The sequence below is a fragment of the Paenibacillus sp. Y280 genome (genome assembly GCF_056786335.1).
This window is the reverse complement of record NZ_JBXCIW010000027.1, coordinates 1-57,671: the sequence shown is the minus strand read 5'-3', so window position 1 is coordinate 57,671 and position 57,671 is coordinate 1. Positions and strand designations below refer to the sequence as shown.

Sequence of the window (57,671 nt, the reverse complement as noted above, 5' to 3'; positions counted from 1 at the left end):
CACAACGACGTCTCTTAGTGTCAACCAACGTAAAACCACCTGGGCAACGGATTTATTATACTTTTCAGCTATAGGTATCAATACCTCATTCTGGAATAAGTTATTTTTGCCTTCAGCAAAAGGCGCCCAGGATTGGATCTTATTGAAGTAGTTCCTGCAGTAAATCAGGTTGAAACACACCCTTTCAATCAGCAAATCGAAAGTTCAAAATTCATGAAAGAGAACAGTGTTCTTAATCCTCCAATTTTAATTCTTTAGAGCTCTGATCCCTGTTTGATAAATCTAATGACTTTATTATGCATTAGCCGAATAAAGAACAGGTATCTAATTTCTCTTAAATGATTGCCTAACCCTCGGGGAGCGCATGTTTGAAGAAATAAGAAACCGGCAGGATAACCTTACAAAACTGATTAAGCACCATTGAAACTAGATTTTAGCCAAAACGAAATTTTAGAGATTTTGAAAGACGCTGACATTCATATCCATTCAAAGGATAATGCTTCACGAGCCATGTTTGTCGGTCAAATCGAGCTATCCATAATGGATGCTGTATTCGTTTAGTTCAATTGCTCGATTATCCTGAAGACATTCCGTTTCTTGCTCCTATGCTTAAGAATGAGATCATTTATAGACTCCTTCAAGGGCAGTATGGCGCTAACCTTGCACAAATAGCGATGGAAGGAAGCAGTGCCTATCGTATCAGAGGGGCAATCGATCAAATCATTCAACATTATGATCAGCCATTAAGGATTGAAGAGCTTGCTGAGCTCGCTAGTATGAGCATCTCTTCGTTTCATAGACATTTTAAAGAAATCACTGCCATGAGCCCTCTTCAGTTTCAAAAACAGCTTCGCTTGCAAGAAGCTCGCAACCTATTATTAATGGAGTCAGCGGATGCTTCCGAGGTTGCATATCGGGTTGGTTTTGAAAGTACATCCCAGTTCAGTCGTGAATATTCTCGTATGTTTGGTTTTCCTCCCAAGGCGGACATAAAGCGCCTAAAGGAAAATATGAGCAAATAGAGAGGAGTACCGATCTTAATATTTATTTGATTTTCTCAGTCAGCTCCAAAATAATTCCTTCTGGCCCACGAACATAGCATAATTTATAAGCATTTTCGTAGTTTTGTATTTCACCAATAAGTTCTGCGCCTTTCTTTTTCAATTTGGTAACAAGGGCTTCAATATCTTCAACAGCAAAGGCAATATGCCGAATACCCAGAGTATTTGCCAAAGGGTGCTGTATGCCATTTTCATCTGATGGCGTGTGAAATTTTACTAGTTCTATATTCGCTTCACCGTCAGGCGTTCGTAACATGACAACTTCCACTTTAACGTCTCGAAGCCCTATTATCCGCTCCACCCACTCGCCTTCCACTTCTCCTTCCCCCATCATTTCAAGGCCAAAGTCAAGAAAAAACGCTTTCGCGGCAGGAAGATCATTGACGATTATACCCACATGATCGATTCTATGGACCTTCATATCTCATACCTCCTTTACTTTCGCTACATCCACTTTTACAACAAAAAAACGGCGCTTTGCGGCGCCGAAGTCAGTACTTTGCTCAAAATAACGTCGACTCAAACGTGACGTCAGAATGTCGATATGTATAGCGTTGACACACTTTATTTTACAAGTGTAAGCTGTTCTCCTGGCTGGAGAGCGAAGCCTTCGATTCCTTGCTCCTTCAACTGTGCGGTGAAGGCTGCAGTATCTTGCACGATGCCTGGGAATGTGCTGTGATGAACCGGGATCACGTTCTTTGCTTGCAGCCATTTTGCTGCAATCAGAGCATCCTTAGGTCCCATTGTGTAAAAATCCCCGATCGGCAGTACCGCGTAATCAATATCGTGGAGCTCGCCGATCATTTTCATATCTCCGAACAAGGAGGTGTCGCCGGCATGATAAAGCGTAACTCCGTTCCAATCCAAGACAAATCCGCCCGGCATGCCTGCATAGATGATGCTTTGAGAATCGTCCGATATAATAGAAGAGCTGTGGAATGCGTGAACAAGCTTTGCTCTGGCAAATCCCAAGTCCACAGTTCCTCCGATGTTCATTCCGATCGTCTTTAGGCCCTTCCAAGAGTAGTAGGTAGCGAGCTCAAAAGTGGCGACAATGGTCGCATCGTTAGCTCTGGCGATAGCTTCCGCATCAGCGGTGTGATCCGTGTGTCCGTGTGTAAGCAAAACGTATTGAACTTGAATGTCCTCGGCTTTCGCTTTGGCAACGGGATTGCCGCTCAGGAACGGATCGATGATGATCGAATGCTCACCATCCGAGATCTGAATGCAAGAGTGTCCGTGAAAAATAAGGTTCATTTTTTTTCCTCCGTATACTTTTTATTATTCGCTTGACGACAATACGAGTATATTATTTGTTTCTTTTTTTGTCAAATTACTGTAATATGAGGATAGCAATTTTTCTGGAAGGGGATCAAAAAACGAATGCTGTCAATCGAGAAGCAGATACTTTTCCTGCTGTCAAAAAAGCGTTGCATGCATGCTAAAGAGTTAGTACAAATTTATACGAAACGCGGCTATAAGGAGCAGTCGATCAGGAACGTTCTATCACGAATGAAGAAAGAAAAGTATATTCAAGCGGAAGAGCGTTCCCTGTATTCCATAATGGACAAAGGTGAGCAGTTTTTATCCTTCGTGAACCGGAAACCGCGGCAATACGATGTGGACTGGAACCGTAAATGGTATTTCGTGCACTTCGAAGTACCGGAGCCGGAGAGGCATAGAAGGGATCAATTCCGTTTGCAACTGCTGCAGCTTGGCTTCGGTCAACTATATAAAGGCGTATATGTCTCTCCTTGGGATTATAGAAAGCAGCTTTTGTCATTGATTCAAGCGGCCTCCATGGATGAATACGTCACTATCTCGGAAGCGTCGATTTTGTTTCGGGATATTACCCCCGAGAGGGCAGCTGACATTTGGCCTCTAGCCAGCATCCATCATCTGCATCAGGAGAAGTGGCAATGGTATCAAGACGAATTCGTTCCGGCTTTGAATAAGGAAATCAGGGGCATGATGGATCCTTTAGAGTTGTTTGTCCTTTATTTGCATGTCGGAGAAGTTATCAGCGAGATTAGCCTTAGGGATCCCATGCTTCCGGCGTCTCTGCTACCAGATGATTGGATGGGTCATCGCGTAATCACTGAGTTATATCGTTCGTTTCAGTCGTTCGCCACCCTCATCCCCAGCTCTTCAAAGTATTATCAATTTCTCGTGTAACACATGAGTATCCGGACAATGCTGCCCGATATGTGAGAAAAGGCTGTCGTTCATGCCGGCAGCTTTTCAAGACGAATTCTGAAAACGAAGAAAAAATAAAAAACTTACAGAACAACTCGCTGATGAAGGTTGATACTAGAGTATTAAGTAAGATTGATAGTTAAGAAAAGATTGCGTTCGTTATATTTTGAAGTGAATATGAAACATGCAACGGCAGCCTCGTTGTGATAACGTGCAATGTGAACCGTGATTGGATCGATGTTCTGTATTTTTCCTGAGGATAAAACAGGTGAAAATAAAGAAGAGGCATTAAAACAGCCGTCCTGGACTGTCGCCTAATCTCCTCCTACTGAATAATCTGAAGTATAAGTTGCTTCAGGAGAGGATGTTGGCCATGCAAACTGTTCCTCATGATCTCGATCAAGGATGGATCGCCTACACGTCGGACCGCAGCGGGCCGTTCGACATCTGGCTGTACCGACCTCATAACGGTCTTAATTTTCAACTTACACAGGGGATTGGTGCGGAATATTCTGTTCCGTATTGGTCCCCGGACAGCAGGAGAATCGCTTTCATCGGCATTGGCAACGTGGTCCACTTGTTGGATACCGTTACGCTCACCGTCGCCCGGATCGACCAAATCGAACCCCATACGCTTCTGGACTGGTCCCCGGACAGCCGGTTTCTCGCGTATGTCCAAGACGGGCGAATCGTCATCTATGATACTTTCTCGCATAACAGCTACGCCCTCCCGGAGCCGGGCGCCAGCGATGTTCAGTGGTTTCCTTCAGGTAAAGAGCTTCTGTTCGCGGCTCCGGACTCCAACGGCAACACTCAGCTCTTCCGCATCCGGACCGATGGCACAGAACGGAGACAAATCACGAAAAATACGGACGGACCGCTCCATGACGTTCGCCTTTCCCCGGATGGCACCTTCGCACTTTATACGTTCCCCGGTGTCAGCATTTCCATCATTTCGACGGTGGACCTGGCCACCGGCACCATCTACACGCTGGATGGCGGACCGCTTTCCAAAAACTATTTTCCGGCATGGTCACCGGACTCTCGGAGCATAGCCTACAGCGCAACCGCCTATAAGGAGCCGAATTATTATACTCTCATCCAAATCGACAGCCGTACGGGTCAAAATCAAAGGACGTTGGCGGTTTCGGACTGTTTCGCCACTCCTGTCAACTGGTCGCCGGACGGCAGAAATATCGCGTATTTATCGGGATGCGCAGGTGTAGATAGCGCAAGTCAGCTCTGGATTGTCGATACCAGGAAGCCGATGTCGGTGAACGTCCTCAGCGGCGGTCGGATTACCGCCCTGCAGTGGTCTCCTCACGTCAGAAGAGTTTCGGAAAATATCTACACAAGCTTTGTCTACCGTGTATCCTTTCCGTATCCCGCAAACTGGCTCCAGGTCAGTGATGAGAGGTACGAGGGGCCAGGTGGTTTCTTTCAGGTATCCGCGATTTCAGCGGGCGACCGAATTGCCGATGTATGCAGCTCCGAAGCTTTTCATCCATTGATGCCTTACGGCTCTTCTCCTCGGATTGTCATGATGACGATAGAAAATCGGGAGGCTTGCTTCATTTTCCCATCGGCCGACCAACCAGCGGAGATGAACAAACAGGCCGCCCTCATCGTGAGATATCCCCGTCCTGTCCAAATCGGGGAATCGTTTTACAATTACTTTATCCTTTGGGCCGACGTCAACCACATCCGCCAAATTGGCAAGCGTCTGTCTTTCCTTTAGCCAACCTTCATTGATGGTTGGTTTTTTTAATAATCAGCGGGTTGGCCTGCTCATTTTATTAAACCAAAGTGCTGAATAATGCAATGACAAGGCTGCTCAGATACCGAGCAATGAGTAATTGTAAGGAATCTAGGCTTGCCTTTTAAATATATTAGAGTTATTATGGATTCATAAAGTCGTTAATGGAGGTGCTGTATGAAATATTCTCAGGCGACCGACTATGCGCTTCATGCGATGCTCTATCTGGTAACAGCGGCACCTGATAAGCCTGTCGGCGTACAATTGCTTGCTGAGAAGCTGGGCGTTTCGCAAACCTATCTGTCCAAAATGATGACGAAGCTTGTCAAGGCTGGATTGATTCAGTCTGCGCCCGGTGCTAACGGTGGATATCGTCTCAGACGGATGCAGGAGGATATATCCTTTCTCGATGTCATCCGTGCGATCGAAGGGACTGCTTCGTTGTTCGAATGCAGCCTGAATCACGGAAGCGAATGTCTAATCCAACAGGTTGTTATCGACGCTGAACGTCAGATGGAGCAATTTTTGGACAACAAAAAGATAGCGGATGTGGCGAAATTATTCAAGACGGAGTAATGATCCGTCCTTTTTTAGCGTTATTAAAGATATAATGAATCTATTATATCTCTAATAAAATATTGCAAAGCGAAAGGGAGAATGATAATGACTCACGATTGTGCTATTATCGGAGGAGGACCAGCAGGTCTAAATGCTGCGCTTGTGTTAGGCAGGGCAAGAAAAAATGTGGTAGTTATTGATGAAGGGCGTCCACGAAATGGGGTTACTCGCCACACGCATGGCTTTCTTACCAGAGATCATATAAGTCCAAGCGAATTTAGAAGAATTGCGAAGGAAGAGATTAGTTCATATCCATCCATTTATTTTGTGGCGGATACAGCCGTATCGATCACCGGAAACGATGGGGATTTTCAAATTAAGACTGCACAAGGACAGTGCTATCGAAGCAAAAAACTGCTCTTTGCAGTAGGAATGAAGGACCTCCCGTTAGATATTAAGGGGCTGGCAGATGCATATGGTAAAAGCGCCTTTATATGCCCGTATTGTGATGGCTGGGAACTAAGGGAGCAGCCGCTTGTCTTAATTGTCAAGGGAGCGGATGCGCTGCACTTGGCCAAAATGATTTCTGGATGGACGAATCGCTTTACAATCTGTACTAACGGACCAGATGAATTGACGGACGAACAACGTGAGGAACTGCATCAACATAACGTACCTATATTCGACTCACCGATCCATTCTATCGAATCTAACGAAGGCATGGTGCAGCATGTTGTTCTAGAGGATGGTACAAGAATCTCATGCACAGGCCTATTTTTTAGATCGAAGCTTATTGCCGGGTCAAACCTTCCGCAAGCAATAGGCTGCCAGATCACGGAAACAGGGACTGTCATCGTCGATCATTTCGGTAAAACGAACGTTCCAGGCGTCTTTAGTGCCGGTGATGCAGCATCGCAGCTTCATCAAGCCATTATAGCCGCTTCTTTGGGCTCATTGGCTGGTGTGGGCATTAACAACGAACTGAATGAAGAGGCTTGGAATAAACCTCAGTCTTGACCTCCTTAACAGGAAGGATATTTGAACTGAATTGTAGTATTTTATAAATAAAAACGAGTATTCTCCTTCTCAACAAGGAACTACGATATTGTTATGGAAAAAATAATCTAAAACAGTAACGAATTTTGTTATGCTATTGGGAAACTATACTGTAATAATCATCTGGAAAAGGCAGCCAAGATAGGCTGTCTTTCCTCATTAGTGGACAGGTAGGAGAATTGTTTTAATAAGGAGAATAGAATGAAATTAAAATTGCTTGAGATCATAATATGTCTTATGTTGGGTTTCTTTACTGGAGTATGGCTTAGTGGCAGCGGGATCCATTTGCAAGAAAGTGGCGTCCAAATTCTACTAGGTTGCATTCTTTGGATCTTGATCTTCGCTTATCTTAAAAAGAAATAGACTTCGTTTTTGTTACGCTAATGGTAACTATAACCACAATTAAGATTAGGAAAAAGCAGCCGATATGATCAACTGTGATCAACTGCTATTTCCCTGTAATACCAGAATAAAATGGAACGCGAGCCAGCAGATGACGCTTGTTGTCGTTGAGGCCATGCTGAGCTGTTTTTGCTAGTGCGTACGGTGGAAGTCTGCATTCGGTTGGTGGACTGTGCTTTTTTCTATCCCGGCCCCCTCAAGAGAAACTCGCTACAGAGTAGAAACTGCAACAGAAACCTGACATGAAACCCGTACTTAGAAGCTACATTTCAGAATTGCAGCAGAATCAGTCTTTAAAGTGGCAAATGGGGAGGAAATAGGCGATTCTATTGCATAAACTGCAGCGTAGCAAAGATGCTGCAACCAAATCGGAGATTACATTGCACATACTACACTGTAGCGTGCGAATTGCAGGTCATTCATGTGTGAAAAGTGAAAGTTAGCGTGCGAATAGCAGGTCATGCTGGTTATCCTTTTGCCATTCACCGATAAGCTGAAAAAGGAGTGTCCTTATTAAGAGGGCACTCCTTTTGTTGTATATAAAGCTACGGGGAGGGGACAATCGTAAGATGGAATAATTGTACATAAGGAGAAGCGGCCTATGGATTCTTTTTTGCAGGAAGTGAAGGAGAAGCTTGGCGGAAATGACGATTTCCTCATACAACCGGACGAAGTTTGCGGGGTGCCCGTCGTTATGATGGGTTTCACTTCGCTAATTAATTTGGTGAGTACAAAAATATCGCTTCGAAAAAATATGGACAACGCCGATCTTGCTCCCCAATCCGTTGCGGATATTATGTCATTGCTCGGCGAAATAAGAGAGATGGATGCCAGCGAAGCCTACGCCTTATTCGTCGGGGGCAAATTCATCATCTATTTCGAAAGTGAACAAAGATGCGTCATAGTAGAACCGTTCCCGATCGTACTGAATCGTTCAATCGAATCGCCTACGAATGAGAACGTGCTGCAAGGGCCGATTAGCTCGTTCATTGAGGATATCGATACAAACATCGGAATGGTCAGAAAACAGATGATGTCAAAGCATGTTCAGGTGAAATCTTATTTAGCAGGCAACGATCAGCAGAAGAAGATTTCGCTTATTTATGACAACCTGAATGCTGATCCTGAGCTGGTGAGCAAAGTAACGAGCCAAATTGAGAAGAACCTGCATAGAGAAATCAACAATTTGCAAAACATGGCGAAAACGATGGGTTTTTCCTCATGGTCCGCCATCCCTAAGTTCAATACGACCGAATTGCCGCAAGAGGCAGCAAGCGCATTGAAAAAAGGAAGAGTCGTGCTATTTATTGATCGGCTGCCGTTTGCGCTTGTGCTCCCAAATCTGCTATGGGATATGTTTTCTCTCGAGAACGATCGGAATTATCCGATTCCATTAACGATCGCAATCCGCCTATTGCGAGTGATCGGCGTATTGATAACGCTGCTTGCGCCAGGTATATATGTCGCTATCGTAGCGGTGAACCCTGAGGTGTTACGAATAGAGCTTGCACTTAATATTGCTCAGAGCCGCGAAGGCGTGCCCTATCCGGCAATCGTTGAAATTATTTTAATGCTGGTCGTATTGGAATTGATTATTGAGGCCAGTACAAGGCTTCCGAAGAGTATTGGTCCAACGATCACAATGGTAGGAGGCATTATTTTGGGACAGGCAGTCGTGACGGCTAGATTGGTAAGCAATCTGCTCATTATCGTGCTTGCGGCTACGACGATAGCGAATTCTACCGTTGTAGGCTTTCAAAATTCGCTTTCCATCCGACTGTTCAAATATGTCATCGTCATTTTGAGTGCCTTATATGGCGTTCTTGGATTACTAGGCGGGTTGGTATTACTAAGCGCGTATCTAGCCAGTCTTACTACGTTTGGCATTTCATATCTGAATATTAGTATGAAGAAGGGTGAATGGGAAAATGGATAAATCTTATCATGTCATATTAATGTACGTGTTGACTCAACTGGGATTTATGTTTTTTTTCTATCCCTTTGATATTATAGCAAGCACAACAGAGGGACATTGGTTTCCGATTACTTTTGGGATTGCCATTAATATGCTTCTCGTATGGGCTTATATGAAGGGTCTCAGCTACTTCCCAAAACAGGATATTATCAGTATTTACTTAGGCGTCGGCAAGTGGGCAGCCACCCTTTTTTTATTGCCGCTTGTCCTTTATTTGATCTTTGTTAATATCATCACTATACGCGCTTTTGCTAATATCATTATCCTCGTTTTTCTGGCGAATACGCCTATGTGGGCGATTGCTGGGCTCCTTATTGTCATCTCTACCTATATCACCTTAAATGGGGTGAATGCCATATTTCGAACGGGAATTGTGCTTGCCCTTTTATTTCTTCCTTTGATCCTATTCACAATTTTTATATCGTTTCAGAATGTGGATTATCATTACTTGTTTCCGTTATTTCATATCGATTTTTCATTTATTACGAAGCAGGCTTATCTTTACAGCTTTTCTGCATTTGCCGCAGGCTTTCTGTTTCTTGGTTTCGTGCAGCCGTATTTTTCCTTTAGCCGAAAAAAAGTAATGATTACCTTGGTGGCGCTCGTTCCTTTTATGTTTCTGTCTGTCTACCTGCCCCTTCTAACCTTCGGACAGTCTACCGCCTCTACCTTTAAATTTCCCTTCGTTATGCTTGTCAGTACCATCCATATCAATTGGTTGATGTTTGACAGAGTGACGATATTTTTGCTGCTGAGCCTAATTACATTCACGATGCTGACTATCTCCTTGCTGCTGTGGGAAGTCAGTTGTATTTTAAATCGAGCCATGCCGAAAGTGAAATTAAACTATTTTGTTATCGCAGTAGCTGCGGTCATTTATAGTTGCAGCATGCTGGTTTCTAATTGGGATACCCTTCAGGCGGTTAGGCTGTGGAATGTGGTGTTCCGATTTTTTGTATTGTTCGCGATTCCTTTTTCCATTTTATTTATAGGGCTTCGTTCCAAAAGGATGTATAAAGATGAGAGTGTTTAAAACGTTAATCGCCATCAGCCTTGCTCTCTCCCTAAGCGGATGCTGGGATAATCGAGATATCAACCACAGGGCATTGCCGATTGTAATGGGAGTAAAGAAAAAAAACGACGAATACTGTTTCTATTTACAAATTCCTGTACCAAACGGGAATACGACAAAAATTAAAATTGTATTCGAATCAGGGAAAACGATTAATCATGCCGTGGATAAAATCAGTGCGAATCTGGAGGAGCATGTAGATTTGCTTCACGTGAAGGTTATTCTGTTAGATAAGATATACGCCCAGGAGGGCATGGATGACATAATCGCTGATTTTATGAGAGAGCGTGACGTATCATCCAAGTCGCTTATCGCGATTTGCGATGAAGACATGGGGCATTTTTTTGCAAATGTGACGAAAAATATAGATCCTCAAGGGATGGCGCTCTATGACTTTTTCGAGAGAAATGCTGGGTGGAATCCACAAATTGCGCTGACTCGGGTGTGGGAGATATATAGAAGCATTCATTCCTACACGCGTGATGTAACGGTTCCGATCATTCGGTCGGGGACAAACACCGTCGTGCAGCATGTTGGCTCAGCGGTAATCAAAAATGGGAAAATGGTTGCGCAGATCAGCATGGATGAGACGTTGTTGTTCAACGCCTTCAATAGCGAAAGCACGCAGGGGACAATTGAAGTCAGCAATCATGCAAGCGTGCTAATCACCAGCAATTCGATAACGAACAAAAGCTTGATGAGCAACGATGTGCCGATTTTGAAAAGCAAAATTAAATTAAAGGTCGTTTTTTTGGAGACGAAAGGAAAGCCTACGAGTGAGATGATCAAGAATGAGCTTGAAGGCATGTTGGAAAAACGATTTGATCTGATGTTTGCCAAGATTCAAGCGAGCGGAGCGGATATTTTGGGGACAGGCCAATATTTCAGAAATAAAATACCAAGGGCAAAGCTGAAAAATTGGCGAACGCAATATTATCCCAAGCTTAAGCTGGAGCTTCAAGTCGATGCGACCATTGAAAGTACAGGGTTTCTAAATATGCTGTAATTCCGAATAATCGGAACGAACAGCGACAAAGGGCACGGCTTATAAAAAAACAAATAGAACCTTTGTCATATTCACAGGAATTTGATACAATTCACAAGTCAACACCTTACAATTTCATAGATTAGCTAGTATGGTGCTGCAATTTTATTGCAGCTTAATAGGGAAGTTCGGTCAAAGTCCGACGCGGTCCCGCCACTGTATCGCAGAGCTGACTATCATTAATCCACTGTTCGAATGGGACGGGAAGGAGATAGCTGAAGCTATGAAGCGAAGCCAGGAGACCTGCCATATAAGCGCTCTATATTTTCTCACGAGGATGGGAGGGAGATGTTATTCGTGCTGCGGCAATAGGGGAATCTCTGTGCCATGCTCCGAATGTAACAGCCCAAACATCTTTCCAGAAAGCGGAAAGATGTTTTTTTGTTGTCAAAAAAGGAACGAGAGGGAGAGAATACATTGCTATCTTTTAAAAACTTCATGAAAAAAAGCTTGCCCGCCATTATTAGTTTTCTATTAGTATTTACTTTATTTGCACCGCAGGCCAGTCATGCGGCAGATCATTCCGCGAATTCTTCATTAAATGGAATGATCGACAAAACGGTTAACCTTTATAAAAAACAAAGTCAGACTTTAGAATCATGGTGGCAAATCGTTGCGTTATGGGGTGCAGGACAAGACCTTGATGACGGCAGTTGGAAGCTTCCTAGCTGGAAGACTTTAGAGCCGAAAGGCGACGAGGCATTGGAGCCTAATGCTGGCGGAACCGAGCATATCCGATATATTTATTCCTTGCTCGCGATGGGAGAAGACCCTGCTCACGCATGGCAAACGGATCGTAATTTGTATGCGGAGCTGGCAGCACAGCAAAATTCAGGCACGGGTGCATTTGCAGGTACGCTGAACAAGCATATGTGGGCGATTCATGCGCTCGACACAGGTGCGAAGCTCGGCAGCAACGTAGGAACTTGGGATTCGGCAGCAAAGAAGAAGGCAGTAGACTATTTGCTTAGCAAGCAGCTGTCAGATGGCGGCTTTGCTTTCTTCGGCAACACGTCTGAGCCAGATATGACGGGGATGGGGCTGCTTGCGCTCGGAAATTACCAGAGCGATAGCGCTGTTCAGCAGGCGATTGTAAAAATAAAAGCCTATCTAAAAACGAAGCAGCTAAACCAAGAAAATATAATGTTCGGCGACAATTCGAACAGCATGTCCGCTGCCGTATCGGGATTGACTGCAATTAGCGAGGATGTATTGTCTGATACTTGGGCTGCCAACGGCAAAACCGTTCTTGATACATATTCCTTGCTTCAGCTTGAGGATGGATCATTTAAATGGAAAGCTAACGAAACGAATGGCGATTCTATGGCAACGGAACAAGGCCTTATTGCGCTAATCGATATTAAAAATCAGAAAGCCGTATGGCATCGCTTTGGCGATGAAATCAAACTGCCCGTTCAGGTTAACGTTCAGGTCAACGTACAGGTTGACGGCAAATCGGGGGATATTTATACCAAGCAGCCGGTAACCGTTACACAAATAAAAAATCCAACGGCGTTAGATGCTCTTAAGCATGCTCTGGATACTGCGAATCCTTCCATTGCATACGATATTGTAAACAGCAGCTACGGTCCTTATGTGAAAGGGATTGCAGGAGAAGAAGCCGGCTCCCTGGGCGGCTGGGATGGCTGGATGTATGAAGTAAACGGCGTCGAGGCAACTGTAGGAGCGAGTACCTATAAGCTCAAAGCGAATGATGAGGTTCGGTTCTATTATAGCCGTTACCCTGATATTTCGTCTCCAACAGTGTTTGACGACAGTTCATCAAATCCAAATGTAGATATAACACTCGTTGGGGATGAGTTCAGCAAAGGCGCTGTAGCAGCCGGCAACTGGTCAATCAATACCGAGAAATCAGGTCTATCAATCGGTTCGATTGTGAAAGAAAGCAATCAGAAGATTAAGCTCAATTTGACAGGAAAAGCTACGGACGAGCCTATCACGATCAAAGCATTAGCAGGAGCATTAATTGGTCAAGCGGAAAGTAATTCAATTTCCGTTGCTGTTCCCGTACCTGTGTATGTCACCGCTATGCTTCAAGTAGATGGCCTAACCGGGTCTGTCTATGGTGAACATGCAGTAAGGGTTAAGAGCACCAATAAGCCTGCAACTGCATTAGATGCGCTAAAGCAAGGACTTGATCAAGCCAATCCGAAGATTAGCTACAAAATTGTAAATAGCAGCTTCGGGCCTTATGTGTCAACAATTGACGGGCTAGCAGCCGGCAGCCTTGGCGGCTGGGATGGCTGGATGTATGAAGTGAACGGGAAGTCGCCGCAAGTGGGCGCAGGCGCATATGAGCTTAAAGAAAATGATAAGGTTCGTTTCTATTACAGCACATACCCGGCAATCTCGACAGAATCAAAGATTGCAAGTGGTGCTTTGAATCCATCCATTGTCGTGAAGCTTGTTGGAGATAAGTTCACCAGTAAGGCAGCAACTAGCAGCAATTGGACGATTGACACAGGCCATACAGAGCTTGCGGTTAACTCACTTAATGGAGAAGGAAACCAAACAACGATTTCGTTTACAGGAACGGCAAAAGGCGGCACTATAGCGATTAAAGCGCTTGGAGCAGCGCTTGTCGGCGGCAACGATAGTGAATCAATCACGGTTGCTGTACCGCGCATTGTTAGTGAGACAACGGATCAAGCAATTGCCATCAATAAGAACGAAACAGAGGTAGTCGTTGGATCAGCGGGCGAGGGTCAAGTCACTAACAATGTAACCCTTAACTTTGAAACGACAGCATTGCCAAAAGTAACAGCAACACGCGGAAACACCGTGCTTGAGATTCCAGCCTCTACGGAAGTAACAACGTCGACTTGGGACAAAGCGCTTGAGCTTCCGAAAAATTTAAGCACAGCTGAATCCGGCTTGACTAACAAGCTGGATGCGGCTTTGTCAGCTGGCAATAAGAAAGTAGAGTCCATCGCCGTTCGGATCAAAGCTGGCGGTCCCGAAAAAATTCAATTTAACCAGCATGTTGCGATTACCATTAAAGGACAAGGCGACAAGGAAGCTGGCTTCATAGATCAAGCAGGCGTATTCACGCCTATCAAGAAATATTCGGATTCATCCGTCCATACGGATGAGGTGTATGCTTATAACCAAAATGGCGATTTGGTCATTCAAACGAAGCATTTCACTGAATTTTTGGCTTTCAAAACAACTTCAACATCATTGCCATTGCCTGGCGGCAGCGGTCCTGCGCCTGTTGCCGATAAGGTAACGTTATCCGTTGAGAAGCGATCGATAAATGAAGGAGACTTTATTGCTCCTGCAGCCGTAACGATTCAGGCAGGCGATACTGCTTTTACCGTTCTGAAACGTGCGCTGGACGATAAAAGCTTGAAGCTCGATTATTCGGGTTCAGGAGCCAGCATTTATGTGAAGGGCATTGGCGGACTTAAGGAAATGGATAATGCTTATGGAAGCGGCAGCGGCTGGATGTATTCCGTTAACGGAACTTTCCCTAAAGTGAGCGCAGGTAATTATACGCTCAAAAATGGTGACGTTGTTCGCTGGCAGTATACAAAGGATCTCGGCAAAGATATTGGGGCACCTATCGATCCAAATGAAACAGGCGGCCAGAAACCAGGCGAGAAGCCTGGCGAGAAGCCGGAACCATCTACTGCTCCGAAATATACAGATGAAGCAAAAGTTTCAAGCTGGGCGCTTGATGCGGTTACAAAAGCAACTGCTCTTGGCTTTATGCAAGGAACGAGTACAGCAAATCCGACATTCGAGCCTAAGCGTCAGCTGACTCGTGCTGAATTTGCTGCTCTAATGGTCAAATATTCAGGAGCTGAGCCGCTGCTCGCTGATTCCGGATTTACGGATGTCGGCAAGCAAAATTGGTACTACGGTTATGTAGCGGCTGCAAAAGAAAAAGGGTTGATGTCAGGCGTGACAGACACAGCGTTTGCACCTAACGAGCCGATTACAAGGCAGGAAATGGCTGCGGTCATCGTAAGGCTGAAGGGCTTGGCTGATTCCAGTGCGCCGCAGGCTGCAATCAAAGATCGTGATGCCGTATCGGCGTGGGCCGTTCCTTATGTGAATGCTGCTTATCAGAAAGGTCTGATGACGGGCGATAACGGGTCATTTAATCCACAAGCTCTTGTAACAAGAGAAATGGCTGCCGTTGCGATTATTCGACTGCATGAATTGAAAGCATAATTGGACAATAAGCTGTCTCATAGGCTAATCATTAGCTGTGGGACAGCTGTTTTCTTGAAAAGGATGTGTTTTTAAGGAATGAAGGCTAAATCCGTTTCGTATAGATGGTTCAAACAATTGCTCTGCAGCGCATTAGTTGTTTCCGTTATTTGCTCGGCTCTATTGCCGATGCAGCATGCGGCTGCAGCGGAGGACTTAGACGTCAGCAGCGAAATAAAGGCAGCCGCCGAGCAAATGATGAAGAACGGCACAATCAGCGATTGGGAAGCGGTCGCTTTATATCGCTCCGATAATCAGGTGCCGGCAAGCTATTTGAGCCAATTGACCGCTTATTTGAAAGAGAATAATGGCGAGTTCCGAAAGGTAACCGATTATGAACGATTCGCTCTTGCTATTCGAGCAGCCGGTCAGGATGCTGCAGCCTTCGCTGGCTACAATCTCATTCAAAGCATTTATAATCATGCGAGAATGACGAGTCAGGGGACAAATGGACCGATATTTGCATTGATCGCTTTGGATAGCGGCTGCTATGAGGTTCCGGCAAATGCGTTATGGCCGCGTGTGAAGCTAGTTGATTGGCTCATCAAACAGCAAAACACCAGCGGTGCATTTCCGCTTTCAGAAAAAGGCGAGGACAATTTGGATATTACAGCTATGGCGATTACTGCACTTTCCTCCTATAAGGCGCAAGCAAGCGTGAAGAACGCAATCGACAAATCCGTAAAATGGCTGTCAGCCCAGCAGCAGGAAGACGGAGGCTACACAGCATATGGCGAATCAAACAGCGAGAGCGTCTCGCAAGTTATGATTGCACTGGCTTCCGCAGGCATAAGCCCGATGGATGCCAGCTTTGTGAAAAAGAACGGAAACCTGCTCACGAATTTGCTCAGCTTCCGTCAAGCAGATGGCGGCTTTGCGCATATGGTCGGTCAGCCTGCCAATGAAATCGCTACAGAGCAAGCGTTGATGGCTCTGGTCTCTTACGACCGATTCATGAAGCAGAAGCCCTCCCTATTCAACATATCCGCTGACACAGCCGTTTCTGGCGTGAAGCAAAGCTTTGTCGATAACAGCCATATTTCAGCTTGGGCCTATGATGCGGTGTACCGGGTATTCGATGCAAAAATGATGGTAGGGGTTAGCGGCTCAGAGCTTCGCTTTGATCCCAAAAAGCAGATGACAAGAGCAGAATTCGCAACGCTGCTCATTAATCTGCTGGATGAAGCACCTTCCAATGATGCTTCTACAGTGTTCAAGGATGTTTTGCCGGGCGCCTGGCATTACGGAGCGATTATGCGTGCGAAGGAGCTAGGCTTCATCCAAGGAATTTCGGTCGATACGTTTAAGCCGAATCAGGCTGTATCCAGGCAGGACATGGCGATCATGATCGCCAAAGCGTTCAAGCTCAAAGGCGGCACAGAGCCATTGCCCTTCCAGGATGCGAATGCCATACATGAAGGCGCAAAGGCTTATGTCAGTGCCGTTTATTCAAACGGACTGATGCAAGGCGCGGACGGGAGATTTGTTCCGAAAGCAGCGGTGACGAGAGAGATGGCCGCTGTAGTAGCCGATAAGCTGCTTCAACTGCCTGCGGCTTAATTGCATAAAGCGGAACGAGTGAGCGAGTTGCTCTCTTGTTCCGATTTTTTTTATAGAAATGTGTAGGAGCTGGGAACCAATTCCTTTACAGCGAACATATTTTCATTATTTGTTCTTTATAAAGAATAAATAGAATGGTATATTTAATTGGTGAAAGGGCGGAAATTCAATCTTTCTCGGCATCTGATTATTTCGACAAAAACGAGGAGGTCAAAGTGAATATTTTAAAGCTAGCGTTGGTATTTCTGCTTGGCATGCAGATATCGCTGCTGTCTAAGGACAGCATTCAAGCGGCTGCTGCTGCATCAGATTCAAAAGAGTACTATTTGATTGAGCTTGCAAAGTTTGGCATACATAAGGACGGAACCCATCCGATTGAGACGACCAAGGGTATTAATAACGCGCTGCAATGGGCAGCGCAAAATGGGAAAACGACAACCTCGCTCCCGCCCGGAAAATATTTGATCGATAAAAACAGCCGCATCAATATGGTTAGCAATATGATATTCGATCTGCCTATGGATGCCGTAATCAAGAAGGAAACAAACGGCAAAGAGAGCTACCAGCTTATGTATTTGGGTTATCTGGTCCAAAATGTAACGCTGAGGGGCGGAACGTATGTCGGGGATAAAGATACGCATGATTTTTCCAAAAAAGACCATAAGTACAGCGCGGGGACACATGAAAGCGGGTATGGCATTATTACGCAAGGCGCAACGAATGTGACGATTGATGGTGTCAAAGCGATTAATTTTACAGGTGACGGCCTAGCTCTCGGCGGATATGGAGCGATGATAAAGGATTTGTACGAAGGGCAGTTTGTTAACGGCGAATTTGATGACAAGGGAAAAAATATTTCTAATCCAAAGAAGATTAGAACGAAGGAGCCTCTAAACTTCTCGCATACTATTTTCAAAACGGAAAATTCATTTGAATTATCCAATAACATTAAGCTGCCCAGGGCATTTGATATCTTCTTCTATAGTGCGAACGGTTCATTTATTACGAAGAAGGCTAATGTGAAGGCAAGAGATATTATTCAAATTCCGGAAGGAGCTGCCAAGTTCCATCTTGTCTTCGATCAGGCGACCAAGAAAGCCGCTTATGTGGAATTTTGGCACCGAAAGGTTACAAGCAACGTGGTTGTTCAAAATTCGGAATTTGCTTTTAACCGAAGACAGGGCATAACGGTTGGCGGAGCGAATCAGGTGCTGATTACAAATAATTCGCTGCATGATATAAAGGGTACGATGCCTCAGGCAGGCATTGATCTTGAGGGCGGCTTTGGCGAAAATGGGCATCGCAACAGCAACATTACGATTAAGAGCAATAAATTTTACAATAACGCTTCTTACGATGTCATTCTCTATGACGGAACCGACGCTATTGTAGAGGACAATCACCTTGCGTCAAAAGGCGCGATTGGTCTGGCGATATCCGATCCCTTTAAAGGAGCGCTTGTCAAAAACAACCACTTTGACGGCTCGCGGATCATTGCTGCTCATGACGCGACGTTTATCGACAACAAGATGAATGACTCCTATACGACATTTGACGGGCCTAATATTAAAATAGACGGACTAACGTTAACGGATTCGATGTTCGCTATTAGCGCGAAAGTCGCTTTTGGCGTCAGCGCATCCAATATAACGATAAATAACAACAATAAGAGTGATTCAGGCTTATCCGTATGGGGGAAGCCGGTCCATCTCAAGGATATTACCATTAACGGTCAAGGCAAGCTTCGGGTATTGTCAGGCGGAGCTGCAGAAGGCTCGATTTTTGATAATCTGAAGGTAATCGGCTATAACACGACCTATGGCTTGTCGCTGCCTCCCGGTACGTATAACAATTGTGTTTTCGAAGGCGCTGAAGGAACCGGAAAATACGGCTCGATCAGCATTTCGCTCGGCAGCAAATATGTATTTGACAAATGCTCTTTTAAATCACCGTCGAACCTAAGCACATTCTTGCTCGGCGAGCATCCAAAGCTTGATCTTACGATCAAAAATTCGAATTTCGAGCTGCTTGGCAATACGCAGGCGATAAGTATTCAAGCGGCCCAAAACGTGCTATTGGAAAATAATACGATTACAGCAAATAAAATAACGTCCGATAAGACGGAGATTATACGAATCAACGATCTCTGGAAGCGCAATGAGCGGCATGATGTCCTTAAAGCAGCAATAAGTGGCAATACAATTACTACGAATATGGCTGCGATCGGCATTGCGACGCTGTATGCTGGGACTGGAGCGCCGGCGTATACGATTGAGAACAACACGCTGTACACGTCAAAGCTGCTGGTTAAAAACAATGATATCGTAAAGAACAACAATTTAAAATAGCAGAGTATTCATGGAAGAAGCCCTGACGATTGATCGTCAGGGCTTCTCCTATTGTGGCTTAGACAGTCACATAAACGGTTCTAATTATGGCGAATACGTGTTGCCATTCTCATCAATGTAGACCGACTTTACGATGGTGCGGCGGTATTTGAAGCCTTCATCGGTTTCGCCTTCAATCTCTGCGGTAACGGTATAGACGCCGCTGCCTTCGGAGGCAGGAATGACAACCTCATCCGTTGCGGATAGAGACTCCTGCTGCTGTACACGTTTGGATTGATTTTGCTTGCGTTGATATTTGCCAGACTTATCGTCCTTACCGTTCACAAAGTCAACCTTGTACCTCACTGTTGTCTTCTCATCCTTCAGGCCGTCAACGTCAAGCTTCAGCTTCTTGTTATCCCGAACTTTATTAAGCTTTGCAGCTCTCTTGCCATTCGTATCATAGGAAACCGTTAGCAGGTAAGCGCTGGATCCGCTGCTAGCTGCTGACGCTGTCCATTCGCCTGCTGCTGGTCTTGCGATCGTAGCCGTATGATGCCAAGCTCCGTTAAGCACGCCATTATCAGCAGTTGAAGATACACTTGCGCTTTGGATGGAGCCGTCAGGTCCAATAATGTTCAGACTATCGAGTTTTTTGCTGCCGATCCAGTCAATTGTGACGGAGGCTACATTATTTTCGACTGTGAAGACTTCTGATGCTTTTCCGTCAAATTGGCCGCCACGAATGAAGGTTTGGTTCCGCTGCTCTCGCTTTGGAGCCAACGTTTGAACAGTTTGCTCCTTCCCAGCAGCAACTTCATCAAGACTATAGGCGGATTTCGCGGATTGAAGCACTAGATAGGGCTTAATCAATGCAAACATTTTAGCGCCTGTCTTCACACTTGTATGATTCCACTTTCCAATTTTGACCATTCTACCGTTCGGCAGATGAGCGCTGCTAACCGTCACGACGCCGTCATTATCACCATAGTTGGACAAAAATAATCCGCCAAACAGCTGCGAGAGGTCGCCTGATTCATAATCATTTCCAGCGAAGGTGTAAAACTTGTTTTTTTCAACATTCGCATGACTATTCGTAACGGAACGGAAATATTGCATGTAGGAGGTTTGCATGGAGTAGGTTCCCGGATTTTGATAACCGATCAAGTCGGAGAGCCAGCTCGCCCAGCTGCTGTAAGCTAAATCAGCAAGCTGTGAGCCGTTATGAGGACTGCCAAGTGTAATGACGTTGGAGACGTATGGATAAGCATTGTAGTGAACGAGTGCGGTTTGGGTGTCAATGCCGCCTTTACTATGAGCAACAATAACGAGCTTTTTGCCAAAATGATTGCTGATCTCCTTGATTTTCGCTGCCAGAAGCTCGCCATTTGACCACATGTTTTGGGAAGTGCCGGTAATATCATGCAGATTAATAAATGCGGTCTGATAGCCATTATTGTAAGCATACTGGTACATATCATTATTTTGATACCATGTGGAAGCGCTTCCGTTAAGGCCATGTACGAACAGGATGACTGGATTATACGGATTGATTGTAGCAGGATCTGTTCCTTTGCTCCATGCTCCGGCAACGCTGCTGACGTTCGGAGTCGTTATTGCGGCAGCTTGAACCGGGGCAACCAATACACTTAGTGCGAGAATGAGCGTGAACAACAGTGACGGCCATTTTTTCAATTTCATTATTCTCCTCCTTATAGTGAACTACCTTGCTATTATAGACATGAATAGTTTGGGTAAAATTAACTAGGTTTGGATAAATTGTTAATTTGGTGCAAACTTCCACTTGAAAAGAGCTAGCATGTTTTTTCGAGTCGCGCCGATTCGACGCGGGGGTAGGAGCATACGCTATAATAAGAAAAAGGATATCTTGCACAAGCTTCTCGATCCATGCTTTGCTTACAAACATGAGGAATAGGATGAATGACCATGCTTCAGCTATTTGGCAAAAGTATCCGCGACTTTCGCGATACGTATAAGAAACATCTGTTGTTTGAATATTTGTTTATGCTGCTGACGAGCTTTGTCATCATCCCGATTATTTCGTATATTTTCAACCGGATTCTCCGCCTTGTCGGCTCTGGTTCCGTATTGAATGGAGAAGTATACAAAATTGGGCTTAGCTACACGGGGATAGCGGGTTTAATTGCTATTTGTTTAGTGGCAGTGCTGGTGCTGTTTCTCGAATTTGGCGTCGTCATTACGATTGCGCAGCAGCATTATTTTGGCAAGGACGTTCTGATCGCTGATGCGCTGGTAACGACGCTGCGGCAAACGCCTAAGCTATTCGGATTTGGTATTATTCAGCTCTTATTTTTTCTGCTGTTCCTTGTGCCGTTTATCGATTCGCCGCTGTCTTCTTCCTTGTATGCGCAGTTTAATGTTCCGATCTTTTTCAATAGCCGTATCTTGAGCTCTTCCTATATGATGCTGGCTTTATACGGATTATTATTTTTGGCGGGGGTATACGTCATATTGCGTTGGATTTTTGTTTTGCATTTCATTATGATCGAAGATAAATCGATTCGCATGGCGATTAGGAGCAGTCTGTTGTTAACGAAGGGCAAGCGGCTGTCGATCTTTATACAGCTGTTTTTGCTGAATGCGGTAGTATTCTCGCTTGGTTTTATGACGATTTCGGCGGTCGCCTATTTGCCATCCTGGCTTGACATCAATGTGCTAAAAGCGATATCGGATCATTATTCCTTAACACTATCGACTGTCCTTACGTATATGTTCACGCTGATGCTTGTGCCGGTAAATATTATTTTTTTGACGAGGCAGTTTTATCATTTCAACCGCAAGCAGGGCTCTTTCCCAAGAGATCAGCTGCGAATATACAAGAGCCGCTTGGCGGGGCCGATTGAGAAGCGTTTCATGTCATTTCTAAAAGGAAGAACTCGCAAACATATGTTATATTCTTCGATACTGGCTGCGTATTTGGCACTAGCGCTGTTTGTCAGTTATGCGGCTAATGATAATTTGGTTTATGTCAAATGGAATGTGCTGCTGTCTGCTCACCGCGGCGATACGCAAGCTGCACCGGAAAACTCGCTTCGCGCTGTTCGCAGCTCGGTAGAGCAGGGCATCAATGCCGTCGAAATTGACGTTCAGCTGACGAAGGATGGCGTTGTCGTGCTGCATCATGATTTTAATTTGCAGCGGATGACAGGCGTGCCAAAGCGAGTGAACGAGCTGACCTATGATGAGCTTGCAACGCTGAGCCTTGGCAAGGGTGGCAATATATTAGGGGAAATTGACCGGATTCCGATGCTTGCCGAGGTACTTGCCGAAGTGCAGGGGCAGGCAAAGCTTATTGTTGATCTTAAGCCTTACGGCCCCGGCGAGGAGCTGGCTGGACAGGTCGTTTCCCTGATTGAACAGTTCGATATGGTGCAGGATGTCTATATTCAGTCGTTCGACCGTCAGACGCTGCAGCAAATTAGGAAGTTGAATCCGGACATCAAGATCGGACAAATTCTATATTTCGCAATTGGCGATCTCTCGACGCTCGATGTTGATTTCTATACGATCGAGCAGGTGATGCTGACGGAGCAGCTCGTAGAGCGCGCGCATAAAAAAGGCCGTGAGGTGTGGGTGTGGACGGTCAACAGCGAGCGCAATTTGAAAGAGGTGCTCAAATTCGAAATCGATGGCATCATTACCGATTATCCTTCACGCGCACACAATATGGTTGAGCTTAATTTATAGCAGGCGTGGGGCAAAGGGGCGGATAAGCATGACTCAAATTGAAAAATACAAAGCGTACATCATGTCGCTTCCGCCTGGAAGCTTGTCCAAGGAGCAGCTGTTCGTGGAAGAACTGCTCCTGCAAGAGCATCAGGATATGTCCATTTATTACGTGCCGTACGAGTATGTGAACGAGCATGCTAAAGTGATGATCATTGGCATTACGCCGGGCTTCACCCAGATGGAGGTTGCGATTCGTTGCGCGCGCGAGGATCTGCTGGGGGGAGTGCCGATCGATCAAATCGATCGGAGGGCGAAGAAGCTCGCCAGCTTCGCGGGCTCGATGAGAAAAAATTTGATCGAGATGCTGGATCAAATCGAGCTGCCTGCTGCCATTGGGCTTGCTGGCAGCGCGTCCTTATTTGAAGAGCATAGTGATCTGCTTCATACGACCTCCGCTATTCGCTATCCTGTGTTCGTGCATGGCAAAAACTATACGGGTCATAGCCCGCCTATATTAAAATCGGAGATGCTGTACCGCTATGCGGAAGGCATTCTGCTTCCGGAATTGCTGGCGGTGAAGGATTCGCTGATCATTCCGCTTGGCAAGTCGGTTTCAGAGGTGGTACAAGCCTTTGTGGATAAAGGCTTGGTCAGCAACGAGCGCTGCTTGTTCGATATGCCGCATCCTTCAGGAGCGAACGGCCACCGGAAAAAACAATTTGAGCTTAACAGGTCTAATATGCAGCAGCAGGTCTGGAAATGGTTCAGCCGCTAAAGGCTGCGACAGAGAGGAGTGATACGTGATGCACAGCAAACAGGTTCGCTTCATTACTGCCTTCGCCTTCCTTGCCTGTCTCTTATGGCTATTTGGATTAGGCTGGTCGGTTAAGGATTACTTGCTCGGATCCAAATCCGCGGCATCTTTACCGTCCGCATCGGAGCAGACGCTCATTCCATCTGACGAGCTGAAAATCGTCGCTCTGGGGGATTCGTTAACGAGAGGCACCGGCGATATCGAGGGTAAAGGCTACGTAGGCTATGTGAGCGATCAGTTGAAGCAGGACGGCATGGAAATCTCCTTAATTAATTTAGGCATTAAGGGACTTGTTTCGTCGCAGCTGGCGGAGCAAATGAAGGAGAAGGAGATCAAGCGTCAAATTGGACAAGCTGATGTTATTCTGATGACGATTGGCGGCAATGACCTATTCCTTGGCGGACAGACGCTTTCGGATCTTTCCGAGGCCAGCATCAAGGGGCTGGAGGATGCGTATCTCTCCAACCTAAAAACGATTATATCGGGCATTCGGGCAGTGAATGAGGAAGCGGCCATTTACTTGTTAGGTCTTTACAATCCGTTCAGCGAGCTGCAAAACGGAGAGCTGATGTCGAGCGTCGTAAGAGACTGGAACGCCAAAACGGCGGAGACGCTGGCGCAGTTTAGCAAGGCTGTATTCATACCAACCTATGATCTGTTTCAGCAGAATACAAGCAGCTATTTGTTTACGGACCATTTTCACCCGAATGAAAAAGGGTACCGGTTGATGGCAGAGCGGGCAGCCGCATTGATTGCCGGAGCAGGAGGACAACGATGAGCGACATTACATTATCGGTTCAAGGACTTCGAAAGGTGATCGGCAGGCGCACGATTATTAAGGATTTAAGCTTCGAGCTAAAGCGCGGCGAGGTATTTGGCTTCTTGGGGCCAAATGGGGCAGGCAAAACGACAACGATCCGAATGCTGGTTGGTTTGATAAGGCCGACCTCGGGCACGATTCATATTTGCGGGCTGGACATATCGAAGCATTTTACAAAGGCAATGAGGCATTTGGGCTGTATCGTCGAAAATCCAGAGCTGTATCCGTTCTTAAGCGGAATGGATAATCTTCGCCATTTTGCCGTTATGATTAACGGCATTTCGCAGGAGCGGATCGATGAGGTCGTCCGTTTGGTCGGCATGCAGGATCGAATATACGATAAAGTGAGCACATATTCGCTTGGCATGCGGCAGCGGCTCGGCATAGCGCAGGCGCTGCTAGGCAAGCCGGATGTCCTGATCCTGGATGAGCCTACGAATGGACTTGATCCGTCCGGAATTCGGGAAATGCGCGCTTTTATTCGTTTTTTGGCGGAGGAAGAGGGATTAACGGTGCTTGTCTCCAGCCACTTGCTGCATGAAATTCAGCTGATGTGCGACAGGGTAGCGATTATTACCAAAGGAGAAATCATCCGAGTTGATTCCGTAAACAACCTATTGTCTAGCGAAGAGAGGCTAGTGTGGCGACTGATGCCTCAAGCGTTAGGCTTGTCGATTTTGGAGGAGCTCACAGCTGTCATAAGCTCGGATGAGGATACAGTTACAACAGCCTACATAGAGCAGTCGGTGGGGGAGTGGAACCGCAGGCTCGTGGAAGCGGGAGTAAGCGTGCTGGAGATGAATCGAAGGCTGCCGGCGCTCGAAGACTTATTCCTTGAGCTGACAGGAGGCGAATCGATTGATTAATCTCGTTCAAAATGAAATGACGAAGCTGATCGGCAAACGCCGATTTATCATTATTTCAATTATTATCGTCGTCCTGCTCTCCATGTTCTCGTATGCGCAGGTGAAACAGTCAGAGTCGACAAGGGAGCGATTGGGCACGGTCGATTGGCGCGCCGAGCTGCAGCAGCAAATCGTCGATATGCAGAACAGGCTGAGCAGCGCAGGGCAATGGCGCGAGCAAATTCAGATTCAGTTCAAGCAATCGCAATACTATTTGGATCATGACGTCAATCCTTCCGAGCCGGGAGCGCCAACCTTTATTAGAGGGTTCGTTCAAAATTCAGCAGAGCTGTTTCTGCCGCTCTTGGTCATGATCATCGCGGTTGATCTTGTCTCATCGGAGCGGAGCATGGGAACGATTAAGCTGCTGCTTACAAGGCCGGTGAGCCGCTTTAACATTTTGCTCAGCAAATATATCGCCCTTATTTTATCCGTTTCGCTCGTCATCTTTCTGTTCGGCTCGCTATCCTACTTCATCTCTGCGATTATGTTCGGCAACGCGGGCTGGTCGGCCCCCGTATTGACCGGCTTCTCCACGCATGGAGGCGAGCTCGACATTTCGGGCGTCCGCCTCGTATCGCAGTGGCAGTATATCATTCAGCAATTTGGACTCGCGTGGTTTATTTCATTGGTCGTAGGAACTTTATCCTTCATGCTGTCCATCCTGATGAGAAGCAGCGCTGCGGGTATGGGAACGATGCTCGCCTGCCTGATTTCGGGGGCGATTTTAAGCAATATGGTATCGTCATGGGATTCGGCCAAATATTTGTTTATGGTCAATCTTGGATTGATGGACTACATCAGCGGATCGGCTCCGCCAATCGAGGGAATGACGCTGGGCTTCTCGCTTGCGGTGCTTGCAGCATGGATGGTCGGCTCGCTGCTCGTCTCGTTTGCGGTGTTTATGAGGAAGGATATCTATTAATCGGCGCGAGGTTCGAACGTCTTGTCTTAAAATCAATCCCTCTGCATATGCATGTAGTAGAAGAGGAGCGTGATGGCCATGGACAAGACTGTGCGAAGATATTATCAGCAAAAGCAAAAGCAAAAAGAGATAGAGCAGGAGTTATCCGAGCTGCGCAGTGAAATTATGACTTATTTTACAGAGCAGGGCGTTAATGAATTGGAGATTGGAAGCCACAAGGTCAAAATTGTCGTGCAGGAGCGCAAAGAGTATGACGACACCAAGCTATTCGAGGCGCTGCCGGACCCGGAGCTGTGGCGGCTGTTATCGAAGCCTGATGCTTCCAAAATTACGAGCCTGGTCAAGCTGAATGTCATTTCGGAGGAAAAGCTGAAGGATACCTTCTCCACGAAGACGGTAAAGCTGCTTCAGGTGGACAAAAAGTAAGCAAGGGCAGAGCTTCTATGCGCGGTGTTGTGCGTGGAAGCTCTATTTGTTGGGCGAGGATGTACGAACAATGGTGTAGAGAGATAAAGAAGGGGGCTGTCCCAAAAATGTTCGCTCGGAATGGGAACACACCGATTAATAAGCGAAGGGAACTCTTAACCCACTGCTAGGTGGGGACGAGGTCCTTTTTTTATTCCAATCATTCAATATAAAGTGGAGCATAAAGGCTTTTTCGCTTATTCTAGCGCTCATTGTTCTAATTCATAAGTTAGAAATAAAAAGAAGCCCCAAATTATTTCATTTTTGTGGAATTAGCAGGAAGAGCTCCTTCTATTTTCCTCTTGAGATGACAGATCGATCTTTTAGCTGGAAAAACTCCTGTTAATCGGCTCATTTTCACCGAAAAAGGGTCAAAAGCGAGAAATTAACGGGAGAAAATCCATTTAAACCTGACTTTCGCTCAAAAACACTTGAAATAACGGGAGTTTTTCCCGTTAATGCTGACACTAGAGGTCGCAGCCCCATTCCCAGCACATCAATCGCAAGTGCAGCTGCATAATAGGGTTAAGACGGGAGAGTGAATCGTATAACCAGCATCCTCAACCGTTTTTCTTGATTGTAATAAAGAATTAAAGTGAAGCAATAGGCAATAGGTCACTAAGGCCGCGTGAAACCCTTCAAGAAGGATCAGCGTCAATACCTTTCCCGGCTCACGAAAGGAACTGGCTTGAAAGTGTATTCGGGCAGATAAAGAATAATCGGATTCCGCCGATTCCTGCTTCGTGGCTTGCCAAAAGTAAGCTCGCCCATAAGCTCATGAAGCAAGCAACCATAGACCAGAATAGAAAAATAGCGGTACAGGAATAGCCTCCTGTACCGCTATTTTTCATGGTTTTCCAACATTGCCGTTCAAAGCGAACGATCTCTCCAGTGAGCTTACTATTTTTGAGACAGCCGCTTTTGCTGTTCCCGCAGTAAAAAACGACAACTGAGCCAAAGTTTTTCCATACCGCAGTCTATATTTGAAATCTATACTGAGGTGGAATCGTTAGCTGAAGGAGGAACAAAGCGGCATGCGGTATGCAAACGGCAAGGTGAGTGAGATTCAAATTGCTTATATCGGCGGCGGGTCGATGTATTGGGCCAAAAACTTGATCGCGGATCTGGCGCTGGAGGAGCAGCTGTCGGGTACGATCCGATTATATGATTTGGATTATAGCAAAGCGAAAAATAACGAGAAGCTCGGAAACTCGGTATCTTCTTATGAGGATGCGAAATCGAAATGGAAATACGAAGCGTACGAGACGCTGAAGGAAGCTTTGACAGGAGCGGATTTTGTTTTTATCTCAATTCTTCCCGGCACTTTCGCAGAGATGGCAGTCGACGTCCATGAGCCGGAGAAATATGGCATTTATCAGCCCGTCGGCGATACGACGGGGCCGGGTGGACTGATCCGGGCGCTGCGAACGATACCGATGTATGTGGAATTCGCGGAAGCGATCGAGCGCCATGCGCCGGATGCTTGGGTATTCAACTACACGAATCCGATGACGCTGTGTACGCGAACGCTGTTTGAGGTGTTTCCCAAAATCAAGGCGTTTGGCTGCTGCCACGAAATATTCGGAACGCAAGGTCTGTTGATCCGGATGCTGCAAAATATGGAAGGCATAGAAGGCGTGCAGCGCGATGATATTCAGGTCAACGTGCTGGGCATTAACCATTTTACATGGATTGATAAAGCGACCTACCGAAATGTTGATCTGTTCCCCTTGTATAGACAGTTTGTTGACAAATATTACGAAGAAGGCTTCGAGACGAGCAAAAACGGTTGGCGGACGAATACATATACTGCAGCGAACCGCGTGAAGTTTGATTTGTTCCGCAGATACGGACTGATCGCAGCTGCAGGCGACCGACATCTTGCCGAGTTTATGCCGCCGTGGTACGTGAAGGATAAGGAGACGGTTGCTTCATGGATGTTCGGTCTCACTACAGTGCCTAGTCGCGCCCTGAAAAACGAAGCTGCAGCCGCGTATTACGCGAGGCTGATCAGCGGCGAGGAGAAACTGCCGCTTAAGGCGTCCGGCGAGGAAGAGGTTCGCCAGCTAAAGGGGCTGCTTGGCCTTCAGCCATTTGTCACCAATGTGAATTTGCCGAACGTCGGTCAAATGAAGGGCATTCCGCTTGGAGCGGTCGTGGAGACGAATGCCGCGTTCTCCGGCAACAGCCTGCTTCCCGTACAGGCAGGCGAGCTGCCTGTGGAAGTGAATGCGCTTGTACTTCGGCATGTGATGAATCAAGAAACCATTCTGAAAGCAGCGCTTAACCGTGACAAGAGCTTGGCCTTCCATGCCTTTGTCAACGACCCGCTCGTTGCGATTGGCATTAACGAAGCGGAGCAGCTGTTCGATACGATGATGTTGCAAACCAAATCTTATTTGCAGGGGTGGAATCTATGACAACTTATTATGCTGCCGATAATCGCTACGAGACGATGACCTATAACCGATGTGGCAATAGCGGGCTGAAGCTGCCCGCCATCTCGCTTGGACTGTGGCATAATTTTGGCGGTATCGATGCGCTGGAGAACGGAAGGAAAATTTTGCACCGCGCTTTCGATCTCGGTATTACACACTTTGATCTCGCAAATAATTATGGTCCGCCACCAGGCTCGGCGGAGGAGACGTTCGGCAGCATTTGGAAACGCGACTTCGCCGGCTACCGTGACGAGATGATCGTCGCCACGAAGGCTGGATACACAATGTGGCCCGGTCCGTATGGCGAGCGCGGCTCTAGAAAAAGCATGCTTGCGAGCTTGGATCAGAGCCTAACGCGCATGAATATGGAATACGTCGATATTTTTTATTCGCACCGATTTGATGCGGAAACGCCGCTTGAGGAAACGATGGGCGCGCTCGATCAGGCGGTTCGCCAAGGGAAAGCGCTGTATGTGGGCATCTCCAATTATGGGCCTGAGCAGACCAAGCAAGCAGCAGCGATTCTTCGACGTCTAGGCACGCCTTGTCTCATTCATCAGTCGCACTATTCGATGTATGAGCGAAGATTGGAGCAAGGCTTGCAGGAAGCGCTGGAGCAGGAGGGCATTGGAACGATTGCTTATAGTCCGCTTGCAAGGGGGCTGCTGACCGATCGGTACTTGAAGGAAATCCCCGCAGATTCACGGGCGGCAGGAACGAGCACCTTCTTGAAGCGAGAGGACATAACGGAGGAGAAGCTGTCGAAGTCACGCGAGCTGAACAGGATGGCGGAGGAGCGCGGGCAGTCGCTCGCCCAGATGGCGGTTGCGTGGGTATTGCGGCAGGGCCGCGTCGCATCGGCTTTGATCGGAGTCAGCAAGGCAGAGCAGATCGACGATATCGCAAGCTCGCTAAGACAGCTTGATTTCAGCAATGAAGAATTGAACCAAATCGAGCGAATTCTGGGAGGTCAGGCGCAATGATCCGTGCGAGATTAAGCGAGCTGACAAAGAATGATCATTCTGCTGGACACTTTCTAGGTGACTTGCTGCCCGGCGCTTATCTGTCGTCAGGCGGACTTTCATTTGCTAAGCGCGGCGACCGCAGCCATACGAATGATGGTCCGGACGGCAGAGATTATCATGTTCATCGCGACCGGGAAGCGTTCATTATTTTGCAAGGAACAGGAACGATGGAAATTGATGGTCAGCATCATCCTGTTGCTGCTGGCGATATCATTATCGTCGAGCCGGGGGAGGATCATCATCTTTGTTCGAGCGAGGAGGACCCGATCGTTACGGTCTGGTGCCACGCCGGAGAGAATCGCCATCTCAATCAAACCTAGGAGGAATGCGGCTTGATTACGGTATCAACTAAAAAGCATCAATTTATGCTGGAGTGTGAAGGCGAGGAAAATGCGGATAACCGATTCCATATCTCCTTAACCTCGGAGAACAAGGGAGAAGGCATTGCGCTGATTCGGCTAATCATGAAGGCGGAGCGGGAGCTTAAGCCGCCAGCCTTGACGCTGCGCTGGCATCATCCGGCTGATGATATTCAAGTAAGCTGGCATCCTGCACAGGACCGGAACAAGAGCTTTAAGGCGGATTGGATGCGCAATCTGCGCGCTAATGCCGCTACGTCTGCTCCTGTATATTCGCTGTTCAATATAAACGGAAACAACCGGCTGACATTTGCCTTCTCGGACGCTCTGCATACGACCCTCTACGCTGGCGGCATTCGCGAGGAGACGGCGGAATTCCAGTGCAGCGTGCAGCTGTTCAAGGAGCCAACTGCGCCGCTTCAATACTACGAGGCAGCGTTGCTTGTGGACACAAGAGACATCCCTTATTACGAAAGTCTGAAGGAAGTGCAGCGCTGGTGGAGCGAGATGCCGGCCTTTAAGCCTGCCGTCGTGCCGGATGAAGCGAAACGTCCCATGTATTCGACTTGGTACAGCATGCATCAGAACGTAACAGCGGCGAGCGTTGAAGCGGAATGCGAGCTCGCCCGTTCACTCGGAATGGATGCTGTTATCGTAGACGATGGCTGGCAGACCGAGGATAATCGCAGAGGGTATGCTTATACAGGCGACTGGGAGCCCTGCGCAAGCAAATTTCCAGATATGGCCGAACATGTGCGTGCGGTACACGCGCTCGGCATGAAGTTCGTGCTCTGGTATGCCGTGCCTTACGTTGGCAAGCATAGCAACGCTTGGGATCGTTTCAAAGACAAACTTGTCCGCTATAACGAGAACAGCAATGCCGGTGTGCTTGATCCGCGGTATCCCGAGGTGCGGGAGTATATTATCAACACCTATGAGAATGCAGTGAGGGACTGGGACTTGGACGGCTTTAAGCTCGACTTCATCGATGCCTTCTATTCCCCTGAATTGCAGCAGCCGTCAATAGCGGAGGGCCGCGATTGCGAGTCTATTCCAGCAGCAGTCGACCGGCTTCTGACCGATTCTTTAACTCGGCTGAGGGCGATGAAGCCGGACATCATGGTTGAGTTTCGCCAGCCATACGTCGGTCCAGCCATGCGCAAATACGGCAATATGTTCCGCGCCTCCGACTGCCCGTACGACGGCATTCAGAACCGTGTCCGCACGCTTGACATCCGTCTTCTATGCGGCGATACCGCTGCTCATGCCGATATGGTGATGTGGCATCCAGAGGAGCCTGTGGAGAGTGCGGCGCTGCAGCTGGTCAATCTGCTGTTCTCCGTGCCGCAAATCTCGATGACGCTGCAGTCGCTGCCAGAAGAGCATCGACACATGCTGCGATATTGGCTCGGATTTTGGACGGAGCATCGGGATGTACTGCTGGATGGGGATCTGTCGCCTGCGAGTCCAGAGCTTCTCTATCCGGTTGTGCAGGCAGCCAAGGGAGGCAAAACGATCATTGCCACCTATCACGATACGATTATTGCGCTTGCAAGAACGCAGGAAGCTGGAGCGTCACAGGAGTGGATCATCGTGAACGGCAGGTTGAAGGAAGGGGTTTTCGCGGAGGTGGCGGATTCGCTTGGGAGCGCGAAAGTCATTATTAAAAATTGCTGCGGCAATGTCGTCAGCGAGCAGCTTATCGAGCTCGGGACGGGACTGCACAAGCTGTCGATTCCGCCGTCGGGAACTGCCGCGATTCGAATCGAATCGTCGTAAAAAAACACAAGTTGTCTCTAAGTTACACCATGGCTGCCCTCCTATTTCGCAGCTATGATGGTAGGGACAACAAACAATTGAACGAGGAAAGGGGAGGAGAGCATGGCTGGCAAGCTCGAAAGCTCCAACAGCACTACCTATCAATTCGCGACGCCGGATCAAAAGTGGAAGTTTGTGCGCAAGCATTGGCCGCTGTACGTGCTGTCGATTCCTGGCATCATATTTTTTCTATTATTCCGGTATGTACCCATGTTCGGATCGGTCATTGCATTTCAAGACTACAATATTTTTAAAGGCATCAAGGGCAGTGATTGGGTAGGTCTCGCCCACTTTAAGCGAATGTTCGAGTATGCGGAATTTTTGCCGATACTAAAAAATACGATTCTCATCGGTGTATACGATCTGTGCTTCGCGTTCCCGGTGCCGATCATTCTGGCGCTGCTGCTGAACGAGCTGCGTATCATGGCCTACAAGCGGATCGTTCAGACAGTCGTCTATATGCCTCACTTTTTGTCATGGGTCATCGTCGGAGGGATTGTGGTCGGCGTGTTGTCCCCGTCTACAGGTATCGTTAATTATATTCTGTCGCTGTTTGGCATCGACTCGATCTACTTCCTTGGCGAGAATTCCTATATCCGGACGATCCTAATTGGATCGGGCATTTGGAAGGACAGCGGCTGGGGGACGATCATCTATCTTGCCGCGATCGCAGGCATCAATCCCGACTTGTATGAAGCGGCACAGATGGATGGCGCAAGCCGCGTCCGGCAGGTTACCTCGATTACAGTTCCATGTATTTTGCCAACTATCGTCATTTTGTTTTTGCTGCAAATCGGCAACTTTCTGGACTTCGGCTTCGAGCGCGTCTTTGTGTTTTTGAATCCGTTGAACAGCGAAAATGGAGAGATCATCGATACGTATGTGTACCGAGCGGGTCTCGTCGACCGACAATACAGCTACACGACCGCTATCGGCTTGTTTAAGTCGGTCGTAGGACTCGCGCTCATCATGATTGGCAATAAATTCAGCAAGAAAGTAACCGGTGATGGGTTGTACTAATGCTATTGGAGAAATGAGGTGGAATTCGTTATGATCATGACAAGAGGTCAAAAAATATTCAACGCATTCAATATTGCCTTTCTTGGCATTATCGGATTAAGCATGGTGCTGCCGCTCATTCATATCGTTGCGCAGTCGCTTAGCGACGCGGTCGCAATCAACGCGGGCAAGGTCAGCTTCTGGCCGATTGGCTTCACGCTTAGCAGCTACAAGCTTATTCTGCAGGATCCGTCCATTTGGGCTGGCTTCCGCAACAGTGTCACTATTACCGTGTTCGGTACGTTAATTAATCTGATGATGACGGCGATGCTTGCTTACCCGCTGTCTCGCCCGGAATATCTATACCGCAAGGCAGTGCTTATCCTCGTCTTGTTCACACTCGTTTTCAGTGCGCCGCTTATTCCGAACTATCTATTGGTGAAGCAGCTGGGCTTGCTCGATACGCTGTGGGCATTGATGCTTCCGATGGCGATCAGCGCGTTCAATCTGTTTATTATGCGCTCGTTTTTCATGAATCTCCCGAACGAGCTTATTGATTCGGCGAAGATCGATGGCTGCGGAGAGTTTCGGACTTTTTGGAAAATCGTACTGCCGCTATCTAAGCCGGCAATGGCGACGATGGGAATCATTTACGCGGTCGCGCATTGGAATCGTTATGCAGATGCGGTATTCTATATCAGCGATCGGCGATGGATACCGCTGCAGGTGCGTTTAAGGGAAATCGTCTTTACCGATCAACTTGGACAATCGGATGTTACATCCGAGCTGCTGCTCATCGTATCACCCGAGGGAATTAAGATGGCGGTTATCGTTGTCGCGACACTTCCCATTATGATGGTCTATCCGTTTCTGCAGAAACATTTTATCCAAGGTATGCTGGTCGGCTCTATCAAATCGTAAAGGTTTGCTTGTTTCCTGGGTTTAATCAGACCACCATAGAAAAATACATGCAGGCTTAAATTATGACATACAGAATTATGGGAATTGTTTCTATAATTGCTCCATGCAGCACGAAAGCGCTTGCAAATAATAATTTTGAGAGAGCGGGGTTATTGTATGAAAAAATGGTTGGGCATGGGGCTTTCAATGCTTCTGGCAACAAGCCTGGTGGCTGGTTGCTCGGGGAACAAGCCGGCTGAGGAGAAGCCTGCAAATGAGCAAACGGATACTGGCGAGAAGCCGAAGACAGAAGAGGGCAAAAAAAATCCAACGAAATTCTCGTATCTGCTGCCAACGACGGTTAGTTCAGGCTACCACACACGGGTGCCGGATCTAAACAAGGATAAGTGGGTACTGAAGCTGGAGGAGCTAACGAATGTAGATCTTGACATCAAGGTCATGGAGGACGCGAAGTTTGGCGTCATGTTCGCAAGCAATGACATTCCAGATGTCGTGGGCAGTATTGGCGGCCCGGGCAGCAAGTCGATGTCGGGCTCCGTAGAGAGCGGAGTCTTCATGCCGCTGGACGATCTTCTTAAGGAGCACGCGCCGGACCTGATGAAGCTTGTACCACAGGCTGCATGGGAAACTGTTTCCTACAACGGCAAAATTTACGGCATACCTGAGTTTCTGAAGAGCCCTTCGCGTCGAGCCACGTACATCCGTACCGATCTGCTTGAGAAGACCGGCCTGAAGGCGCCAACAACAGTCGAGGAATTTCTGGAAGTGCTGCGCGCCTTCAAGAAGCTTGGGGTAGAGACGCCTTATCAGATGCGCGAAAACTTCAAGTACGCAGATATCATGCTAGGCGCTTATGACGTCCTGCCTTACAAGGACCAATTCGAGCTTGTCGACGGTCAGGTGGTGCCGAAGTTTTTTGACTCGGAGAACATGCAGAAGGCACTTCAAGCCTACAAGACGATGTATGAGGAAGGTCTTATTCCGAAGGAGTTCGCGACGATATCATCGACTGACTTCACGAAGAGCCTTGAAGCGGGCAAGCCGGGCATGTGGTCGCAGAACGCATCGGGTATGCCAGGTTACCGCACTACGGTAAAGCGTGCCGTACCGGAATCAAAAATTGACATTATTCCTTCACCGAAGGGACCTGAAGGCAAAGGCGGTTATTTCCTCTATTCGCCAGTCGTGCGTACGTTCTACATCAACAAAAACGTTGAGGAAGAGAGAGCAATCGAGATCGTGAAGTTCTTTAACTGGATGGTTTCGCCGCAAGCAGAGGAGTTCTTCACCTTTGGGATTGAGGGAGACACTTTTACGAAGGATGCAGCCGGTCTTGTTACTTACAAGTTCCCGGACAGCAAGGAGCTTCAAGAGGAAGAAAGCTGGAGAAGCGGCACGATGTGGGCAGTGCACGATGCCACATATAATAAGCTGAGACTAGCGCTTAATGAAGATGGCAAAGCAACACTTGCTGCATTCGATAATGTATTGTCTCAGGAAGGACTTTCGGGCATCGGCTTCTATCCGGAGCTGAGCACCTTCAGCAAGTATCCCGATCTAGCGGCACCGCAGCCGGATGTTGGACCGAAGCTGATCATCGACCACATGGTCAAAATGATCTATGGCAAGGAGCCGATCTCCGACTGGCCGAAAGTAATCGAGGAATACAAGGCGAAGGGCGGCGACGAGATTATTAAAGAGGCGACGGAGCGCTGGAACAACAAGCAGGGCGCCGTTATGATCGCTCAAGAATAATAGGGCGGCAGCTTTAGTAGAATTGGATTGGCTGAGCCAAGAGGGTATTGTTGAATAATATCTATTGAAAAAGCCTCCAAACCCACTGTGAAAGTGGAGTTGGAGGCTTTTTTTGTCAGCAGCTTTCCAAGTGGAGCGCAATGAGAAACATCGAAAGGCAGCTGTAAGCACGCATATGCTCTTACAGCCTACAAATCATGTTTGTCGGTGAGCAGTAAGCGCACATATGCGCTTACTGCATGGAATCGGCGTATGAGAACCGTCGAAAGGCAGCTTTAAGCACGCATATGTTCTTAAAGCCAACAAATTATGTGTTTTGGTGAGCAGTAAGCACATATATGCGCTTATTGCATGGAATCGGCGTATGAGAACCGTCGAAAGGCAGCTTTAAGCACGCATATGCTCTTACAGCCCACAAATCAAGTGTGTCGGTGAGCAGTAAGCGCACATATGCGCTTACTGCATGGAATCGGCGTATGAGAAACATCGAAAGGCAGCTTTAAGCACGCATATGTTCTTAAAGCTAACAAATCATGTGTTTTGGTGAGCAGTAAGCACATATATGCGCTTATTGCATGGAATCGGCGTATGAGAACCGTCGAAAGGCAGCTTTAAGCACGCATATGTTCTTAAAGCCAACAAATTAAGTGTGTCGGTGAGCTTTAAGCACACATATGCGCTTTAAGTATGAATAAGCCGTATGAGGAACGTCGAAAGCCAGCTTTAAGCACGCATATGCTCTTATAGCCCACAAATCAAGTGTGTCGGTGAGCATTAAGCGCACATATGCGCTTAATGCATGGGCTAGTCGTATGAGAACCGTCGAAAGGCAGTAATAAGCACGCATATGTTCTTAAAGCCAACAAATCAAGTGTGTCGGTGAGCTTTAAGCACACATATGCGCTTAAAGTATGAATAAGCCGTATGAGAAACGTCGAAAGCCAGCTTTAAGAACGCATATGCTCTTATAGCCCACAAATCAAGTGTGTCGGTGAGCATTAAGCGCACATATGCGCTTAATGCATGGGCTAGTCGTATGAGAACCGTCGAAAGGCAGTAATAAGCATGCATATGTTCTTAAAGCCAACAAATCAAGTGTGTCGGTGAGCAGTAAGCACATATATGCGCTTACTGCATGGAATCAGCGTATGAGTAACGTCGAAAGGCAGCAATAAGCACGCATATGCTCTTACAGCCAACAAATCATGTGCAGCTGTAAGGAAGCATTTTCAAATGATACAGAAAGCTTGGACTTGACATATTTGCAGTTGTTTTTTTATGATCACTTAACAATAGAAAATCATAAAAAAACACAAGTGCCCTAAAAATTACCCTTTCGTTAAAAACGGTTTTGCGTCATGATAATGATAGTGCAATCGTCTACTCATTCCATTCAAGCAAACAGCAATGTGCAAGCGCTTTATTTTTTTTGGAACTAAACGATTTTATATACCGATAAGCAAGGGGGAACGATCTATGCATGTGCTCATCGTAGATGACGAGCCCGTCATTCGCAAAGGGATTTCGAAAATGACGGAGCAATATGTACCGGCCTTCGCCAAAGTATCGACCGCCGAGAACGGGCAAGCAGCACTTGAACGAATCAAGGCGTCGGAGCCCGATATCGTACTGACAGATATTCGAATGCCGAAGCTGGACGGGCTGGAGCTTTGCCGCATCCTTCATGAGCAATATCCGCATATCAAGACGGTTGTGATCTCCGGCTACAACGACTTCAGCTATGCGCAGAAATGCGTGGATTACGGCGTAAAGCACTATTTATTGAAACCGATTACAAAAACGGATGTCCATGATGTGCTCGCCAGATTGCTGAAGAAGCAGTCGGCCGGGTATATTGCGCCATCCCGATATATGGAATGGGTGGATCTGATGGAGCAGCATATTTGGTCGCTCCAGACAGACGAGCTGGACGGGCTAAGCGAACGCTGGCGAGAGTACTGCCTGTCCGCGAACTTATCGCTTGCAAGATTGAAGGAGCTGCTCGGCGATTGCTGCGACATGCTCCTAAAGCGCTTCCAGGCTCGGAACTTTGTCCCTAAGCCGAATCTGATCTTCCTGCAAGCAGGTACCGTGAAGGATGCGCTTGATGCCTTCGAAGCGGAGCTGCGCGGTATACGGGATGGACTGGCATCGGTACGCAGCGGAAACTTTCGCGATCCGATGGAAGAGGCAAAGTCGTATATCGACAATAAGCTGTCGCAAGAGATTACGCTTGATCAGGTAGCGGCGATGGTGGGGCTTACGCCGACATACTTCAGCTCGTTGTTCAAAAAAATGACGAATGAGACGTTTGTCAAATACAGGATCAACAGGAGGATCGACCGATCCAAGGAGCTGCTGGCCGTACCGCATTTGCGTATCGTCGACATCGCATCAGAGGTCGGTTACGACGATTATCCGCATTTTACAAAAACGTTCAAGAAGCTTGTCGGCGTCACGCCTTCCGAATACCGGGCAGCAATGGGGATCAAATGAGATGAGATTCCGCAGCCTGTATGCGAAGCTGTTCTTCTATTTTCTTGTTGTTATCGGGCTGACCTTAAGCGGTGTAGGCATTTCTTATACGACTTCATCCCGCGAGCTCGACGACATGGCTGAGAAGCAGATGGAGCAAATTGCAAGCAACGCAGTTCATCATACCGATCTATATTTAAAGGATTACGAAAGATCGATGGTCTCCTTGCTAACGTTCCGCTATGTCATGGAATTTATGGATCTGCCAGCGAATCGGGAGGAGTACGATTATTATTATTATCGCAAGACGATACGCGAGGTGGGAGCGGACCCGTTATTCATCCGCAATCCGAAGATTGCTTCTATTTCATTGATCAGCGATAAAGGAAACGCCGTCTACTATTTCAACGAGGCAAACGAACAATCGTTCACGCCCGAGGAAATTAACAAGCAGCGGGATTATTACATGAGCAATACAAGCCCGCAGGGCCAGCTGAGTATTTTAAAAAGCAGCATTTTGACCGGTCAAGAAAATCAGATGGTCACGCTAGTCCGCCGCATTCGCGGGTACAGCTCTCCAGAATTGAAGGGGCTGCTTGCGATTGAGCTACGATCGGCCGACCTCTCCGCCCTTTGGAAGGGTGTAGATCTAGGCAAATATGGCTACCTATTCATTACGGATGCCAAAGGGAAGATCATCTACCACCCAGAGAAGAGCAATGAAGGAACGCTATTGCCGGAAGTCGTAAACAATAAGCTCGAGCAAGCAGGAGATCGTTCCTTCTTCGATGCAACCGAGGGCGAGAAACGAATGTACAAGGCGAGGACATCGGACTATTCGGGCTGGAAGCTGATTGTCTCGATGCCGGTGGACGAGGTGAGGAAGCCCGTTACAAACATTCGAAATTCGACGCTTACTGTCGGCTTATTAACGCTTTTGCTCGCTATTTTTCTAGCATTTCGATTCGGAAAATCGATTACTAAGCCCATTCAAACGCTGAAATCAGGGATGCGGGAGACAGAGAAGGGCAATTGGGTGCCAATCCCGCTGCCAAAGCATCGCGATGAGATCGCGGAGCTGATGCTTCGCTATAATCACATGGTTAAACGGTTGTCTGATGCGGTGGACAAGGTGGTCCAGGTCGAGCTGAGCAATCAGGAAATTCAAATGGAGCGCCAACGTGCCGAGTTCCAGTCGCTTCAACTGCAGATTAATCCGCATTTTATGTACAATACGCTTGAGACAATCATCTGTTATGCAGCTGTGCAGGATTCCGAGGATATAGCCGAAATTGTGCAGGCGCTTGCATATATGCTGCGCTATTCAGTTCAGACCAATCTGGAAGAGATAACGGTTGCGAACGAGCTGAAGCACGTTATGTATTATATGAAGGTCATGCAGCATAGGATCGGCAGAGAATTCGAGATCGATGTAGCTTTAAAGCCGGAATATTTGCTTCACGCGATGGTTCGCCTGACGCTTCAGCCGCTTGTGGAAAACGTTTTTCAGCATGCTTTTCCCGAGGGAGTGGAGGAATATCATTTCATTCGCATCGATTGCGGCGAGGAGAATGATGTTTTTTGGGTCAGCGTCGAGGATAACGGCTGCGGCATGAAGAGCGACCGCTTGGCTGAGCTGCGTCATAAGCTCGGAGCTAACCGACTGGCTGACGGCGAAGAGCAGGATGATGCCGGACATAAAAGCGGCATAGGCGTGTTAAACGTGCATCGGCGCATTCAGATGGTATTTGGCGACAGGTTCGGTCTTCGCATTGAGAGCGAGGAACAGCAAGGCACGAAAATTACGATGCTTATGCCGAAGGGGCGTCAGATCAAACGGCAATAAGATTCTCATGAAGTTATAACGCCTCTGCCGCGAAAATCGTCAATTGAAGACGGTAAGCGGACAGTGGCGTTTTTTTGCTGCGCAGCTTCGTTAATTTTCCGATCAGCATAGGAAAACACATTTCGATGTGAAGAAATGACATGTCAATGTGAACGAAGCGGGGGTATTATGAAGGCGTTTCAATAAACGGCGAAAGGTGGGAAATGAAGTATGAATAGAGTGAGGAAATTCAGTTTGAGCCTGGCGGTTCTGCTCTTGTTCGCGGAATTATTGCCGTTCGGAAATCATTCGGCGACGGACGCAGCAGCTATTGACGGTTCCACTGAGCAATCTGTGCCTTCTAATTTGAAGCGAATTTATTTTGTGGATGACGAGGGCAAGGAGTATGGGACGAATGGTGAAATTAGACTGAATAAGGGTGAGTTCAAGAGCTTGTCGCTGAAGGGCCGGATAGAATCGGACGAGGAAGTGGATCTAAGCAGCATCACCAAAACGTTCACAACCTCGACTTCTGGCGTATCGATTGATTCAGCGGGAGTCCTGTCAGCTAGCCGGGCTGGAGCCTCACTTATTTATGCAGAGGTAAACACAGGGAGTGCCCAATTAAAGACGGATGATCTGTGGGTAGACGTGGACGATCCGAACGAGTTCTCGGCAGAGGAGTATGTTTTTTCCAACGTATCGGTTACACATGCAAGGATGGTCGCAAAAATCGGCCACCCCGCTATAATCGAGCCCGGAGATCGTTATCCGGAGGTAGAACTGCTCTCCAACATAAATGGACACGTGAGTGGAGAGTTGATTTTGGACGGCTCTACGGTTGTAGGCGAAATCCCTGCGGCTTCGCTTCAAAAAGGGGATACAACAAAGCTGTCGCTTCCTGGCATTGCGAATAAAAAAGGCGTATACGAGCTTCGTTTGACCATTGAGCGCGTAGGTGGTGGGCCGGTATATGACTCCTACTATTTTACAGCGTGGAATAAGAAGGAGATTTCTAAAGGACAAAGCGAGATTGCTTTCCTAGGCAAGAAGAACAAGATGGTCTATGTCAGTGACTATAAAGGCAATAAAATTATGGATTTCTCGAACGCCGGCTACAAAGGCGGCGGAGTGAAGCTTCCCGATATTCCGGTGCAGGAAGTTGTCGAGCCTGGCGATGGAGACGATACGGCGCGTATTCAAGCTGCAATCGACCGTGTTGAACAGCTTCCCGCGAATGAGGAAGGCTTCCGCGGCGCGGTATTGCTAAAACAAGGAAAGTTTGAAGTTAGCGGCACGCTGTACATACGGGCAGGCGGAATCGTTCTGCGCGGCGAAGGCGACGGCGAGAAAGGGACGATCATTCACGGAACCGGCACGACTAAGCGAAATCTGCTTATGATCGGCGCTGCATCCGGTCCGAAGATCGATACGGCTACGCGGGCGGATATCGCCGATCTGTATGTGCCTTCCAGTGCGAGAACCTTACGCGTAGCAGATGCTTCTACCTACCGGGTCGGGGATCAGATCATTGTCCGCCGTGCCGGGAATGACCGCTGGATTCATGAGATCGGGATGGATTATATCTATAACCGTCCGGGCGGCGGAGCGACACAATGGTCGGCGTTCAACCTTGACTTCGATAGAGTCATTACCGCAATTGACGGGAATGAGATTACGGTCGATGCGCCGATTTCGAACGCGATTGAGCGCAAGTGGGGCGGCGGCGCTATTTATAAATATACCGATGCTGCGCGCATCGAGCAGGTCGGCGTCGAGCATATCCGCGTTGACAGCGATTTTGACAAAAGTATCATCGAAACGGTTATGGACAATGGAACGACAGATCCTTATTACGCTGATGAGAACCATGCCGAGCGGTTTGTCGTGTTTAACGGTGTCAAGAACGGTTGGGTCCGGAATGTAACGGGCTACCATTTGTCTTATTCGCTTGTCCAAGTGAGCCGCAATGCAAAGTGGATTACGATACAGGATAGCAAAATGTACGATATGGTCAGCATCGTAACGGGCGGCAGACGGTATGCCTTTCACTTCATGGGGCAGCTGAATCTGGCACAGCGCATCTATACGGAGACGGCGCGGCACGCATTTGTCGTAGACAGCCGCGTTATGGGTCCAAACGTCTTCTTGGACAGCGAATCAACCAAGGATTACAACACAAGCGAGCCGCATCACCGCTGGTCGGTCGGCGGGCTTTTTGACAGTGTAAAAGGTTTGATCTCCATTCGGGATCGGGCATGGCTTGGCAGCGGACATGGATGGTCTGGTGCAAACTATGTCACTTGGAACACGGAAGGCGATCTGACGAGCCAGCAGCCGCCAACGGCACAAAACTATGCAATCGGCCATGTTGGACCGAAGGTTCCGGGACTGGTGCCTTCCACTTATGATCCTCGCCCTCGTGCTGATGCTTATTGGGATAACGAAAGAAAGCATGTGAAAGTAGACAGCCTTTATAAACAGCAATTGGAAGAGCGGCTCGGCAAGCAAGCGGTGAAAAACATTAAGTAGAGGTGAATAGCATGAGACGTAGATTAAATGTGACAATGATTACAGCATTAATCGCCGTAGCTTCAACGGGATGCGCAAGCGACAACACGACCGGCAACAAGCCAGCAGGTGACGGCAGCGTTCCGGCCGGAGGCAAAACTTCATTCACGATGTCCATGGCGACCAGCGGCAACAAGCATGCGGAACGCTCGGCTGACGTAAACACAGAGAAATGGGTACTCAAGCTCGAGGAGCTAACGAATACGGATATGGATATCAAGATGATCCCACTGAAGGACTTTGCCAGCAAAATGTCGCTGCTGTTTGCATCGAACGAAATTCCTGACGTCGTTCAGAACGTGGGAGGTGCTACGTCTAAAGGAATGTCCGGTTCAGTAGAGTCCGGAATATTCCTGCCGCTGGACGACTTGCTGAAGGAGCATGCTCCTAACTTAATGAAGGCAGTGCCGGAAGAAGCCTGGCAGGAAACGAGCTACGACGGCAAAATCTACGGCATTCCGGCTTGGTTGTCCAATCCGTCGCGCCGCGCGCTGTTCATCCGCACTGACCTGCTTGAGAAGACAGGTTTGCCAGCACCGAAGACGGTCGACGAATTTGTGGACGTCATGCGGGCGATGAAAAAAAATGGCGTAGAGTTCCCGTATCAGATGAGGGAAAATTTTAAATACGCCGATACGATTTTGGGAGCATTCGACGTACTGCCTTCGCAGTTCGAGCTGCAAAACGGAGAGGTCGTTCCGAAGTTTTTTGACGTGGAGAATATGTCGAAAGCACTGGAGACTTACAAAACCATGTACGACGAAGGCTTGATTCCGAAGGACTTCGCCTCGCTTACATCCAGCGACTATAGCAAAAACAACGAAAGCGGCAGATCGGGGATGTGGTCGGCCAATGCTCAGCTTCTTCCAGAGGTTCGCGGCAAGCTGAAAAATGCGGTGCCTGATTCGAAGCTGGATATTATACCTTCGCCGCGCGGGCCCGAAAATGTAGGCGGACATCTGCTCTACTCCAGCATTAACACTTCGTACTATATCAATAGCAAAGTACCGAAGGAGAAGGCTATCAATATAATCAAATTTTTCGAATGGATGCTGACGCCGGAGGCTGAAACGTATTTCTCATTCGGCATAGAGGGCGATACCTATACGAAGGAAAGCGACGGCAAAATCAACTTTACCCCGCCGACCGCGTCAGAAGCGATGGACGAGGACCGATTCCGCAGCATGTTCTGGTTCGTGCATGACATGATCTACAACAAGGCGAGGGAGGAGCTGACGGAGGACGGGCGCGACATGATGAACTTCCTGGATACAATCGTTTCGAAAGAAGGGCTGGGAACGGTTCGCTACTCTCCTGCACTGGAATCATTCTCGAAATACCCGGATGCATCTCCGCTCGGCGATGATGTTGGTCCGAAGCTGATTATCGAGCATATGGTAAAAATGATCTACGGCAAGGAGCCGATCTCCGATTGGCCAAAGGTTATTGAGGAATACAAAAAGAAAGGCGGTCTCGAAATTATTAAGGACGCTACGGATCGGTACAACAGCGGAGATAGCGTCATTGTCTCGGAAAATCGGAAATAAAAGATATTAAGCCACTAACTAACGGAGGAAAACCATGACTATCGTCTATGACGAGGCAGCGCAGACGTTCCATCTGCAAAGCCGATCATCGAGTTATATTATGCAGCTCATAAAGTCCAAATATCTCGCACACGTACACTTTGGAGGCAAAGTCCGGGGCACCAGCCCCGGACAGCTTCTTGCTATTCGGCGCAGATGCTCCTTCTCTCCGTCGACGGACCCAAGCGACCTGACCCTGTCGCTCGATACGCTTCCTCAAGAGCTGCCAGGCTTCGGCGGCAGCGATTTCCGTGTTCCTGCGTATCAAGTGCAGCTCGAGAATGGCACGACAGTAAGCGAGCTGATCTATGAATCGCACCGTATCTATGCCGGCAAGCCCGCGCTAGAGGGTCTTCCTTCTACCTATGCGATGGAGGCAAGCGAGGCAGAAAGCCTTGATATCGTCCTTAGCGACTCTCAAATTGGACTAAAGGCTGTTCTGACCTACACGATTTTCCGCGAGCTGGATGCCGTAATCCGTTCTGTCCGCTACATCAACGAAAGCGGCACAAAGATAAAGCTGCTTCGCGCGCTCAGCATGGGCATTGACTTCCCTCATGATGACTTCGATATGCTTCAGCTGTCAGGAACATGGGCGAGGGAGCGTCATATCGAGCGTCGTCCGCTCGCATCAGGCGGGTCGGTCATCGAGAGCAGGAGGGGAGCGAGCAGCCATTCGCTGAATCCTTTCCTTGCGCTTCTCTCGAAGGACGCGAACGAGGAGCAAGGCGAGGCATTTGGCTTCAGCCTCGTATACAGCGGCAGCTTCACGGCGCAGGTGGAGGTTGATCCCTACCATACGACTCGCGTCGTTATGGGCATTAATTCTTTTGACTTCTGCTGGCTTCTGGAACCTGGAGAGTCGTTCCAAACGCCGGAGACTGTGCTCGTCTATTCGCCGGAAGGACTCGGAGGCATGTCGCGAACTTACCATAAGCTGTATCGTACCCGCCTATGCCGCGGGGCTTACCGCGACCGCTCGCGTCCGGTTCTGCTCAACAACTGGGAAGCGACGTACTTTGACTTTGACGCGGACAAGATCGAACAGATCGCGCAGGAGGGGAAAGAGCTCGGTGCGGAGCTGTTTGTGCTTGACGATGGCTGGTTCGGCAAGCGGGATAACGATAAAAGCTCGCTGGGCGACTGGTTTGTTGACAAACGCAAGCTGCCAAACGGTCTTCCCGATCTAGTCGAGCGGGTGCGAAGGCTGGGCTTGCAGTTCGGAATATGGTTCGAGCCGGAGATGGTTTCACCGGAGAGCGAGCTGTACCGCGCCCATCCAGACTGGTGCTTGCATGTGCCTGACCGCCGCAGAACGGAGGCGCGGCAGCAACTGGTGCTCGACTATTCCCGTCAGGATGTTCGGGATTATATTGTTGGGGCGATAACGGATGTCCTGCAGAGCTGCCCGATCACTTATGTGAAGTGGGATATGAATCGCAATATGACGGAAGTCGGCTCGGCGCTGCTTCCTCCTGAGCGGCAGCGGGAGACTGCGCATCGCTGCATTCTCGGTTTATACGAGGTGTTGGAGCGCCTCACCGCGGCCTTCCCGTATGTATTGTTCGAAAGCTGCTCCGGCGGCGGAGGTCGCTTCGACCCCGGCATGCTCTATTATATGCCGCAGACATGGACAAGCGACAACACCGATGCCGTCGAGCGGCTCAAAATTCAATACGGTACGAGCATCGTCTACCCGATCAGCGCGATGGGTGCTCATGTATCGGCCGTTCCTAACCATCAAGTGCACCGGACAACGCCTATCGAGCTGCGCGGTCATGTCGCCATGTCCGGCAACTTCGGCTATGAGCTCAATCCAGCCTTGCTGACAGAGGCGGAGAAAACGGCAGTGAAGCAGCAGATCAGCTTATATAAAGATATGCGCTTCCTCATCCAGAGCGGTGAGTTTTACCGTTTGCGAAGTCCATTCCAAGGAAACGATACGGCTTGGATGTTCGTGATGGAGGATGGCTCTGAAGCGCTAGTCGCTTATTTCCAAGTGTTGTCTGAGCCAAATGCGCCGCTGAAGAAGCTTCGTTTGAACGGCCTGAGCCCCGATCAAGACTATCTTGTGTACGATGCAGATCGGCCTGAGGAAGGCGAGGAGTTGTTCGGCGGGGACGAACTGATGAGGGTCGGATTAAAGCTTCCCATTTGGAAGGGTGATTTCCGCAGCAAGCTTTACCGATTAAGACGAGTCAATAGCTAAAGCAGATAGAGGGAGATGTTCACATGAGCTCGAATGGGAATGGCGGAACTAAAGCACAATTCATAAATCGCGTATTGGAGCTGCCGGTATTTGATACGCATACCCATCTAGTGGGCGACCGACTGGGAGCGCGCGACTTTTGGGAGATCGCGCATTACTTCTGGCTGTTCAGGGAGCTGCAGGCGGGCGGCTATCCAGCGGATGCCGACAAGCTGCCGGAAGAAGAGCGCATCACGGCTTTTTTAGATGCTTATAAGGAAACGAGAAGCACGCTGATGAACTGGGCTTTTACTTCGATTATGCGGGAGCTGTACGGGATTGAGATTAAGGATGCCGCATCCATTAAAGAAGCGATTGCCGCTGTTAAGCGCTCCAGAGCAGACGAAGGCTGGGCGCAGCAGATCGCAGATCGTCTAAATATACGCCGGTTTGTCGTGAATCATCCGGAGCACGCGGCCTTCGAGGGCATGCGCGAGCATGCGGTACTTATCCCGCGAATAGACGGGGCACTTGGCAAGTGGGGAGATCGCGTGGCTCGTTCTGCTGATCCATCTAGCGAGTTTCTGGCCGTCCAGTCGGAGATTAGTCATCTGCTGGGCGATTACGGAGACGCTGGCTTACCCGGCGTTATGACGACGCTGCCGGCGTATGAAGCTAGCGCTCATATTCGCCGAGCGATTAGCCATGAAAGCAGCCGCGACGAAATTATGATGGAGCTTCTGCATGCGGTATGCGCGGCGGCTGAGCATAATGGCTTGCTCGTTCAGCTATTTCTAGGCGTAGAGCGCTCATGGTGCGGAACTGCCGTACCCGTAAACGATACGGAAAGAATTTTGAAGCTGACGGCATTATTTGAGAAATACAGCTGTCCATTTGAGCTTGTGCTCGCATCGGAGCTCAATAACTTAGATGCCGTGCAGGCGGCATGGAACTTCCCGAATGTTCATATCGGCGGGATGTGGTGGTTCAACTTTCGCGCAAGCACCTACCGAGACAGCATGCAATATAGACTCGAGGCACTGCCCGCAAGCAAGAGCTCTGTCATCGTATCCGATGCCCGCTGCATGGAATGGAGCTTTGGCAAAATTTTGCTCGTGAAGAAGCTGGCCGCCGAGTTTTTATGGGAGCGGTTGGAATCGGAATGGATCGATTACGATACCGCGCTGCATACCGCAGAGCAATGGCTGTACGGGAGTGCAGCCAAGCGCTACGCCTTGAAGGAGAAACGTCAAACGCTTCCGCTAGTGGAATCGGGAGGAGAATGAGCAATGAAGGCAATATTGGTTGGTCTCGGCAGTGCAGGCTTTAGCTGGTACAAAAGATTAAGAGACAGGGGGCTGCTCGCAGCTGTCGTTGAAGCGGACCCCGCTATGCAGGCTAAGCTGGAAGGGGCGCCGTATCCATTCTATACGTCCTTGGAGGAGGCGCTCGCGAGCGAGGAAGCCGACTTCCTTGTCAATGTGACCTCGCCGGCTGCGCATACGCGGGTGAACCATGCTGCATTCGACAAAGGGCTTCCCGTCCTCTGCGAGAAGCCGATCTCGTTCGATTATTCGGAATCAGTAGAGATCGTGGCAAGAGCCGCGAAGGAGAATATTCCGTTCATGATCGCAGAGAATTACAGGCGTTTTCCTTATGTGCGCAAAATGAAGCAGCTGCTGGATGAGGGAATCATCGGTACAATCTCGACGATTGACATTCAGTTCCGCCGCTTTCATCAGGTGCAGCGCAAGTATGCTGTGCGCATTTTGGATGATATAGGCGTACATCACTTTGATATGCTACGTTATTTGACTGGGCTGGAAGGAAAGGCCATCCAAGCGAGATTGTATAATCCGATTGGAAGCTGGGAAGAGGAAGGCGCGCTTATTAATGCAAATGCAATCATTGAGATGGAGGGCGGATTAATTGCGGGTTATGCGGCAACGATCGCCTCGAGAGGCCCGGAGACGCTATGGGGCGGCGATTGGAAAATCGAGGGAACAGACGGCGCGCTAGTGCTGACCGGCAAGGAAATTCGAGTTTACAAAGAGGGCGGGATCCAGTTGATTTCCGACTTCGCCGATGTGGGTGAAACGGATATTTTGACAGAGTTTATAACCTCGCTTGAAACAGGAAGTGAAGCAGAAACAAGCGGCAACGATTATCTGCTTACGCAGGCGCTTGTTCATTATGCGAATATGTCTGGCGAATCGGGTAACAGGATGCAAATCGAATTGCCGGACTTGGGGAGGGCCTTGCCATGACGGCTTTGACATGGACGGAAGCTGCGCCTGGCGTATGGCGCGCCACTACTGGAAATTCACAGGTGCCTACACCTTTATCTCTAATCGGAGCTGAGCCGAAGCTGGAAGCGCTCGGACTGATGGCGAAGGCGGCTCCGCCCTTTGAATGGGATGAGGTTCGAATAGAGGAATCTGTAAGCGGACGCCGCATGCTCGCGCTGCCGCTTACATCTAATGAGAAGCTTTATGGAACAGGACTGCAGTTCATGCGAATGAACCAGCGCGGGCGGACTCGGTATCTTCGCGTAAACAGCGATCCGAAGCAGGATACGGGAGAAACGCATGCACCGGTTCCTTTTTACGTTAGCGACCGCGGCTACGGCGTTCTTATTGATACGGCACGCGCGGTCACCATGCATCTCGGCTCAGCTGTTCGCCTGGACGAGACGAGGAATGAGGATGCGAAAGACCGCAATCGCGATGCGAGCTGGCGTGCAACGCTGCCATCATCGCAAGCGGAGATCCGCTTGCCGGAGGAAGGCGCGGACATCTATATCTTTGGCGGCCCAGCGCTTCGCGATGTTGTAAGCCGCTACAATCTCTTCTGCGGCGGCGGTGCTCTGCCGCCGAAGTGGGGGCTGGGCTTTTGGCATCGCGTGCCAACCTTATTCAGCGAGAAGGAGGCGCTGGCAGAAGCGATGGAATTCCGCAGCCGGGATTATCCTTGCGACGTAATCGGTTTGGAGCCGGGCTGGCACAGCCGCAGCTACCCGGTTACGTATGAGTGGGATGAGGAACGCTTCCCTGCTCCTGAGCGCTTCATTCGCGAGCTGGCGGATAATGGCTTCCGCGTCAACCTGTGGGAGCATCCTTATGTATCGCCAGAGAGCGAGCTATACCGTGCGCTTAAGCCGCTTTCAGGCGATTATTCCGTGTGGGGAGGACTCGCCCCTGATTACGCGCTGCCGGAAGCCCGCGAGCTGTATGCGCAGCAGCATAAGGAGAAGCATGTCGCGATCGGCGTATCAGGCTACAAGCTGGACGAATGCGACGGCAGCGAGCTGACGAACAATTCCTGGATGTTCCCGGAGCATGCCAGCTTCCCGTCTGGGTTGGACGGTGAACAGATGCGGCAGCTGTACGGCTTGATGTTTCAAAAAATGACAAACGACCTGTACCGCGCAGACAACCAGAGAACCTATGGTCTGGTTCGCGCATCGAACGCAGCGGCCTCTTCGCTGCCTTATGTTCTTTACTCGGATCTCTATGATCACAAGCAGTTTATTAGAGCGCTTTGCAACTCTTCCTTCAGCGGGCTGCTTTGGTCGCCGGAGGTGCGCCGAGCGCGCAGCGCCGAGGACTGGGTAAGAAGAATGCAGACCGTCTGCTTCTCGCCGCTGGCCATGCTGAACGCTTGGGGCGACGGGACGAAGCCTTGGTCATTTCCCGAGGTTGAACCGATCATTCGCCGCTACATCAAGCTGCGGATGCGACTGCAGCCTTATTTATATACGGCATTTGCCAGCTATTGGGAAAAAGGGATACCTCCTTTTCAAGCGATGCCTTTCGTCGTAACGTCAGATGATCTCGTCCGCGCCGAGGAGCAGCGGATGGAAGCGGAGAAGCTGAATACGACGGATGGCGCATACGGGAAGCGGAATATACCGCAGTGGGACGATCAATATATGATCGGGGATTCACTGCTTGTCGCTCCTCTCGTTGAAGGCGAGAGCGAACGTGAGGTGCTCCTTCCTTCTGGCTCGTGGATCGGGTTTGAGACTGGAGAACGGTACGAAGGGGGCGGCGTAATTAGGGTTCGCGCTGACCTTGCGACGATACCGGTGTTTGTGCGCGACGGCGCGGTCATTCCGATGATGGCATCGCTGCCGCATGCGCTCCGTCCCGGCGAGCAAGCTCCGCTTGAGCTGGTGCATTTTGGCTCTGAAGCCGGATCATGCTTGCTGTATGACGATGATGGGGCAACCTTGGATCATGAAAACGGAGCATGCGGCTGGTGGAAGGCGGTTGTAACGAAGTCGGAGGACGGTGAGTTTCAAGGCGTACTGTCTGGCGAAACGGAGCTTCCGGCCTCTTATTCAAGTGTGATATGGCGCTTTGCCACGATGGGGCTGGGCTTTCAGCACGAATAGACGGGAGAACGAATAAGGAAGGGGATAGCAAAGATGAAGCGAAGGCTTTGGTACGAAGCGCCTGCAGGCAAGTGGGAGGAAGCGCTGCCTATCGGCAATGGCCGGCTTGGCGGCATGGTATTCGGCGGCGTTGCGAAGGAGACCTTGCAGCTGAACGAGGATTCGCTTTGGTACGGCGGCTCGATTCGAGGAAATAATGCTGAAGCGCGGACTAACCTGCCGGAAATTCGGAAGCTGCTGCAGCAGGGCAAGCAAAGCCAAGCTGAGCATTTGGCGCGGATGGCACTTATGTCCAGCCCCAAATATCTTCATCCTTATCAGCCTCTAGGCGAAATGCTGCTGTGGATGCAGGGGCATGAAGGCGCTGCGGCTGGTTATGAGCGGGAGCTTGATCTGGAAGAAGCGATCACCAGTGTGCGGTATGAACGGAATCACGTTACTTACGAGAGGGAGTACTTCAGCAGCGCAGTCGATCAGATTCTCGTTGTCCGATTGACTGCAGACATGCCTGGCACTTTAACGATAGGCGTCAATCTGATGCGCCGGCCTTTCGATGAAGGAACAGCGGCGGCAGATGAGCAGACAATTCTGTTGCGCGGGCAATGTGGACCCGGCGGCGTGCAATATGCCGCTGCGGTTCAAGCGGTTGCGGAGGGAGGAGCCGTACGGGTCATTGGGGATTTCCTCTCGATTAAAGGGGCAGACGCGGTTACGCTGCTGCTCGCGGCTAATACCTCATTCCGGCATCCCGACCCGCAGCAGGCTTGCCTTGATCAACTGCATGCTGCGAGCCTGCTTCCCTACGCAGAGCTGCGTGAGCGGCATGTGACCGATTACTCTTCTTATTATCGAAGGGTAGAGCTTGAGCTTCACGGCTCCGGCGCTCAGGCGCAAGAAGAAGCAGAGCAAGCTGATAAGCTGGCTACAGATGCCCGCTTGCGCAGACTGGCTGAGGGTGCGAATGATGTGGGGCTTTTCGCTTTGTATTATCAATTTGGCCGCTATCTTCTCTTATCCTGCTCGCGGCCGGGAACGCTCGCTGCCAATTTGCAAGGAATCTGGAATGCGAGCTTTACACCGCCATGGGAATCAAAATATACGATTAATATCAATACCCAGATGAATTATTGGCCAGCGGAGGTCGGCGGCCTTCCGGAATGCCATGAGCCGCTGTTCGATTTGGCGGAGAGCATGCTCTCTGCGGGCAGGGTTACGGCTCGCGAGCTTTATGGCTGCCAAGGCTATGTCGCTCATCACAATACGAATTTGTGGGGCGATACGCATGTTGAGGGTATGCTTGTTTCTTCCTCCATCTGGCCGATGGGAGCAGCATGGCTGTCTCTCCATCTATGGGAGCATTACAGGTACGGGCTGGACGAGGAGTTTCTGAAGCGGCGCGCGTATCCGCTCATGAAGGAAGCGTCCTTGTTTTTCCTTGGCTATATGACAGAGGATGATGCAGGCAGGCTAATTACGGGACCATCGCTCTCGCCGGAGAACCGCTTCGTGCGACCAAACGGAGAAACAGGCACGCTTTGTATGGGGCCGTCGATGGACAGCCAAATTGTTCATGCGCTATGGAGCTCTTGCATAGAAGCGCTGCGTATATTAGGCACGGAGGCCAAGTTTCGCAGCGAGCTGGAGCAGGCGCTTGCCAAGCTGCCGCTGCCTGAGATCGGCAAGCATGGACAAATCATGGAATGGCTGGAGGACTATGATGAAGCGGATATCGGACATCGGCATATATCGCAGCTGTTCGCGCTCCATCCTGGTGAACAGATACATGTACGCCGGACCCCGAACCTAGCCGAGGCAGCAAGGCGGACGATTGAGCGCCGATTGGCTCACGGTGGCGGCCATACCGGATGGAGCCGGGCATGGATCGTGAATTTTTGGGCTAGGCTCGAGGATGGCGACGAAGCCTATTCCCATCTCCGTCAGCTATTGACGCATTCGACCTATCCCAATCTATTCGATGCACATCCGCCGTTCCAGATTGACGGCAACTTCGGAGGCGCGGCCGGCATAGCCGAGCTGCTGCTGCAATCGCACGCCGGAGAGCTTGCTTTGCTGCCGGCGCTGCCTTCGGATTGGAGCAGCGGCAAGGCGACGGGGCTGCGGGCAAGAGGGGCGTTGACCGTCGATCTCGAATGGGAGAACGGCTTGCTCAAGGAAGCACGTATTGCGGCTAAGAAGAGCACAGATTGCTGCCTGAGATGTGGAACGTCTTCCATTGTTGTTTTTGATGGCGATAAACGGGTAGGCGAGCGTTCAAGCTCCGATATCGTAAAGTTCCAGCTGGAAGCGGGCAAGACGTACCGAGTTGTTAGACAAACCGTTCTGCAAGGGATGATATTCGAATGACTGAGCTCGTTTAGTTAGCCCTATCCGGTTCTCATCAGACAGCTTCATATGAACGTAGAATAGGAATTATTTCTTGCAATAGCCCTTGATAGCTAGAAAAGGGCTATTGTATTTTTTGCTGATCTTATATGCTTATATAGGTGTGCTGATTTATAATCCGCCGAATCAGGGAACACCCAGGGCATCATCTCTAGTGCAAATACGGTACGCTTTGGTTTTGCAGCATCGAGAACTGTTCTATGACGGCAAGCGCCCTTATGTCCATCATCCGAAAAATGCGGGCTCGGCGCATATATGCTTTGAGGTCGACGATATATTTGAAATAGCTAACCACCTCAAAAAGCATGGCATCAAGGTAGACGTTGAGCCAAAGCGCGGCAAAGACCACAATTACCAGTGCTGGACGAAGGACCCTGATGGCTTCCCGATCGAGTTCATGCAGATGCATCCGCGCTCACTGCAAAGAAACAGTTAAAGGTTAGTAGTGGAATGGTGATCAATTAGGCATTGGCAAAAAACTGTTAGGAACTAGTAAATTTCTTTGCTGCGTTCAGCGTACATGCACTTCTAGGCAGCTACCCACATACAATAAAGAACAGACTTCAATGTTCGCCCGAATCGGAAAAAGCAGGTAGGTTATTCCGATCTGAGCTAATACAACGTGGGGGTGTACGGTACAATGCCTGGATTGTTCTCAGCGATAGCGCTATTCATTAAGCAGCTTTCATTGCTCGTCTCTTATGTTAAAAACAATGCTTTTCCCCAGCCTCTTCAAGAAGAGGAGGAAACCAAACATCTGCAACTGATGGCCGAAGGCAATCAGCGTTCCCGTAACCTGCTCATTGAGCACAATCTCCGCTTAGTCGCTCACATAGTGAAAAAATTCGACAATACCGGGGAGGACCTCGAAGATTTAATTAGTATCGGGACAATTGGACTGATCAAAGCAATCGAGAGCTTTCAAACCGGGAAAGGGACGAAGCTCGCTACATTTGCAGCTCGTTGTATCGAGAATGAAATACTTATGCATCTGCGGTCTTTGAAGAAGACGCGCAAGGACGTATCGCTGCATGATCCGATTGGCACGGACAAGGAAGGCAATGAGATTACTTTGATCGATATCCTCGGCACCGAGGCTGATGATATCGTGGATAAGGTGCAGCTGAAGATTGAAAAGTCGAAGATATATAAGAATTTAGACATACTCGATGACCGCGAGAAGGAAGTTGTGATCGGCCGCTTCGGGCTGGAGCATGGCGGGGATGAACGGACGCAGCGGGAGATTGCGAAGGAGCTTGGAATATCGCGAAGCTATGTGTCGCGGATTGAGAAAAGGGCGTTGATGAAGCTTTATCATGAGTTTTATAAGGCGAAGCGATAAGACTGCCACCGCCAACAAGCCAAAGAATCTAAAGGGTAAGCAATTTGGTATTAACAGTATATACCAACTCAATAGCTCTCTAATAGCCATGTAGGAGTTTCTACAGGGCTATTTAGTATTTCACCCCACCCAGTGCCGAGTCATGGGGTTTTAACGTCTAATTGAATTTTATGCTCGTTGTACCTATGAAAAACTTTTTGGATTACCTTGTACGCACACAAGGTTCCAACGTCAGGGAAATAATGTTAAAGTTGCTATAGTAGAATCTCTTTAGAGGGGAGCAAGACAGCGTGTTCATAGTAAACATAGAAGGTGCAATCTGTAGGGATGATAGATGGCTTGTTATTACACGAAGTACCAAAGAAGAACATGCAGGGGGTACTCTGTCTCTTGTGGGAGGAAAAGTAGACGTTGAAGGAAACACACTCGAAATCCTAGAACGGACTGTAAAGCGAGAACTTTATGAAGAAGTTGGCATCGAGATAAAAGATGCTGTTACTTTTGTATACAGTTCCTCATTTGTAACAGATGATGGATGCAACGTTATAAATATGGTCTTCCTATGTGAATATAACAGAGGTACAGCACATAACAAGAGTCCCGATGAGGTTGAAGCCGTTCATTGGATGACCTACGATGAAATAATGAATCATCCCAAAGCTCCTCTTTGGACAAAAGAGAGTATAAGAAGAGTAGCACTAGCAAGGAGATAACAATAATGATGAAAAATGTTTATATTGTGCGACATTGCAAAGCAGATGGGCAGGAGCCTGATGCTAGGCTAACTGAACTAGGTATTCAACAAGCTGAGAATCTTGCTAAATTTCTCTTAGATAAAGATATTGATTTTATCATTTCAAGCCCTTTTGAAAGGGCTTACCGCACCATAGCTCCATTGGCTGAACAAATAGGTATAGAAGTTGTTTTGGATGATAGATTGGCAGAGAGGCTTTTATCAAGCAAGAATCATCCTGATTGGCGAGATATGCTTCGTAAGACATACGTTGACTTAGACATATGCTATGAGGGTGGAGAGTCCAGTAACACGGCTATGAGCCGTGCCGTAAGTGTAGTCATGGAAGTTCTGAATAAGGAGAACAAAAACATTGTATTAGTTTCACATGGAAACCTGATATCACTCCTACTTAAGCATTTTGATGACCGTTTTGGATTTAAAGAGTGGGAATCTTTATCCAATCCTGATGTATTTCATCTTACCTTCTCAGCAGATGATAAGCCAAACATTCATCGAATATGGGCAGAGTGATTTTTTATTAGAGCAAACACATTCCTTCGGACACGTACATGTTTGTTGTCACTGTCTACTCGTAACATGTGTGGTGTTGCTCACTGTTGTTCAGTAGAGTCTTTCTAATATTAAAGCAACTCCATCATTATCATTCGTTTCTGTTATTTCCGTTGCAATTTCTTTTAATTCTTTTATTGCATTTCCCATGGCTATTGAAATACCACAGGATTGAAACAATCCTAAATCATTGAAGTCATCTCCAAAACACATGACATCACTCATTTTATAACCTAGTGATTCAATCAAATACTTAACAGCATTTTCTTTAGACGATTTTAAAGACATTATTTGAATTAACTTCCCATCATCTGTGCTTAAAATATTAACACGGTCTCCAAACTTATTAATGATTTGTTCAGAATCATGACAATCCGTTATAAGGATTTTAGTACAATCAAAGGTTTTTAGTTTTTCTAAGCTAATAATTGTGGGGTTTGTTGTAATCTTCATCATTTCTCGATAATCCAACGATTTATAAGTGAACCATTCATCTTTGACTTCAACACTAATATTGGATTTAGGGTCTACCGATAGGCAATAATCGAAATAACACCAACTAATTCTTTTGATATTGAATAATGAATTTCTCGATCTGTAACATTGCATTGAAATAATCCGCCATTATAAAATACCACCGTTCCAAAAGAAAACAAATTTATATCTTCGTATTTCACAGCCCTTGGTGGACGGGCTGTTGCAAAAATTATATTAATATCCGCAGCTTTCACCTACTGCAAAGCAAACAAATTTCTTTTAGATATTTGTTTTTTTGAATTTAGAAGAGTACCATCTAGATCCAATACGATTAACTTAGGTTTCATAACTTCTCTCCGTTCACCTTAGGGTACTTTCAGCTAACATACGTCTTTTATATGAACTTCATCTATCGTTTGTTTTGTTTAATATTACCATAATCCAGATCATCTGGAGCTAAGCTCTTGCCTTTATCTATACAACCCAATCGGCTAACATGGCACACGAAATAAAGAACGAAAATAGAATTAAGTAACTTATATCAATTTACTTGATATTGAAGCACTCTAGGCGAAAGTCCGTACTAATTCTTAGATAGTTCTTTACCTCTTATTTTTCATAAAATCAAATTACTTACAAATGATCTGCAACCCTTCTTATATACAAATCGTTTAAATAGGAAAAGAATAATTTGGAAAAAGAGTAAAGGTGATAAGAGATGGGGTTAGCTGTAGATGAAAAAATGGATTTTATCAATAAGCTTGATTATTATCGTTATTGGGTAAGCGTCAAATCCAGCCCACCTTCAACGTCCAAACCATTCATGAGAAAATGAAGGCAACCCAATGAAGGAGGTTGCCACATGACCACGAGAGAACAACGTCGTCAAGCATGGAT

At 48.2% G+C, this 57,671-nt stretch carries 41 protein-coding genes, 3 pseudogenes and 1 riboswitch (1 of these 45 running past the window's edge); of the genes and pseudogenes, 38 read left to right on the top strand and 6 right to left on the bottom strand.

Annotation, left to right across the window (positions count from 1 at the left end; translation table 11 throughout):
* Positions 1-141, bottom strand: a pseudogene (locus tag AC1TPC_RS23820) (aldo/keto reductase); its annotated part reaches 150 nt to the left of the window's first position; the annotation flags it as partial.
* Between AC1TPC_RS23820 and AC1TPC_RS23815 the strand changes: the two are divergent.
* Together AC1TPC_RS23815 and AC1TPC_RS23810 are read left to right on the top strand one after the other, a co-directional pair.
* A pseudogene (locus tag AC1TPC_RS23815) lies at positions 133-231 on the top strand (aldo/keto reductase); the annotation flags it as partial. The pseudogenes AC1TPC_RS23820 and AC1TPC_RS23815 sit on opposite strands and share 9 nt — an antisense overlap.
* A gap of 189 nt (positions 232-420) precedes the next feature.
* A pseudogene (locus AC1TPC_RS23810) lies at positions 421-1,022 on the top strand (AraC family transcriptional regulator); the annotation flags it as partial.
* A 22-nt stretch (positions 1,023-1,044) separates the two neighbouring features.
* On the opposite strand, the gene AC1TPC_RS23805 reads toward AC1TPC_RS23810, so the two are convergent.
* A complete protein-coding gene (locus AC1TPC_RS23805; RefSeq protein WP_482069245.1) occupies positions 1,045-1,482 on the bottom strand; it encodes a VOC family protein in 438 nt (145 codons plus the stop codon).
* Positions 1,483-1,625: 143 nt separating this feature from the next.
* The gene (locus tag AC1TPC_RS23800; RefSeq protein WP_482069244.1) at positions 1,626-2,321 is read right to left on the bottom strand and encodes a metal-dependent hydrolase; all 696 of its coding nucleotides are present in this window, start codon (positions 2,319-2,321) and stop codon (positions 1,626-1,628) included.
* A 126-nt stretch (positions 2,322-2,447) separates the two neighbouring features.
* Between AC1TPC_RS23800 and AC1TPC_RS23795 the strand changes: the two genes are divergently transcribed.
* The 10 genes from AC1TPC_RS23795 to AC1TPC_RS23750 all read left to right on the top strand — a co-directional run bounded on the left by AC1TPC_RS23795 (position 2,448) and on the right by AC1TPC_RS23750 (position 19,271).
* A complete protein-coding gene (locus tag AC1TPC_RS23795) occupies positions 2,448-3,239 on the top strand; it encodes a PaaX family transcriptional regulator C-terminal domain-containing protein (RefSeq protein WP_482069243.1) in 792 nt (263 codons plus the stop codon).
* Positions 3,240-3,624: 385 nt separating this feature from the next.
* On the top strand, positions 3,625-4,998 hold the full coding sequence (locus AC1TPC_RS23790; protein ID WP_482069242.1) for a WD40 repeat domain-containing protein: 1,374 nt from the start codon (positions 3,625-3,627) through the stop codon (positions 4,996-4,998).
* 195 nt (positions 4,999-5,193) lie between these two features.
* Positions 5,194-5,592, top strand: a complete 399-nt coding sequence (locus AC1TPC_RS23785; RefSeq protein ID WP_482069241.1) for an RrF2 family transcriptional regulator — start codon at positions 5,194-5,196, stop codon at positions 5,590-5,592.
* Between the two features lie 87 nt (positions 5,593-5,679).
* On the top strand, positions 5,680-6,591 hold the full coding sequence (locus tag AC1TPC_RS23780; protein WP_482069240.1) for an NAD(P)/FAD-dependent oxidoreductase: 912 nt from the start codon (positions 5,680-5,682) through the stop codon (positions 6,589-6,591).
* A gap of 1,042 nt (positions 6,592-7,633) precedes the next feature.
* On the top strand, positions 7,634-8,968 hold the full coding sequence (locus tag AC1TPC_RS23775) for a spore germination protein (protein WP_482069239.1): 1,335 nt from the start codon (positions 7,634-7,636) through the stop codon (positions 8,966-8,968).
* Positions 8,961-10,040, top strand: a complete 1,080-nt coding sequence (locus AC1TPC_RS23770) for a GerAB/ArcD/ProY family transporter (protein WP_482069238.1) — start codon at positions 8,961-8,963, stop codon at positions 10,038-10,040. Before AC1TPC_RS23775 ends, AC1TPC_RS23770 begins: the two co-directional genes overlap by 8 nt.
* The gene (locus tag AC1TPC_RS23765) at positions 10,027-11,085 is read left to right on the top strand and encodes a Ger(x)C family spore germination protein (RefSeq protein ID WP_482069237.1); all 1,059 of its coding nucleotides are present in this window, start codon (positions 10,027-10,029) and stop codon (positions 11,083-11,085) included. The genes AC1TPC_RS23770 and AC1TPC_RS23765 overlap by 14 nt, the downstream gene beginning before the upstream one ends.
* Positions 11,086-11,199: 114 nt before the next feature.
* A riboswitch (cobalamin riboswitch) is annotated at positions 11,200-11,389 on the top strand.
* Positions 11,390-11,541: 152 nt separating this feature from the next.
* Positions 11,542-15,324 carry a DUF4430 domain-containing protein gene (locus AC1TPC_RS23760; protein WP_482069236.1) on the top strand — a complete coding sequence of 1,261 codons (3,783 nt, stop codon included), beginning with the start codon at positions 11,542-11,544 and terminating at the stop codon, positions 15,322-15,324.
* Between the two features lie 78 nt (positions 15,325-15,402).
* Positions 15,403-16,923, top strand: a complete 1,521-nt coding sequence (locus AC1TPC_RS23755; protein WP_482069235.1) for an S-layer homology domain-containing protein — start codon at positions 15,403-15,405, stop codon at positions 16,921-16,923.
* Positions 16,924-17,138: 215 nt separating this feature from the next.
* On the top strand, positions 17,139-19,271 hold the full coding sequence (locus AC1TPC_RS23750) for a right-handed parallel beta-helix repeat-containing protein (protein ID WP_482069234.1): 2,133 nt from the start codon (positions 17,139-17,141) through the stop codon (positions 19,269-19,271).
* Between the two features lie 84 nt (positions 19,272-19,355).
* Here AC1TPC_RS23750 and AC1TPC_RS23745 read toward each other — a convergent pair whose 3' ends face one another.
* Positions 19,356-20,951 carry an esterase/lipase family protein gene (locus AC1TPC_RS23745; protein ID WP_482069233.1) on the bottom strand — a complete coding sequence of 532 codons (1,596 nt, stop codon included), beginning with the start codon at positions 20,949-20,951 and terminating at the stop codon, positions 19,356-19,358.
* Positions 20,952-21,197: 246 nt separating this feature from the next.
* Between AC1TPC_RS23745 and AC1TPC_RS23740 the strand changes: the two genes are divergently transcribed.
* From AC1TPC_RS23740 to AC1TPC_RS23615, 26 genes are all read left to right on the top strand, one after another.
* Positions 21,198-22,979, top strand: a complete 1,782-nt coding sequence (locus AC1TPC_RS23740; RefSeq protein WP_482069232.1) for a glycerophosphoryl diester phosphodiesterase membrane domain-containing protein — start codon at positions 21,198-21,200, stop codon at positions 22,977-22,979.
* Between the two features lie 28 nt (positions 22,980-23,007).
* A complete protein-coding gene (locus AC1TPC_RS23735) occupies positions 23,008-23,736 on the top strand; it encodes a uracil-DNA glycosylase family protein (RefSeq protein ID WP_482069231.1) in 729 nt (242 codons plus the stop codon).
* A 28-nt stretch (positions 23,737-23,764) separates the two neighbouring features.
* Positions 23,765-24,553: an SGNH/GDSL hydrolase family protein gene (locus AC1TPC_RS23730; protein ID WP_482069230.1), complete on the top strand. Its 789-nt coding sequence runs from the start codon at positions 23,765-23,767 to the stop codon at positions 24,551-24,553.
* Complete coding sequence (locus AC1TPC_RS23725; RefSeq protein WP_482069229.1) at positions 24,550-25,461, top strand: ABC transporter ATP-binding protein; 912 nt, start codon at positions 24,550-24,552, stop codon at positions 25,459-25,461. The genes AC1TPC_RS23730 and AC1TPC_RS23725 overlap by 4 nt, the downstream gene beginning before the upstream one ends.
* Positions 25,454-26,425: an ABC transporter permease gene (locus AC1TPC_RS23720; protein ID WP_482069228.1), complete on the top strand. Its 972-nt coding sequence runs from the start codon at positions 25,454-25,456 to the stop codon at positions 26,423-26,425. Before AC1TPC_RS23725 ends, AC1TPC_RS23720 begins: the two co-directional genes overlap by 8 nt.
* A 78-nt stretch (positions 26,426-26,503) precedes the next feature.
* Positions 26,504-26,851, top strand: a complete 348-nt coding sequence (locus AC1TPC_RS23715; RefSeq protein WP_482069227.1) for a hypothetical protein — start codon at positions 26,504-26,506, stop codon at positions 26,849-26,851.
* A gap of 1,073 nt (positions 26,852-27,924) precedes the next feature.
* Positions 27,925-29,310, top strand: a complete 1,386-nt coding sequence (locus tag AC1TPC_RS23710) for a family 4 glycosyl hydrolase (RefSeq protein WP_482069226.1) — start codon at positions 27,925-27,927, stop codon at positions 29,308-29,310.
* Entirely contained in the window at positions 29,307-30,311 is a 1,005-nt protein-coding gene (locus AC1TPC_RS23705) for an aldo/keto reductase (protein ID WP_482069225.1), read from the top strand. Before AC1TPC_RS23710 ends, AC1TPC_RS23705 begins: the two co-directional genes overlap by 4 nt.
* Positions 30,308-30,673 carry a cupin domain-containing protein gene (locus AC1TPC_RS23700; RefSeq protein ID WP_482069224.1) on the top strand — a complete coding sequence of 122 codons (366 nt, stop codon included), beginning with the start codon at positions 30,308-30,310 and terminating at the stop codon, positions 30,671-30,673. The genes AC1TPC_RS23705 and AC1TPC_RS23700 overlap by 4 nt, the downstream gene beginning before the upstream one ends.
* A 12-nt stretch (positions 30,674-30,685) precedes the next feature.
* Positions 30,686-32,491 (top strand): glycoside hydrolase family 36 protein, encoded by a 1,806-nt coding sequence (locus AC1TPC_RS23695; RefSeq protein ID WP_482069223.1) that lies wholly within the window; start codon positions 30,686-30,688, stop codon positions 32,489-32,491.
* Positions 32,492-32,593: 102 nt separating this feature from the next.
* On the top strand, positions 32,594-33,550 hold the full coding sequence (locus AC1TPC_RS23690) for an ABC transporter permease (protein ID WP_482069222.1): 957 nt from the start codon (positions 32,594-32,596) through the stop codon (positions 33,548-33,550).
* A gap of 30 nt (positions 33,551-33,580) precedes the next feature.
* Entirely contained in the window at positions 33,581-34,450 is an 870-nt protein-coding gene (locus AC1TPC_RS23685; RefSeq protein ID WP_482069221.1) for a carbohydrate ABC transporter permease, read from the top strand.
* Between the two features lie 156 nt (positions 34,451-34,606).
* A complete protein-coding gene (locus tag AC1TPC_RS23680; protein ID WP_482069220.1) occupies positions 34,607-36,205 on the top strand; it encodes a type 2 periplasmic-binding domain-containing protein in 1,599 nt (532 codons plus the stop codon).
* A gap of 1,476 nt (positions 36,206-37,681) precedes the next feature.
* The gene (locus AC1TPC_RS23675) at positions 37,682-38,701 is read left to right on the top strand and encodes a response regulator transcription factor (protein WP_482069219.1); all 1,020 of its coding nucleotides are present in this window, start codon (positions 37,682-37,684) and stop codon (positions 38,699-38,701) included.
* A 1-nt stretch (position 38,702) separates the two neighbouring features.
* A complete protein-coding gene (locus AC1TPC_RS23670) occupies positions 38,703-40,526 on the top strand; it encodes a cache domain-containing sensor histidine kinase (RefSeq protein ID WP_482069218.1) in 1,824 nt (607 codons plus the stop codon).
* 210 nt (positions 40,527-40,736) lie between these two features.
* Positions 40,737-43,037, top strand: coding sequence for a hypothetical protein (locus AC1TPC_RS23665; RefSeq protein ID WP_482069217.1), 2,301 nt, complete (start codon positions 40,737-40,739; stop codon positions 43,035-43,037).
* Positions 43,038-43,048: 11 nt separating this feature from the next.
* Positions 43,049-44,623 (top strand): extracellular solute-binding protein, encoded by a 1,575-nt coding sequence (locus AC1TPC_RS23660; RefSeq protein ID WP_482069216.1) that lies wholly within the window; start codon positions 43,049-43,051, stop codon positions 44,621-44,623.
* A 34-nt stretch (positions 44,624-44,657) separates the two neighbouring features.
* A complete protein-coding gene (locus tag AC1TPC_RS23655) occupies positions 44,658-46,871 on the top strand; it encodes an alpha-galactosidase (protein WP_482069215.1) in 2,214 nt (737 codons plus the stop codon).
* A 23-nt stretch (positions 46,872-46,894) separates the two neighbouring features.
* Positions 46,895-48,136 carry a glucuronate isomerase gene (locus AC1TPC_RS23650; protein WP_482069214.1) on the top strand — a complete coding sequence of 414 codons (1,242 nt, stop codon included), beginning with the start codon at positions 46,895-46,897 and terminating at the stop codon, positions 48,134-48,136.
* Positions 48,137-48,139: 3 nt separating this feature from the next.
* Entirely contained in the window at positions 48,140-49,117 is a 978-nt protein-coding gene (locus tag AC1TPC_RS23645) for a Gfo/Idh/MocA family protein (RefSeq protein WP_482069213.1), read from the top strand.
* Positions 49,114-51,246, top strand: a complete 2,133-nt coding sequence (locus tag AC1TPC_RS23640; RefSeq protein ID WP_482069212.1) for a TIM-barrel domain-containing protein — start codon at positions 49,114-49,116, stop codon at positions 51,244-51,246. The genes AC1TPC_RS23645 and AC1TPC_RS23640 overlap by 4 nt, the downstream gene beginning before the upstream one ends.
* A 33-nt stretch (positions 51,247-51,279) precedes the next feature.
* Positions 51,280-53,610, top strand: coding sequence for a glycoside hydrolase family 95 protein (locus tag AC1TPC_RS23635; RefSeq protein WP_482069211.1), 2,331 nt, complete (start codon positions 51,280-51,282; stop codon positions 53,608-53,610).
* A gap of 142 nt (positions 53,611-53,752) precedes the next feature.
* On the top strand, positions 53,753-54,085 hold the full coding sequence (locus AC1TPC_RS23630; protein WP_482069252.1) for a VOC family protein: 333 nt from the start codon (positions 53,753-53,755) through the stop codon (positions 54,083-54,085).
* Between the two features lie 204 nt (positions 54,086-54,289).
* Positions 54,290-54,991 carry an RNA polymerase sporulation sigma factor SigK gene (gene sigK, locus AC1TPC_RS23625; protein ID WP_053374990.1) on the top strand — a complete coding sequence of 234 codons (702 nt, stop codon included), beginning with the start codon at positions 54,290-54,292 and terminating at the stop codon, positions 54,989-54,991.
* Between the two features lie 290 nt (positions 54,992-55,281).
* Complete coding sequence (locus tag AC1TPC_RS23620) at positions 55,282-55,704, top strand: NUDIX hydrolase (RefSeq protein WP_482069210.1); 423 nt, start codon at positions 55,282-55,284, stop codon at positions 55,702-55,704.
* A gap of 8 nt (positions 55,705-55,712) precedes the next feature.
* Entirely contained in the window at positions 55,713-56,258 is a 546-nt protein-coding gene (locus AC1TPC_RS23615) for a histidine phosphatase family protein (protein WP_482069251.1), read from the top strand.
* A 90-nt stretch (positions 56,259-56,348) separates the two neighbouring features.
* On the opposite strand, the gene AC1TPC_RS23610 is transcribed toward AC1TPC_RS23615, so the two are convergent.
* On the bottom strand, positions 56,349-56,906 hold the full coding sequence (locus AC1TPC_RS23610; RefSeq protein WP_482069209.1) for an HAD hydrolase family protein: 558 nt from the start codon (positions 56,904-56,906) through the stop codon (positions 56,349-56,351).
* Positions 56,907-57,028: 122 nt separating this feature from the next.
* Positions 57,029-57,121 (bottom strand): HAD family hydrolase, encoded by a 93-nt coding sequence (locus tag AC1TPC_RS23605; RefSeq protein WP_482069208.1) that lies wholly within the window; start codon positions 57,119-57,121, stop codon positions 57,029-57,031.
* Positions 57,122-57,671 lie beyond the last annotated feature (550 nt).

Excerpts from the sequence above, each read along its gene's own strand:
- AC1TPC_RS23805 (WP_482069245.1), bottom strand. The coding sequence starts at position 1,482 with ATGAAGGTCCATAGAATCGATCATGTGGGTATAATCGTCAATGATCTT.
- AC1TPC_RS23800 (WP_482069244.1), bottom strand. The coding sequence starts at position 2,321 with ATGAACCTTATTTTTCACGGACACTCTTGCATTCAGATCTCGGATGGT.
- AC1TPC_RS23795 (WP_482069243.1), top strand. The coding sequence starts at position 2,448 with ATGCTGTCAATCGAGAAGCAGATACTTTTCCTGCTGTCAAAAAAGCGT.
- AC1TPC_RS23790 (WP_482069242.1), top strand. The coding sequence starts at position 3,625 with ATGTTGGCCATGCAAACTGTTCCTCATGATCTCGATCAAGGATGGATC.
- AC1TPC_RS23785 (WP_482069241.1), top strand. The coding sequence starts at position 5,194 with ATGAAATATTCTCAGGCGACCGACTATGCGCTTCATGCGATGCTCTAT.
- AC1TPC_RS23780 (WP_482069240.1), top strand. The coding sequence starts at position 5,680 with ATGACTCACGATTGTGCTATTATCGGAGGAGGACCAGCAGGTCTAAAT.
- AC1TPC_RS23775 (WP_482069239.1), top strand. The coding sequence starts at position 7,634 with ATGGATTCTTTTTTGCAGGAAGTGAAGGAGAAGCTTGGCGGAAATGAC.
- AC1TPC_RS23770 (WP_482069238.1), top strand. The coding sequence starts at position 8,961 with ATGGATAAATCTTATCATGTCATATTAATGTACGTGTTGACTCAACTG.
- AC1TPC_RS23765 (WP_482069237.1), top strand. The coding sequence starts at position 10,027 with ATGAGAGTGTTTAAAACGTTAATCGCCATCAGCCTTGCTCTCTCCCTA.
- AC1TPC_RS23755 (WP_482069235.1), top strand. The coding sequence starts at position 15,403 with ATGAAGGCTAAATCCGTTTCGTATAGATGGTTCAAACAATTGCTCTGC.
- AC1TPC_RS23745 (WP_482069233.1), bottom strand. The coding sequence starts at position 20,951 with ATGAAATTGAAAAAATGGCCGTCACTGTTGTTCACGCTCATTCTCGCA.
- AC1TPC_RS23740 (WP_482069232.1), top strand. The coding sequence starts at position 21,198 with ATGCTTCAGCTATTTGGCAAAAGTATCCGCGACTTTCGCGATACGTAT.
- AC1TPC_RS23735 (WP_482069231.1), top strand. The coding sequence starts at position 23,008 with ATGACTCAAATTGAAAAATACAAAGCGTACATCATGTCGCTTCCGCCT.
- AC1TPC_RS23730 (WP_482069230.1), top strand. The coding sequence starts at position 23,765 with ATGCACAGCAAACAGGTTCGCTTCATTACTGCCTTCGCCTTCCTTGCC.
- AC1TPC_RS23725 (WP_482069229.1), top strand. The coding sequence starts at position 24,550 with ATGAGCGACATTACATTATCGGTTCAAGGACTTCGAAAGGTGATCGGC.
- AC1TPC_RS23715 (WP_482069227.1), top strand. The coding sequence starts at position 26,504 with ATGGACAAGACTGTGCGAAGATATTATCAGCAAAAGCAAAAGCAAAAA.
- AC1TPC_RS23710 (WP_482069226.1), top strand. The coding sequence starts at position 27,925 with ATGCGGTATGCAAACGGCAAGGTGAGTGAGATTCAAATTGCTTATATC.
- AC1TPC_RS23705 (WP_482069225.1), top strand. The coding sequence starts at position 29,307 with ATGACAACTTATTATGCTGCCGATAATCGCTACGAGACGATGACCTAT.
- AC1TPC_RS23700 (WP_482069224.1), top strand. The coding sequence starts at position 30,308 with ATGATCCGTGCGAGATTAAGCGAGCTGACAAAGAATGATCATTCTGCT.
- AC1TPC_RS23690 (WP_482069222.1), top strand. The coding sequence starts at position 32,594 with ATGGCTGGCAAGCTCGAAAGCTCCAACAGCACTACCTATCAATTCGCG.
- AC1TPC_RS23685 (WP_482069221.1), top strand. The coding sequence starts at position 33,581 with ATGATCATGACAAGAGGTCAAAAAATATTCAACGCATTCAATATTGCC.
- AC1TPC_RS23680 (WP_482069220.1), top strand. The coding sequence starts at position 34,607 with ATGAAAAAATGGTTGGGCATGGGGCTTTCAATGCTTCTGGCAACAAGC.
- AC1TPC_RS23675 (WP_482069219.1), top strand. The coding sequence starts at position 37,682 with ATGCATGTGCTCATCGTAGATGACGAGCCCGTCATTCGCAAAGGGATT.
- AC1TPC_RS23670 (WP_482069218.1), top strand. The coding sequence starts at position 38,703 with ATGAGATTCCGCAGCCTGTATGCGAAGCTGTTCTTCTATTTTCTTGTT.
- AC1TPC_RS23665 (WP_482069217.1), top strand. The coding sequence starts at position 40,737 with ATGAATAGAGTGAGGAAATTCAGTTTGAGCCTGGCGGTTCTGCTCTTG.
- AC1TPC_RS23660 (WP_482069216.1), top strand. The coding sequence starts at position 43,049 with ATGAGACGTAGATTAAATGTGACAATGATTACAGCATTAATCGCCGTA.
- AC1TPC_RS23655 (WP_482069215.1), top strand. The coding sequence starts at position 44,658 with ATGACTATCGTCTATGACGAGGCAGCGCAGACGTTCCATCTGCAAAGC.
- AC1TPC_RS23650 (WP_482069214.1), top strand. The coding sequence starts at position 46,895 with ATGAGCTCGAATGGGAATGGCGGAACTAAAGCACAATTCATAAATCGC.
- AC1TPC_RS23645 (WP_482069213.1), top strand. The coding sequence starts at position 48,140 with ATGAAGGCAATATTGGTTGGTCTCGGCAGTGCAGGCTTTAGCTGGTAC.
- AC1TPC_RS23640 (WP_482069212.1), top strand. The coding sequence starts at position 49,114 with ATGACGGCTTTGACATGGACGGAAGCTGCGCCTGGCGTATGGCGCGCC.
- AC1TPC_RS23635 (WP_482069211.1), top strand. The coding sequence starts at position 51,280 with ATGAAGCGAAGGCTTTGGTACGAAGCGCCTGCAGGCAAGTGGGAGGAA.
- sigK (WP_053374990.1), top strand. The coding sequence starts at position 54,290 with ATGCCTGGATTGTTCTCAGCGATAGCGCTATTCATTAAGCAGCTTTCA.
- AC1TPC_RS23615 (WP_482069251.1), top strand. The coding sequence starts at position 55,713 with ATGAAAAATGTTTATATTGTGCGACATTGCAAAGCAGATGGGCAGGAG.
- AC1TPC_RS23610 (WP_482069209.1), bottom strand. The coding sequence starts at position 56,906 with ATGCAATGTTACAGATCGAGAAATTCATTATTCAATATCAAAAGAATT.
- AC1TPC_RS23605 (WP_482069208.1), bottom strand. The coding sequence starts at position 57,121 with ATGAAACCTAAGTTAATCGTATTGGATCTAGATGGTACTCTTCTAAAT.